Raw genomic sequence first — 44,971 nt, 5'->3', positions numbered from 1 at the left:
GGCGCAGAGCTGTTGTCGCGGCGCTGGGGCCGTAGGCCGCGCTCCGGGCGTTCAGCCAAGGCACGTCCGACCCGAGCGCCAAACAGGCTTCTCCCGATCGCATCAGATGATGCTGCGCACTGCCCTCGCCGCTGCCTCGATTTCGGCTTCGGAATTTCGGATGCTCGGGGTCAGACGGACATGCGCACTGGGATAGGGCGCGACCGACGCAACGACGGATCTCGAGCGGAGCCGCGAAACGACTTCCTCCGGCTCCAATCCCTCCACGTCAAAACAAACGATGCCGGCCGAGAGGCCCGGTTGCCGCGGGGTCACGACCGAAACGCCGCGAATCCCGGCAAGCGCATCCTTCAGGTCTCCTGCCAGCGTATGGGTACGTTCCGCGACCCGCGCGCGACCGATCTCCTCGTGCAGGGCGAAAGCCTCGGCGAGCGCCCAGCGATGCTCGAAGTCCTTGAACCCGCCGGGTGTCAGTGTGCGCCCGTTGTTCGAAAGCGCGTAGTCTTCGCCAGCGTACCAGCGGGAAAAGACGCGGGCATCGTCGAAGGTCGGGACGATGGGCCGAACCGCGCCAAGCCCTCGCTCGCTTATCGCTGCGATGCCGGTTCCGCGTGGGCCGAACAGCCATTTGTGGCAGCCTGCCATCAGGAAATCGACGCCGAGATCGAAGAAGCTGTCGGTCTCCACCCCGAACCCGTGAACCGCGTCGAGGCCGAAGAGGACGTGATCCTGTTCGTCGCGCCCGGCATTGATCTCTTGCAGGGCCACCGCGATGCTGCCGACGGGAATCTTCAAGCCAGTGCTCGAGTGAACCCAAGTCAGCGCCAAAAGCCGGGTTTCGGGACGGATCGCATCGACGATACGCTGCACGATGCCGCCATCGGTGGCTTCGGAGATGTCATCGAACAGCGAAATGCGCCGCTCGGTTGCACCGGTGGCGTCGGTCAAGTGGCGCAGCGACTCGTGCGTGACGTAGTAGTCCTCGTCCGTCGTCAGCACTTCCTGCCCAGGCCCCACCTTCAGCCCCGTATAGATGAGGCCGACGCCCATCGTCGTGCTGTCTGTCAGAGCCACATGCGCCGGATGCATCCCGAGATAGCTGGCGGCGGCGGCGCGGCTTGCTTCGGTGAGGCGCGTTCCGTTCTCTTCTAGATATGCGACCGGATCCGCATCCAAGGCATCTCGGTGACGGCCGATTGCCTCGCGCACCGGCGCGGGATGCGAAGTGATGAGCATCGTGCTCATGTGAATCTTGTCCGGGACGAGCTCGAATAGGGCACGAACGCTGCTCCAGTCGCCGAGCGAGGGGACCTGAGCATGTAGGCTCGGCGGTCGCGCCGTCGCAGCCGCACCTGCCGCCGCTACGATCCCAAGGGCGGTGCGTCGTGATACCGACATTCATACACTTCCTGCTGACGTTGCCACCCAACGGGATCAAGGTGCAGGGGTTCCCAAGAGTTCACAATCAGAACGTGTGTAGGGGTGGGATTCTCCGCCGTGGTTTAGCGATCGATTGATCGACACGCGCTCTGCGATCATCTGCCCCCCGGAATATCGGCCCGGAACAGCATCCGCGAAATGCGGTCGCGTCATTCACGAAGATCCGCTACCGAGCGCCTCGCGGTATGGGCGGGCGGGGCTGATGCAGCGCATCCGGAAGATTGATCATACGATCAACTTGGGCCCACTCCGAAGCACTTGTATCGCTCTACAGTGCGTCTTCCCCAAGCACCCGCTGCTTACTTTCTCGCAGCAGTCGGCATATCCGGCCATTGCCGACTGGCCCATCGATAACGTCGCGGGCCTGCGCCACAGTTGGCGGTGCGCCGGTCTGACGATGGTAATTGTCGATCGCACCGAGAACGTCTGAATCGCTGAGTGTGCGGCGCTTCGCCATGTCATTATCCTCTCTATCACTGCAGCACACCGGCACTGGCTGATTGAAGGCCGTGTTGCGATGTGGGATTCTCCCTTCCCTATACGAAGAGCCAATGCCGAGACGTCCAGCGGGAGGTGATCTGACACACGCCCCCCAGACTGGAGTTGCATAAAGCGCAGGGCGAAGCCGATCACGACTATTGTTGCGGCCGCTGGCGTGACTGCTGGGCGCGCCCGGTTACTGCATTTAACGATGCGGCTGCGGCATCGGCGAGCCGGTGTGGATCCAGTTCTGTCAGCGCGTCGGCCCTCTTGCGCCACCGTCCGCCGACCATGACCGCTTCAACATTGCCGGGCGACGCGGAATAAACGAGCAGCGCCGACGGATCGTCGTTCATGGGGCCCATGTTCACCGCATCCGTGTTCACGAGGATCAGGTCTGCCGCCTTGCCCCGCTCGATTGATCCGATCCGGTCGGACAGACCGGCTGTCCGGGCACCGCCGATCGTCGCCAGTTCAACCAGCCGCCGCGGCAGCACGGCAAGCTCATCGCCGCTCGCCCCGGCTTCCACGTTATGCAGCATTCGCATGACCGCAAACATGTCTGGTGCCCCGGCCAGTGCGCCGTGGATGCCGAGTGCAAGAGAATTATCAATCGGGTCGTAGTCGGATACTCGCGTCAGTCCGAATCCTACACGCTGCTCCGTTATCGGGGTCAACGAATATACCCGCACCGGCCTGCGCGACGGTCGCAAGAAGTTTGGGTGGCGCGTTCGTTGCGTGGATCAGCAGCATGTCCGGTCCGAGTAACTCGCTCTCGACCAGCCACGCCAACTGCGAAACTCCGTTCGACCCGCTGATATGGGACGAGATCGGCAAGCCAAGGTCGCGCGCAACCACGAGCTCATCAAGCGCCCGCGCCTTCGCCGCGTCCGACGCATCCTGCGGTGGCACGCGCCAGCCGAAGGCCAGTTCAACAAGACCTTCATCTTGGAATTGAGACCTTTCAGTGAGAGTGCGGAGGTGGTCGAGGTCGACGTAGTTCTCGGGCGGGAGGGCGTCGTGCCCGGTATAGTGGACGCGCGCGCGCGTCCCTGAATCGACGAGCGCCGACAGCGCGGCGTCTGCGTCTGCCGGATGTTGTCGCAATAGGGGAACGTGGTCGTGATCCCTGCGTCGAGGTTCCCGGCTGCTCCGAACAGCGTGCCGACCCGCATGTCCTCCGGCTGGTAGCGCGCGCCCAGCCGTTCGACGAGCGGAAAGTAAGCCGTCGTCGCAGACCGGCTGAACAGGCCGCGCATCTGCGACAGCCACAGATGCGTGTGCGTGTCGACGAAGCCGGGGAGGAGGATCTTTCCCTCACCGGATACGACCTCCGCCTCCGGCGAGGTCACCCCTGCCCCGATAGCGGCGATGCGGCCATCCTGCACGAGCACATCGGCTGCGGGCAGATCCCCCTCTGGCCCCAGGGTCATACGTATGCACCGCGGATCAGGATCGGCGGAGCCGCAGATTGTGCCCGGAGAGGCACTGCGGCGGCACTGGCCAGTCCGCCCAAAACCGTGCAGCGGGTCACATCGATCATTGTGACCCCGCCGCGGCAATCAGTGCATCTGCGGATACCGTGCCAAGCAGGTTTGTGCCCTCGTCAATGGGGTCGAAGATGGCCAGGGCACCCTCAGGGAGAACCGTATCGGGAAAATCCAGCCCCGTGACCATTTCCAACGGCGTCCGATGCCCGACAAGCAGAAGGTTCGTTCCCTCCGGGGGCTCCGTGGCGAGCAGACTGCCGGTCGCGGCGATCGTCTCTTGCAGAGCGCCGCCTGCGTAATCATCGGCTACGAGATCCATCGTCACCTCAAGGCTTCCATGTCCGAAGGCAAGCTCGGCCGTGTCTCTGGCGCGATAGACGGGGCTGACGAGAATACGCGCGAACTCAATGCCGAGCGAACTGAATGCCTTTCCGAGCTCTTGCGCCTGAACGCGCCCCGCCGCCGATAGATTGCGCTGGCCCGCCCTGTCGTTCAGGCGGCCCGTGTCGGTCTGCGAGTAATCCGTCTCGGCGTGCCGTAAGAAGACCACGGTCTCCCCGTGCTGCATGCGCTCGATCAGTTCTTCCTGTGCAGAGGCGGAGCTGCTGCACGCCAGCATGAGAAATCCAGCAACACCCATTCTACGCGTATAGGAATGGACCATCCCGGGGGTCCTTCCCAATTCAACCGCCGGCGTCGCGGAAACCACTCTTGCACAATGCACGGGTGACTGGGCGGTTCCGGAGCCGCCAGATCGCCGCCACGGAGCAGCCGACGCGCAGGTCGCGCGCAGAAGTGCCTCTGTGCAAGGAACGCGCTTATGGTATCAATGTGGACGCGCGCCCGATCAACAGTCGTTAGTAGCGCCAGAACCAAGCCCAGCCGCCTCGCCTGTCCAGAACGTGGGGTCGACAGAGGTCGACGAGGCGGAATGGATCAGGACGAAGGGTGTCGTTCGGTCCGAGGACACCATTCCTGGAAACGTGCTTGCGCCTCTGCATTCGGCCCCCACCGCGCTGCAGCGCCTGAGGCTCTTGATCTGCGCGGGAATCTGGCGCGGCCATAGATCACGATGCGTATTACTGGCTTCGACCTTTACCTGCCGCCTCCGCGCATCAACTCTAAGGCGTCAGGCACGGCCGTAGCGGCTCGATCCGGATCCGGGGTCGGCCCTACGCAGATGGACCCGCTCACCGCGCTTCCCGATCCGTGCCCCCGATGAGGAAAGGTGACGCATCATGTCTAGACAACGCAACCGATCCAGCCGCGCCCCGCAAAAGGATCAAGGCGTCAGCCGGCGCAATTTCCTCGCCGGGAGTGCCACCGCAAGCGCCTCTGCCTTCGGCCAGTTCGCGGCTGGCGCGCAGGAAGCCGCCGCGCAGTCTGCTGCTACAGGCACCGACGGGCTGGTGCGCACCACGATCACCATCAACGGGACGGAACACGCGCTGTCCCTCGATCCGCGTATGACCGTCCTCGACCTCCTCCGCGAGCAGCTCGACCTGACGGGGACAAAGGTGGGCTGCAACCACGGCCAGTGCGGCGCCTGCACGGTTCTGCTCGACGGTGTGCGCGTGAACTCCTGCTTTGTCCTGGCGGCGGCGGCGGACGGCAAGTCTGTGGTCACGGTGGAAGGACTGGCCGACTCCAATGCAGAGCTTCACCCGATGCAGGCGGCCTTCATCGAAGAAGACGGGTTTCAGTGCGGCTATTGCACGCCGGGGCAGATCGTCTCCGCCATCGGCTGCGTGATGGAGGGACACGCAGGTTCCGAAGCGGAGATCAGCGAATACATGTCCGGCAACCTGTGCCGCTGCGGCGCCTACAAGGGCATCGTCAGCGCCGTGGAGCGCGCCCGCGACGAGACGCGCGAGATCGGCCTGGCCGCGCTGACGGAGGGCGAGCGATGATCCCCTTTACCTACAACGCCCCCGGCTCGATCGACGAGGCGGTCGCCACCGTCGATCCGATGGGGCCGGCTGGCCAGGGTGGCGCCTTCCTTGCCGGCGGCACCACGATGCTGGACCTGATGAAGCTGACGGTCGTCAGTCCTCCTTCGCTGACCGACATCCAGAAGCTCGGCCTCGACGAGATCGTGCAGGAAGGCGACCAGGTTCATCTTGGCGCGCGGGTGACCATGGCCCAGGCGGCAGAGCATCCCCTCTTGCGTGACGGGGCGCCGGTCCTATCGGAGGCCCTTTGGAAAGCGGCCAGCCCGCAGCTGAGGAATGTCGCCACGCTTGGGGGCAACGTCCTGCAGCGCACCCGTTGCCCCTATTTCCGCGACAATGTCTCGCCCTGCAACAAGCGCGAGCCGGGGTCGGGCTGTGCGGCGATCGGCGGGATAAACCGCCTGCTGGCCGTGCTCGGCACGTCCGAAAACTGCATCGCCAGCTATGCCGGCGACTTTGCCAACGCGCTGATCCTGTTCGACGCGGTGGTCGAGACGGAGCGCCCCGATGGCGGCCGCGACATCGCCTTTGACGCGCTGCATCTGCTGCCGCAGGATCACCCCGAACGCGAGACCGTGCTGGAAGATGACGAGCTGATCACAGGGTTCCGCCTGACCGTGCCGGAATGGGCACGGCGCTCGCGCTATATCAAGGTGCGCGACCGTGAATCCTACGCCTTCGCCCTGACCTCGGCCGCAGTCGCGCTCGACATGGACGGCGACACCGTGCGCGAGGCGCGCGTGGCCGTCGGGGGCGCCGCCACGGTGCCCTGGCGCGCCGAGGCGGTCGAGGATTTCCTTGCCGGTCAGGCCCTGACCGAAGAGGTGGCGATGGAGGCCGGGCGCATCGCGTTCGAGGGCGCGCAGGGCTATGAGCACAACGCCTTCAAGATCCCGCTCGGCCAGAGGACCGTCGCCAAGGCGCTTCTCGACGTGGCGGCGATTGATCAGACACCGACCGGCGGAGGGAGCGAGTGATGGCTAGGATCGGCAATCCGCATGATCGCATTGACGGCAGGATCAAGGTGACCGGAGACGCCCGCTATGCGGCCGACTTCGCCGTGCCCAATCCGCTTTACGGCCATCTGGTGATCTCCACGATCGGCAAGGGCCGGATCACCGGCATCGACGACAGGGCTGCGCGCGCGGTGCCCGGTGTGCGCGCGATCTATACGCACCTGAACCAGCCGAACCTCCAGCCCGCCGGGTTCTTCGGCTCGGGCCAAGGTCAGGCACAGCAGAGCTGGCGCCCCCTCGCCGGGCCCGACGTGAAGTTCTACGGCGAAATCATCGGCATGGTCGTCGCCGAATCCATCCTGTCGGCACGTCAGGCCGCAGCCGTACTCGGCGTCTCTTACGAGGCCGAGGACCCCGCGGCGATCATCGATGCCCCCGGCGTGACGGTCGAACAGCTGCCGGATGTCGGGATCTCGGTCGGCGATGTCGAGGCTGGCATGGCCGACGCGGCGCACACCGTGTCGCAGTCCTACGAGACGGCGCCCAACACCCACAACGCCATGGAGCTCTTCGCCACGACTGCACACTGGGAGGGCGAGAACCTGACGGTCTACGTCCCCAGCCAATGGGTGAAGGGGTTCCAGATCGGCCTGGCCGGCAATCTCGGCATAGACCCGCAGCGCGTCAGGGTGCTGAGCCCCTATGTCGGTGGCGGCTTCGGCGGCAAGGGGACGCTGTTCACCTGGACGGCCCTCGTCGCTGCGGCCGCGCGCGACATGAAGCGGCCGGTCAAGCTATACGTCACGCGCGAACAAGGGTTCACCGTCGCATCGTTCCGCGCCGAGACGCGGCAGGACGTGCGGGTCGGCGCCGGCGAGGACGGGCTGATCACCACATTCGCGCATAGTGGCCGGGAGCTGAGCTCGCGCCCCGACACCTATTTCGTGAACGGTGCCGAGAACACGACTCGCATGTACCGCGCGGACAACATCCAGACGAGCGTCTCGGTCGTCCATGCGGACCGGCAGACGCCCGGCTTCATGCGCGCGCCCCCGGAAACGCCCTATTTCTTCGCGCTTGAGTCAGCCATCGACGAACTGGCGCGCGGAATGAACATGGACCCGGTGGAGCTGCGCATCCGCAACGACGTCGATCACGACCCCGTCCGCGGCGTGCCCTTCACCTCGCGGTCGCTTGTGGAGTGCTATCGGCAGGCAGGAGACGCGTTCGGTTGGTCGAACTATACGCCCGAGGTCGGTTCTATGGCTGATGGCGACGAACTGATCGGCTGGGGCGTCGCGACCTCGACCTATCCGACGCAGATGGCGCCTTGTGCGGTGCGCGTGTCGCTCGATGTCACGGGCGAGGCGCGGGTGCAGGTGGCAAGCCACGATCTTGGCACGGGCGCTTATACAGTGTTCGCCCAGGCGGTTCACGAGAAGCTGGGCGTCCCGGTGGAGAGGATTCGGGTCGAGCTTGGCGACAGCCGCCTGCCGCCGGGCACGATTGCGGGCGGGTCAGTCTCGACCGCGTCGAACGTCTCGGCGATCGGTCTTGCCTGCGACCGAATCCTTCAGCGTCTCGGAGCCCAGGGAGGGCAGCTTGAGGTTGAAGCCGCGTTCGAGAGCTACGGGCAGACCGGGATCGAGGAATATGCAGAATGGATCCCACCGGCGGTCAGCGGTGGCGGGCGCGGCTCGCTGCACGCCGGCGGGGTCCAGATCGTCGGCGGCCCCGAAGAAAGCTATGCCGCCTTCGCCTTCGGCGCCCAATACGTCGAAGTTCGGATCAACCGCTTCACGCGCGAAATTCGCGTGCCCCGCATCGTCGGAGCCTTCGCCGCCGGCCGAATCATGAACGAGAAGACCGCTCGCTCACAGTATCTCGGCGGCATGGTCTGGGGCATCGGGCATGCTCTGCTTGAGGTGTCCGAGGTGGATCCGCGAACCGGCGCCTACATGAACGACAACATCTCGGAATATCTTGTTCCAGTGAACGCCGACATTCAGCAGATCGACGCGATCCTGGTTCCCGAGGTTGATACCAAGGTGAACCCGGCCGGGGTGAAAGGGATAGGCGAAATCGGCATCGTCGGCACCGCCGCCGCCATCGCCAATGCCGTTTATCACGCAACTGGCATCAGGGTCCGCAAGACCCCGATCCATATCGAGGACATCCTGCCGACCGCATGACGCCTTGCATGGGGAAGAGGAGGAAGCCGCGCACTTCGCCTTGTTTATCTAACACCTGCGCCAAGTCTGGGGCGGGTCACGCGATCCGCTCCCTGTCCAGAGAACGCATGAGGCTCGGAGCGAACAAAACTGGAGCGACGATGCACGTAGCCGTGGATGCGCCGGACCGCTGCGATACACCAGCGCGCCTTCGGCACTCTCACGCAGCATTTGTCATCAATCTGCTCACCGACACGGCGAGCTACGCCGCTCGGCGGATGCTGACGGCGCGCCGAGCGCTGAGGCCGAGGGGTTCGCCAGTTAGTTTGCAACACCCACAGTCGGCAGCTAAGCGAGGACCGCGCGTACTTGCTCGACAGTTCGATTTCCGCGCGTCGCAGTCTCCTCGGTGACTTCCACTTCAGCGAAATGATCCTTGGCAATCTCGACGAGCTTTCCGGCGGGAGGAAGAAGACCCGGCGCGAACAGCTGAGGAGGCGTCTGCCGCGGCGGCGGCAGGGTGCGGAGCGCGTGGCCCGGTTCGGGCAGCGGAACGGACGACAGGAGTCGCCTGGTGTAGGGATGGACCGGCGAGGTCAGCACACTTTGCGTCGGTCCCGTCTCGACAATGCGGCCTGCCCACATCACCGCGATGCGGTGACTGACACGCTCGACCACGGCGATGTCGTGCGAGATGAACAGGAAGGAAAGCCCCTCCTCGTCCTGCAGCCGCTTCATCAGGTCGGTCACCTGGCGGGCGATGGAGACGTCGAGCGCCGAGACGGCCTCGTCCGCAATCACCAGCGCAGGTCCGGCAGAGAGTGCGCGGGCGATCGAAAGGCGCTGGCGCTGCCCGCCGGAAAACTGGTGCGCGTATCGACCAAGGGCGCTCCGCTCCAACCCCACCTTCTCGAGCAGGTCGGCGGCCAGTTCGGCGCGTTCGGCGCGGCTCATCGCGCGGCGGATATGCGCCGGCTCGGTGATGAGGTCGCGCACCGGCAGGCGCGGGTTGAGGCTGGCGAAGGGGTCCTGAAAGACCATCTGCATGCGTGACCGCGAGCGGCGCAGCGCGCCGCTGTCGAGGCCGGTCAGCTCCTGCCCTTCCAGGCGGATGCGTCCTCGGTCGGGTTCCACCAGCCGCATGATCGCCCGCGCGAGCGAGGATTTGCCGCACCCGGATTCGCCAACGAGCCCGAGCGTTTCGCCCCGTCCGACGGCCAGCGAAACGTCGCTGACCGCGTGGAAGTCCAGGTCGCGGCCGGGAAGCAGAGAGCGGTGCACAGGGAAGCTGAGCGAAAGGTTTTCGACCTGCAGAACCGGCGCCGGATCGCGGGGCGCCGGAGGGGCACCGGCCCCAAGCCGCGGCGCAGCCTGCATCAGCGCCCGGGTATAGGCGGCTTGCGGCCGGGCAAAGAGATCGGTGACGGCGGCCTCTTCGATCTTCTCTCCGCCGCGCAGGACGACCGCACGTTCGGCCACGCTGGCCACCACCCCCATGTCGTGCGTGATGAAAAGCACCGCCATCCCGATCTCGGTCTGGAGGTCGCGGATCAACTGCAGGATCTCGGCCTGCGTGGTTACGTCGAGCGCGGTCGTGGGCTCATCCGCGATCAGCAGTTCCGGTCGGCAGGCCAGCGCCATGGCGATCATCACCCGCTGGCGCAGCCCACCCGACAGCTCGTGGGGGAACTGTCCCAAGCGTCGTTCAGGATCGGGGATCCGCACCTGGTCGAGGGCGGCAAGCGCGGCCTGGCGCGCCCGGGACCCGGTAAGGCGCTGGTGCAGGTACAACACTTCCTTCAGCTGTTCGCCGATCGACATCACCGGGTTCAGGGCCGTCATCGGCTCCTGAAAGACCATCGAGATGCGATTGCCGCGGATTGCCCTGAGGGCACGCTGATCGATTTCGGTCAGCACCACGGGGTCGTGCCCATGCAATGCGATGCGACCGCCGGTGATCTGGCCGCCCTCGCGCTCGATCAGCCGCAGGATCGCCAGCGCGCTGGCCGACTTGCCCGATCCGGATTCGCCGACCAGGGCCACGGTCTCTCCAGCGGCGACCGTGAAGGACAGATCGCGAACCGCCTGATGGGCGCCGAAGGCAATCGAGAGGTTCTCGACCGACAGGAGTGTGGATGATGTCATGGATCGGCCCGGGGATGGCGCCCGCGCATCTCCGGATGCGCTGCGAATTGCGGAAGCGGCGGTGTCCAGCGCAGGGCGGTTGGCCGAAACACCGTCTCAAAAGGATCGGCGCCGTGAACCTGCCAACGCACCGTCTCGCCCAGTTCCAGCAGGCCCATGGCCCCGGCGGGCGTGCCGGCGGTGGTGAAGCTTTCGGTCAGCGACTGCTGGGTCAGATGCGTGATGCCGTCCACCCGGGTCAGCGTGTTCCAATGCACATGGCCCGAAAGGCAAACCACCGGCACCCGCGCCAGGGCAAGCGCGGCGCGGGCACGGTCAGCCATAGGATAGGTCGAAAGACCGGGATTGTTCTGGAACCAGTAGTTCCCGAGCTGGGAGTGGCCCGAGACCGGGACGTGGCTGACCACCAGCGTCGGCCGGTCCGCGGCCTGCATCGTGCGCGACAGCCAGACGAGATCGTCCTCGCGCAGGACAAAGGCGGTTCCGTCGGTGCCGCGGTGGATCCTGGTGTCGGCGCGCCACAGGACAATCCGCCAGTCGCCGAGGTCGTGGACCTCGTGCCCCATCGGCTGCCCGAGGATTTCCTCGTTTTCGGCGACGCTGAGGAAGTCGCGGTCATGATTGCCGTTGAGGTGCCAGACGGGCGCCTCGACCGCGCGAAACCCCTCGGCCACTTCGGTTTCCAGCCGAATGTCGGTGTCGTGGTCGCTGTCCGAGATGCGGTCGCCCAGGTCGAGCACGTGATGCGCATCCGCGTCGCGGGCGAAGTGCGCGAACTCCTCCAGCAGCGGCAGCGCGGCATCGCCACGCTTGGTGCCTGCGGGAAGGCCGTGATGAATGTCGCTGACGACGGCGAGGCGGAGGGTCATGGAAGGTTACCGTGTCTTGCGGCTGCAGGGATGGCCCGCCGCGTGATGCGGCGGGCCGGAGGGCCGGATCAGTTCGTGGCCATCGAGATGGAGCCGGCGCGGAAATCCAGCACGTAGGGGATGTGGCCGGGCTTCGGCGCCCAGTCCAGATCGGTGCGCATGGCCCAGCTTTCATAGGGCTGGTAAAGCGGCAGAACCGGCGGGTCCTGCTTGATCCGCTCCATCAGTTCGGCATAGGCCGCGCGGCGCTCTTCCACGTCCTGCGAGAAGCGGAAGCGTTCCCACGCCTCGGCATAGGCCTCGTCGGTGTCGAAGCGGCCGCAGCCTTCGGACGGGCCGTCCGGCGCCCACATCACGCCGAAGCTGCCGAACGGGTCGGGAAAATACATCGGGTTCGACCAGTTGCGCGTCATCATCTCGGGCACGCAGGTGGTCCATTCCTCGGTCACGTTGACGCGGCCGTTGACGCCGACCGCGTCCCACATCTCCATGATCGCCTGCGCGGCGAGAAGGCCGTTGGTGTAGTACCCGGAATGGGTGTCGTAGACGATCTCCTCCCCATCATAGCCGGCTTCTTCGAGAAGCTTTCGCGCCCGCTCGGGATCGTATTCGAAGGTCTGCAGCTCGGGCATGTAGAGGTCGCCGAACTCCTTCATCGTGTGGGTCGAGGGGACCTCGGCCATGCCCAGCCAGAGGGTCTCGTTCAGCAGGTCCCGGTCGATGGCGAGCGACAGCGCCTGGCGGATGCGCGGATCCTCGAGCACGGGGTGGTTCACATTCATGATCATGACGTGAAAGAGCGGCGTCACGCCGCCGACAGCCTTCATCGAGGAATCGCCTTCGATCAGCGCGAGCTGGTCGGGGGCGATGTTGGTGGCGAGGTCGGCCTCGCCGGTGCGGATCGCGGTGATGCGCGAGGCGACCTCCGGGACCGCGACGACGGTGGCGCGGTCAAGCGGCGCGGCCTCGCCCCAGAACTCGTCGAACCGCTCGTAGACGATGCGCTGGCCGGGCACGAACTTGGCGATCTCGTAGGGGCCGGTGCCGACAGGCGCGAGCGAGAAGGCTTCGTAGTCGTCGTTCTCGGCCTCGTTCGGATCGCCGGCCAACGCCTTGGTGTAATCCTCGGGAATAATGAAGACCTGCTGCAGGTTCAGCAACGTCTCCCACAGGGGTTCTTCGCGCTCGGAATGGACGCGCACGGTGTAGTCGTCGACCTTCTCGGCCCGGACGAAGTTGTCCAGCCGATCGCGGGCGCGGACCTGGTAGTCCGGGAAGGTCGCCTGATACATCCGATTGAGCGAGAAGACGACGTCGTCGGCGGTCATCTCTTCGCCATTGTGGAAGGTCACGCCCTCGCGGAGCTTCAGCTCCATGACGGTGGGCTCGATCAGTTCCCATTCGGTCGCGAGACCCGGTTCCCATACGGGCTCCATCTGGCTGTAGTCGCGCTCGATCAGCGGATCGAAGGCGTTGTAGTAGAACTGCGAACCGACGTTGGAGTGGTCGCGCCCGGGGTCGAGATACGGCGCCACGCTCGAGGCGGCGACGGTGATCTCGGCGGCCCAGGCGGTGCCGGCGATCGCGCTCATTGCGCTGGCGAGGAGAAGGCGTTTCATGTGTGGTCTCCGGTGGGTCAAGGGTTCTGGTGGCGCGGACCTTGCCGGCCCGTCTTGTGGTTCATCTCGATCGGAGCCGGACATCGGCCTGGTCGCGTAACCAGTCGCCGATGATCTGGACCGAAAAGGTGATGAGAAGGATCAGCAGCGCCGGGGCGAGAACGATCCACGGAGCGGTCGGCATGTAGGTGCGGCCGACGCCCACCATCGCGCCCAGCGTGGCGGTCGGTGGCTGCACCCCGAGGCCGAGGAACGACAACGTGCTTTCCAGCAGGATGATGTTCGACAGGCTGAGCGTGAACTGCACGACCAGCGGCGAGACGATGTTCGGCAGCAGGTGAACCACCGCAATGCGGCGCGGCCCGGCTCCGGCCGCGCGGGCGGCTTCGACGAACGGCATGCGCATCAGCCGCCGCACGTCGCCGCGGATGATACGGGCGTACTGCTCCCAGTACGCAAGCCCGAGGACGACGATCATGACCGGCAGCGAACTGCCCAGCAGCGCGAGGCAGAAGATGGCCACCAGGGTGAACGGGATGGCGATCTGCGCATCCACGGCGGCCATGATCGCGGCATCGACGCGGCGTCCTGCAACGCCGGCGACGACTCCGAGCGTGGCGCCGATCAGCAGCCCCAGCGTGGCCCCCAGCAGGGCCAGCATCAGCGTCAGCCGCAAGCCGTAGAGGCTGCGCGCGAGGATGTCGCGCCCCAGCTCGTCCGTCCCCAACAGGAACCGCGGGTCCGCACGCTCAAAGCCGACGGGGGGACGCAGGCGCGACAGCAGGCTCTGAGCCGTCGGCTCGTGCGGCGCGATCCAGGGCGCGAACAGCGCGAGCACGGCCAGAACCAGCGCACAGACCAGCGCCGCCTTGCAGATCGGATCGGCCTCGCGCCAGGCGCGGGACATGACGGGCTCGGGCCGCTTGGCGGTGGCATCGCTCATGATCTCAGCCTCTCCCCGTGCGGCGCAGGCGCGGATCGGCCCAGGCATAGCCGAGGTCCACGAGCGCGTTGATGACGATGACGGCGAAGGCGACCGTGACGACGCCGAACTGCAGCACCGGGTAGTCGCGCCGGAGTGCGGCATTCACCAGCAGGTCGCCGATGCCCGGCCAGGCGAAGATCGACTCGACGACGACCGATCCCGCGGCGGCGAGGCTCGCCACCTGAAGGCCGACCACCGAAAGCACCGTGATCCCCGCGTTCCGCAATCCGTGGCGCAGGATCACCGCAGCTTCGGACAGCCCCTTGGCCCGCGCGGTTCGCATGAAGTCCTGGCCCAGCACATCCAGCATCGCGTTGCGGGTGAACCGGGTGAGCGCCGCGATCAGGATGCCCGAAAGGGTGATCGTCGGCATGATGAAGTGCAGGGGGGTCGCGTTGCCCACGACCGGCAGCCAGTTCAGCCAATAGGCGAAGACCAGGATCATCAGGATCGCGAGGACGAAGTTTGGGATGGCATAGGCGAGGAAGGCGAACGACATGACCGCGCTGCCGATCCAGCGGTCGCGCCAGATCGCGGCGGCCACGCCCATCGGAATCGCCAGAAGCACCGTGAGCGCAGTCGCGGACAGCAAGAGCTGTGCCGACGGCCACAGCCGCTCGGCCACGATCTGGGCGACGGGCCTGCGCTCAATGAAGGACAGGCCGAACTCGCCGTCGATGAAGGCGCGCAGGAAGGCGAGGTATTGCGACCAGATCGGCTCGTTCAGGCCGTAGTAGTCGATCAGCAAGGCCCGGTCCTGCTGGGTGATGCTGTCGCCCAGCACGAAGTCCGCCGCGTCGCCCGAAAGGCGCGTCGCAAAGAAGACCAGCGTGACGATCACCAGGAACGTTATCGCCATCCTCAGAAGGGTTCGGGCCGCGTAACCGAACATCACGGCGTCCCGACCAGGTGCCGCGAGGTGGGTTCGACCGACGCGCCCGGGCGGCGCAGGAGCACAAACTCGATCCCGGCAGCGTGGGCGGCCTCGCCATCGGTGGCAGAGGTGTCGCCGATGAACACGGCGCTGCTGGCGGGGAAGTCTGCCCGGCGCAACGCCTCGACGACAAGCGCGGGCTTGGGCTTGCCGAAGGTCTGGGCTCGCGCCGTGGGCACCGCGGCTGCGATCGCCGCCCAGATGGCACCGGTCTCGGGCACTGGCAGGCCCTGCGGGTCCGGGTGAGTGGGATCGGGATTGGTGAGGATCACCGGCGTTTCAGCGTGGACCAGCCGAACCGCCTGCGCCAGGTCGTCAAATCGCAGCCCGGTGTCGCGCGCTAGCACCATCACGTCAGGATTCACCCGGTCGAGCACCAGCCCGAGCACCCGCGCAAAGGCCAGCAACGGCGGCGCGGCGAAGAGCGCGATCCGCGCGTCCGGCCGGGTCCGTGCGAGCATGCGGAGCGTTTCGGCCCCCGCGAGCAGGATGCGCTCTGCCGGAAGCGGAAGACCCAGGCCGGCCAGCCGCCGCGAAAGTGTCTCTGGCGTGTCCGTCGAGTTGTTGGAGACCACCCACAGCCGATCGGCGCACCGGGCAAAGAGGTCCTCCACATGCGGGAGCGGCACGTCGCCCGACAGCAGGCATCCATCGAGGTCAGCCAGAATGCATGCTCTGTCCGGCCAGGGCCCAGAGAGGAACTCGTCAAGTCCGATCGGCTGTATCATGCCAAAGCCTTCCTTTCCGGGGCCGTACCCAGGTTGCGCCGAGCGCGGTGTCTGATTGTCTTGCCGGAACCGAGGGACGCGGGCGACGAAAGCACCTGTGGCCGTGGTCTGTGACCTGCGTGTTACAGACGAAGGTTAAGCCTGCGATTCATGAAGGAAGAAGTTCAACTGCCCCCGCGTCCTCTGACCTTGGCGCGCCTGCGCGCTCTTACTGCGGTCGCGGAAGAAGGGTCCTTTGCTGCCGCGGCACGCAGGCTTGGCCTGTCCCATTCGGCCGTCGCCCAGCAGGTGCGAGAGCTTCAGGCCGCTTACCAGGTCCACCTGTTCGACCGCGTGCAGGGCGCCCTGCAGCCGACGGCGCTCTGCGCTGAACTCTGCGACATAGGCGTCGGCATTCAGGAGGCCGAACGGGAAGCCGTCCGCCTGCTCGAGCGCCGCACCATGAGCGGCGGCTCGAAGCTTCGGGTGGGCCTGGGCAACTCCATGCCCGGCATCGCCATCATCGGCACGATGTTACAGCGCCACCCGACATTGAGCGTCACGGTGCAGACCGGATCGCATCGCGACATCATGGCCGCGCTGTTGCGCCGAGACGTGGACGTGGCGATGCTGCCCGACATTCCTGCGGACCGGCGCTTTCGCAGCGAGCCGGTCCTGACACAGGAGGTCGTCGCGATCGTAGCGGCGGCGAGTCCGCTCGCAGAACGATCAGAAGTTTCGCTGGCCGAACTGGCGAGCCAACCACTGATCTTCCGGTCACAAGGATCTTCGACCCAGCGGATGGTGGACCGCGCGCTCCTCAGGGCAGCGCTCGCGCCAGAGCCGCGCCTTGTCGCGGACACGCGCGATGCGGTTTACGAGGCGGTGGCGCTCGGGATCGGGGCGGGGTTCATGTGGAGGCACAGCACCTACAGATCCGACACGGTTCGGCGCATCCCCATTGCAGACATGCAATCCGCCGTAAGCGAAACCATCTTTTCGCTGGCCGACGACGCAACCCCTCTGATCAACCTGTTCTTCAGTGCCGCGCGAGAATACGTGTCTTTGACGTGAACATAGGTACGACGTCGGTCCAAGCCTCTCCGCCTCCTTGTGCAACGATCATTTCAGGTGTGCTCCGGAGCCGCCAACCTTGCGGGACAATAGCCGTAAGGTTGCGGCGAACCAACCGAGGGGCAAATCCCGTGAGCTTCACTGTCTTGACCGCCCTTCTGGGCTTCGCATTCGTCGCCACTGTCACGCCGGGTCCCAACAACCTGATGCTTCGATCGCTCTTGTCTGTGGCCATCGTGGCCGGCGCCTTCGCTGTCGTCTGCTTCCCGGCGATCTCCGTCTGGGCCTGGATCGGAACGGTAGTCCGGCAACACCTGTCGAACACGACCCGGCTCCGGGTCTTCAACTTCACCAAGGCCGCCCTGCTGGTGGCATCCCTCTACCCTGTCCTCGGTCTCGATGCTTGAGTGGAGGGCGGGCGCACCGGCGCCGCCTTCGGCGAAGGCGAGCCATCGGCGCAACACCGACGGTAGGACGCGCGGCCTGGCGTGATCCGTCCCCGTCGACGTCTGGGTGCATGACGCCCCGGATGCGGCGGCACACGGTCATGCTTCGACCAATGTGCCGTCCGGGTTCAGTTCCACCCAGCTATTGCGCTCTGCAGATGCATACATCGCCTTGATCAAGGCAACGTCGCGCAGACCCATGGCGCCCGGAGTCCGCGGCTCGAAATCCTCCAGGACCGCACGGGAGAGGTGGTCGATCTCGCCAGTGAATTGCGTCGCGGCCGTCTGCCCGACGGGAACGGTTCGGCTGCCGAGGTCTCCAATCTCTATCAGCTCGTTTCCGCTGTAGGATGTCGCCGGGTTCAGAAGGCCTGAACCTCGGGTGCCCAGCAGCTGGATGCGGTTCTCGTTCATGGTGTAGGAGGTGGCGAGATTTGCGAGCGCACCCGAGCCGAAGCCCATCTGCACCGTCAGCATGTCCTCGACCTCCTGAAACCGCACATCGTCCGGTGGGTTCTCGATCGTCGCGACAAGCCTCGTCGGCGTCTCTTCCAGGAAATAGAGCGCCCCGTTGAGCGCATAGATCCCGATATCCATCATGGATCCGCCTCCCGCCAGGTCGCGCAGGACGCGCCACTCGTCGCGCGGCCGCGACAGGTCGAGCGTACGCATCGTATGCCCCAGGAGCATCTTCACGTCGCCGAACTCGCCATCCCGTTTCATCTGGAGCGCACGCTGGTTGTGCGGCTCGAAATGGGCGCGATAGGCGATCATGAGCTTGCGATCCGCTGCCTCTGCGGCAGCGATCATGTCGCGGCATTCCTGAACCGTGTTCGCCATGGGCTTTTCGCACATCACGTGCTTGCCTGCTTCAAGGGCGCGGATGGTATATTCTGCGTGCAGCCCGTTCGGCAGGACGATGTAGACGATGTCGATGTTCTCGTCGTTCGCGATGTCGTCGAAGTTGTCGTAGCTGTAGATGCTCGCGTCCGGGACGCCGTAATTCTCGGCCACACGGGCAGCCTTATCGGCATTGCCCGAGACGAGGGCGGTGAGTTCGCAGGTCTGCGATCGGGTGATGGCGGGGATCACGTGGTTCAGAGCGAACGATCCCAAGCCGACCACAGCCCAGCCGAGCCGTTCCTCCGGCGGCAGGGGCATCTGCAATTCGGCTTCCGGGAATGGTCGGCCGGTCGCTTCATCCGGAATGCTGGGCAGGTTCTGCGGCTGGCCGTTTGCTGCATTGGCGGCAGTGAGACCCGCTACGGTCCCGCCGGCACCGGCAAGAAAGCCGCGGCGCGACAGAGGCGGTAGGCTGATGTTGTCTTGGGACATGGGACCACTCGTTACTTGAATGAATAGGCAACGAGCGATGCGCGGTCGTGTTCCGGGCCGCCTCTCTGAGCATTCAGAAGCGATCAAACCCGGAGGCGGCTGATTTGGCCAGAATGATTGCGCGCCACTCATCGTGAGGATCCGCGTGCTGCCAGTTGCGGAGAGAACCGGCTCTACCACTGGCTCGAAGAGGCGGCATGTCCACCGTGCCGACAGGTGCTTCCAAATGAACCAGCGGCTGCCTCATGAAGCTGACAGGGAGGAAGCGGGGCCGGTGGCCCCGCCGTTCAGTCGGCAGCTTCGAGCTCGACCTTGATCCAGCCGGGCTCGCGCTTGTCGAAGGCCTCGTAGGCCGAGATCGCGTCGGTCATGGGCTCCATCTGGGTGAGGATCTTGACCGGGTCGATCGCACCGGTCCGTACCAGCTCGACAAGGTAAGGGCCGTATTTGCGGTGCGGGCAGTTGCCCATCTTCATCGTCAGGTTCTTGTTCATCGCCTGCCCGATCGGGAAGTCGGTCATGTTGGGCGGATAGACCCCGATGATCGACAGCGTGCCAGCCTTGGCCAGCGCCTGGACGCCCCATTGCAGCGCCTGGCCCGGTGCATCGCCCGGCACCCAGAGATCGCCCTGAGGGTTCTGTTCGGGCGCGACCGTCCCGATCTGCTTCTCGAACGTCTCAGACTGTTCCTCGGCCTTTTCGGCTGCCGGACCATGATCGGCGTGCTGCGCATCGACGCCAACCGCATCGATCACACGGTCAACTCCGATGCCGCCGGTCAGCTTCACGATTGTCTCGACCGGATCCTCTTCATCGAAATTGATGCACTCAGCCCCCTGCCGCCGCGCCATGTCCAGACGGTCCGGCAGACGGTCAATCGCAATGACGCGGCTGGCCCCGAACAGCTTGGCCGAAGCGATGGCGGCCTGGCCGACGGGACCGCAGCCGAAGACGGCGACGGTGTCGCCCTCCTTGATCTCGGCCGCCTCGGCGCCGAAATGCCCCGTGGGAAAGATGTCCGAGATCATGATCGCCTGCTCGTCGGGCACTTCTTCAGGCAGCTTCACCAACCCAATGTGAGCGTAAGGGATCCGCGCCTTCTCGGCCTGCAGCCCGTGGAACGGACCGGTGGGCCCGGTTGCCGTGAGGATTGGCGTTGTCGCATTGCGAGTAGTAGCCCGCCCGACAGTAGGAGCAGTGGCCGCAAGCGATTGTGGACATCACCACGACCCGATCCCCCACCGAAAGGTTGCGCACCATCGGCCCCAGTTCCTCGACAACGCCGACTGCCTCGTGGCCGACGATCGTGCCTGGCTCCATGCCGGAGAAGGTGCCGCGCACCATGTGCAGATCTGTACCGCAGATCGCCGATGCGGTGATCCGGATTACCGCGTCGGTCGGCTCTTCGATCGTGGGATCGGGGACATCATCGAGGCGGATGTCGCCCACGCCATGAAACGACTGCCTTCATCGAAAAGCTCCTTTGATGTTCGGGACCGGCTCGACCGCCGCAAGTTCGTCGCCAACGTCACCTCCCGTTGTTGTTCCGGCCACGGCGAACACCTGAAGAAGACGAATCGCCTTGCCGCGCTGTCCTACGATGGCCTTGGCCGACATGCTGGCGCGGGACAAACGCGCTCGCGACTCGCGCCGCGCTACCACCATCGCGGGTTGACGACCTTGTCGTAAGACTGGCGGCAGCTCGCGACGCGAGCGGCTTTTCGGAACATCGGCGCAGAGCCGGTGTTCAGGTGTCGAAACGGCTCTCCTTTCGAAGGATATCCCGATGCCCGCAAAATCCAAAGCACAGCAGAAGGCCGCCGGTGCCGCCCTGTCCGCCAAGCGCGGCGAAACCAAGGTCAGCGATCTCGAAGGTCCCGCCCGCGACATGTACGACAGCATGAGCGAGGATCAGCTCGAGGATTTTGCCTCGAGCGACCGCAAGAGCAAGCCCGAACACGACAGCAACTCCTGAGGTCCCATGTCCATTGCAATCCGCATTCACGAGTTCGGCGCGTCGGACGTACTGCAATTCGACGACATTCCTACCCCGGAGCCCGGCCCCGGCGAACTGAGGATCCGCGTCCACGCGGCCAGTGTGAATCCTGTCGACTACAAGATCCGCCAGGGCGGCTATCCGATGGTCGGTGCCGATGACCTGCCGTTCACGATGGGGCGCGACGTCTCGGGCGTCGTGGACGCGGTCGGGGAAGGCGCAGAAAGCTTCGGGAAGGGCGCACTTGTTCACGCCATGATCAGCACGGGCGGTGGCTATGTCGAACATGCGATCGTGAATGCCGGCGATGCAGCCGCCGTGCCGGACGGACTCGGACATGAACAGGCCGCCGCAATTCCGCTTGCGGGGCTGACTGCCTGGCAGGCACTTGTCGATCACGGGCAACTCCGCAACGGCCAGCGCGTCCTGATCCATGGCGGTGCCGGCGGTGTCGGCCATTTCGCTATACAGATCGCCAAGGCCCGGGGCGCGTGGGTCGCCACCACCGCGGCGGCGGAGGACGTGTCGCTGTTGCACGAGCTCGGCGCCGACATGGTGATCGACTATCGCAACCAGCGCTTCGAGGATGAGATCGACGAGGTGGACCTCGTGGTCGACCTGATCGGAGGGGAAACGCAGGACCGGTCCTGGGCCGTGCTGAAATCCGGCGGCGCCATGGTCTCGACTCTTGAAGAGCCCTCGGAGGAGAAGGCGCGCGAGAAGAAGGCACGAACGGCCCGCTTCCTCGTCCAGCCGGACGGAATGCAGCTCGAGGAGATCGGCCGGCTGGTTCTCAAGGGACAGCTGCGGCCCGTGGTGAGCGAGACGCTGCCTCTCGAGCGCGCGGCCGAGGCGCAGGACAAGCTGGAGCAGGAGCATATCCAGGGCAAGATCGTCCTGACCTTTCCGTGAGTACCGGCGCTTCGAATCCCCCGGTCGTGCTGTTGCTCGGCAGTATCAAGGCTAATTTCCAGATGGGCATCGATAAGCGCCCTGACGTGAGCGAGACGCTCCTGGCACGGAATTTCGCGCGTTGGCGGCGGCAAGACGGCGAAAGTCACCTACTTGGCGCAAAAGCTCGGCCGGGAGGCGGTGCTGCTGTGGCGGGTCGGTGATGACGATCTGGCCGAGCAGACCCTCGCCTCCTTGCGACAGACGCCGATCAACCCTGACCCTGTCCCGCGCGTCGAAGATGCGGAAACGGCCATCTCCGTCATCACCGTTCCCCCGGATGGCAAGAAAGGGAACGTCTTGGCGTCAGGCGCGAACGAGGCCTGAACGAAGAACGCTACCGCCTCTCGACGAGGTGGTGAGCGCCGCGCGGGACGGCTGCATCCTTGTGCTGGATTGCGAGGTGCCGGAGTTCATTGCTCGCGCTGCGGCGCAAGCGCCGCTCCGCAGCGGGCTATGCCTACTTCTCGACCCGTCGCCGGCCGATCAGGTTTTGGACCAGCTCCTATCCTTGGTGGATGTGGTGGTGCCGGACGCGACCGAAGCCGAAACATCGACGGATATCGCCGTGGACGGTCCCGATGCGGCGATGCCGGGCTGGCATGGGCGGTATGAGACTCGTCCGGCCTGACCACGGTCCATAGGATTGCCACACAGTGACGGAGAGACATTCGATGCAATATCGCCCCCTCGGCAACAGCGGCCTCATGGTGTCCGACTTGATCCTCGGCACCATTCCCTTCGGCGGCGCCAACGGCTTCGAGAAGACCGGCCAAGTCGACGCGACGCAAGCCCGACGCTTGATCGACATTGCGTGCGAGGCCGGTGTCAACATGATCGACACCGCTGACCTATATTCCAAGGGCGTCGCCGAAGAAACCGTTGGCGAGGCATTGTCGCAGTCCAAGGGCGGGTGGCCAGAGGATCTTCTGATAACCTCCAAAGCCCGCTTTCCCGTCGGGGGCGGGCCAAACTCTGGCGGTGCCTCGCGCTATCACCTGATCCGCGCCTGCGAGGCGAGCCTGAAGCGCCTCGGAACCGATCACATCGACCTGTATTACCTGCACATGTGGGATGGCGTGACGCCGATCGAGGAATCTCTGGCCGCCATGGACACGCTGATCGAGCACGGAAAGGTGCGCTATTGCGGGCTGTCGAACTTCAACGGCTGGCAGAGCATGAAGGCCGTTGCCACGGCGGATGCGATTGGCACGCACCGCCCCGTAAGCCAGCAGATCTACTACACGCCTGAAAGCCGCGAAGCGGAATACGAGCTGATCCCCTTCGGCCGCGATCAGGGCCTCGCGACGTCGATCTGGAGCCCGCTCGGGCAAGGTCTGCTGACCGGGAAGCTCCGCCGCAATCAGCCTTTGGACGAGAACCACCGGCAGGGAACAGGCTGGCCTGAGCCATGGATCAACGACAAGGAGCGCCTCTACGACATCATCGACCTTCTGGTCGAGATCGGCGAGGCGCATGATGCCTCGGCCGCGCGGGTGACGCTGGCGTGGCTCTTGAGGCGCCCCGGGGTCGACAACCTCGTCATCGCCGCGCGCAACGAGGACCAGCTGAGGGACAACCTCGCGGCACCCGACCTTGCGCTCACTGACGACGAGATCGCGCGGATCGAAACAGCCACGCGTCCTGCGCCGATCTATCCCTACTGGCACCGCGCGATGAACGGCACGGACCGTCTGAGCCGGCCGACCGCGAATTGCTCGAAGCCATGCGCGAGACCATGGGCCTAAAATAGGTCTCCGATATTCTCCGCCCGATGTCCGCAGTAGAGATCTGGCTGCGGCACCGGCGGCTTGAGTGCTGCTGGATACCACCCGTGAATAGTGCCTGGGCCCGCGCCCCGCCGGGCAGGATCCGCAAGAATGTCGACGGCCATTACGCAAGTTGTTCGCGTCACCATTTGCGGAAAGGCCAGCCGTCTTGATCAGAGGCTCCGCCGCATCAGACCTACGGCACGGGACGTTTCTTCACGAAGAATTCCAGCGCGAAGCGCGTGCCGGGTTCAGTGCCCTGCCAATCCGAGCGCCCACCAATCTGGCGACCAAGGGTGTCGATCAGTTTCATCCCAAGGCTCTTGAGATCCGCCGCATCGAAATCCGGCGGCAGGCCCTGCCCCTCGTCGGAAACCGTCAGTCGAAGGTGGCCTGGCCCAGCGGCGGCTGATGCCTGTCACTCTTCCGTCGTGTCGCCCCCGTCCTGGTCATGCTCCAGTCGATCCAGACTCGCGCGGGCCTTCTCTTTGTCGGCATCCCCGGCACCTTCGGGAAGATCCGAGGAATCGTCCGGGAGACCTTCACCCGTCTGGGCTATGGTTGCATCTTTCGGCCGGGCATTCGGACCCGTCGACTTCTTGTCACTCACGACGCAAACTCCTCTCAGGACACTCGGCAAATTAACGGGCCGGAGCAGGTGGGGTTCCTCCCTCCCCTCGCCCGAGGCTCACCGCCCTACCGGCGGGGAAGTCCCGTCCTGCTCACCATCTCACCGCCAGCGAGCGCCGGCGCGACGTGCTTCAGGATCGCCTCGATGACATGGGCGTTGTAGTCAACTCCGAGCTGGTTCGGGACCGTCAGCAACAATGTATCCGCCTCGGCGATGGCCTCGTCCTCGGCCAGCTGTGTGACCAGCCTCTCGGGTTCGTCGGCATAGCTGCGGCCGAAAATCGCCCGCGTCTGCGCGTCGAGATAGCCTATCTGGTCCCGCCCTTGGTTTCCGCGCCCGAAATACGCCCGGTCCTGATCCGAGACGATCGCGAAGATGCTGCGGCTGACCGAAACCCTCGGCGTCCGCTGATGTCCCGCCTCTTTCCACGCCGCGCGGTAGCCCCGGATCTGTTTGGCCTGCTGAACGTGGAACGGCTCTCCCGTCTCGTCGTCCTTGAGCGTCGAGCTTTGCAGGTTCATGCCGAGCCGCGCTGCCTAAGTCGCCGTCGCGTTCGATCCCGCGCCCCACCAGATCCGGTCCCGCAGGCCCTCCGAGTGCGGCTCGACGCGCAGAAGTCCAGGCGGGTTCGGAAACATCGGGCTCGGGTTGGGCTGCGCGAACCCTTCCCCCGCAGTACGTCGAGGAATACCTCGGCATGCTGCCGACCCATCTCGGCATCGGTCATGCCCTCGGGCGGCTGATATCCGAAATGGCGCCAGCCATCGATCACCTGCTCGGGCGATCCCCGGCTGATGCCGATCTGAAGCCGGCCGCCGGAGATCAGGTCGGCCGCGCCTGCATCCTCGGTCATGTAGAGCGGGTTTTCGTAGCGCATGTCGATCACGGCAGTGCCGATCGCGGTGCGCTGCGTCCGCGCGCCGATCGCAGCCAGCAGCGGGAATGGCGAGGCAAGCTGCCGGGCGAAGTGATGCACCCGGAAATAGGCGCCGTCCGTCCCGAGTCCCTACGCAGCGACGGACAGGTCGATCGACTGCAAGAGCGCGTCTGTGAGACCCCCGAAGGGCTCCAGTGGCCGAAAGACAGAAATCCAATCTTCTTCATGCGTCGCCCCCCTCCGATCTGGCGCAAACCCCTATGCGAGGCTGCACAACGCTTCAACAAGGCGACCATAGCGTGCGGCGATCGACAGCAAAGGACCATGCTGCGCTGGTGAACAGCAGGTGTGGACCTTCAGCTGGCAGGTGGACCTGGAGGCAAAAGCGCAGAGCGGCGATCATCAGGAGCTTTGGCCCTGGCTGCGGGATGCCGGCATCGGCGGGAAATCCGGTCAGCGGCGACCAAGGCGCAGCGGCGCTTTAGTGAGCGCTGAAGCCACCGAACCGCCGCCCTCTGCCGCTCGTCAGTATGTCCAGTAAGCTTGCCTTATCGGACGTAGAAGCGACGGCCCCGAAAGACCGGTAGTGGCGTCACGCTCATCACCCGATCCGGCCGGAATCAGCCCTCTCGTCACGGAAATCTCCGCCCCATCGGTGGACTGGCCGTTTGCGGGGTCTCTAGGCGCGCATCGAGATGATCCGCGTGCCGCCCCCGATCGCCCCTCGCAGCGGCACGGTAGCGTCAGAACCGAACAGGCCGACGATGAACCTGTAGTCCAGAAATCAAGCAAGAGCATGAATGGCACGACAGCGATGGCTTGGAGAGCGTCAGTGGAGCAGACCGACATTGGTACTGGCTCTTCCGGAAGCGCTCCAAGCGAACGTCCAGAGCCGGGCCTCTCCAGATTGAAGAGACGTGAGCGGTCCCAATCAGGTCAATAAGGTCGCGCCGGGCATTGCGCCCGCCTTTCGGTCGAAGGTCATTACTGTCTCGCATCCCGCGGCCATGCTGATCACCTGGATCAGATGATCCGCAAAACCCGGGCCGCCCTTGCGGTAACGGTGGAGTGCGAGACCCACCTCGTCGGCGTCCTCGACTACGACCTCCGGCACCTCCAGTAGGGCCGACAGCGCCGCCGCAATTCGTTCGCGTGGGAAGCCGTAAGCCCGGTCAAGCACCCAGGCTGATTCCAGTATCACCTCGCGCGGCAGAAAGCCCGGCACGGCCTCCGTCAAGCGACCGAACAGGGCACGCGCGGCCCTTCCCTGCCCCGGGTCGTCATCCACGAGGAACCGGACCAGCACATTCGTGTCGATGCCGATCATGTGCCGGCAGAGGCTCTTATCGCTGCTTCCATCTCGTCTAGCGACACTGATCTATCCGTCTTCAACATGCCGCCGAGCTCGGACACAGGGCGCAGCTTGAGGATCCGCACCTCGCCGCCATCCAGCACCAAATACCGCAACCGGTCCCCCGGTGATACGCCAAGCGCCTGCCGCACACTGCGCGGCAAGGTCGTCTGCCCCTTTGCCGTTACACCCGATTCCTGCACTGCCTTACTCCATGCCCAAAGCCACTACTTACCTGCGAAAAGTAATGCCGAGCCTTGGTAAGCGTCAAGCGTCAGAGAAAGCGACGAATCCCCTACCCTTCCACGCCGGCGACCGCTATCGGCTTCCGCAAAACGTGCGCCGCTTTGGACATGCTGCTCCCGCTCAACGCCCTTCTGGAATTGCAGAGGCGAACTGTGCATCGATCTACAGCTACAGCTACAGCTACAGCTACAGCGGCCGCTCCGTCGAGTTGCCCTTTCCCTCGCCGTCACCACGTGGGGTGTCGGCATGAACAAGCGCTGTGACCTTCCGGGATGCCGGGCAGCAATCGCCGCCGAGCGCGACAGCCTGGCTCACGGCACAGTTGGGCGCGGTAGCGTCGGCCGCCCCGTGAAGGTGAGACCTTCCCCGCGGGGAAGGTCAGTCGAGCGTGTCGAGAAGCTTACGCACCGCCTGTTCCAGCTTGCGCCGGTCAACGGTAGAAAAGTCGCGATCCAGTTTCACCTCGAGGCGACCGGCAGCGGCGGTGCAGCGGGCGCGGCCTTCAGGCCGTTCGATCTGGAAGCTGGTTTTGGCCTTGCCCGCAGCAGATCTGGCCGCCTTAGGCTTTGCCGCCGCGGCATGGTCCCCCTGCCCTGAGAACCGGCGAAGAACGCCCAGTTCGTCTGCAGCGCTGCGACCGTCCCAGTCTTTCAGCTCGGCGGCGATAGCTGGCGCCAAGTTCTCCACCGAATCCATCCGTGCGACCAGCGCCACCCCCAGCGATCGAGGTATCTCACGCTTGTGCTTCAGCACCGGTCCCAGCCGGTCCACCAAGCGGATGAACGACCGGATATAGCTGCGCTTCTGATAGCCGGCGGACTTGAACAGCTCGGCCACTGCACGGTCGGGATCAGTTTCGGTCACGTTTGGATCGCCGGCATAATCCAGAGCGAGCTGCGCCATCTCGGCGAAGGAGACGTCCTTGCGCACGAGATTTTCGTCCACCATCCGGCGATACAGCGAATCGAGACTTTCGCCCGCCCCCCAGATCGCCGCCGGAATTCGGCCCCACCGTTCAGGCTCGCCCGTCTCGCCCAGCAACGCGTGATAGGCCGACAGTCGGCGATAACCTTGAACCAGCTCGAAGCGTCCGTTCGCTGCCTCTTCCACGCGGATCGGGTTCGAAAGCCCCAGCGACCGGATCGATTCTTTCAGCTCGTCCAGCTCGGGATCCTCACCCGGCTGCCGGTCGCGCACAAGCTTTGTTGTGTCGATCCTATCCAGCGGGATTAGATCGACAACCAGACCCAGCCGCTTGAGGCGCATATGCTCGTGTGCCAATGCGTCGTTCTCGGCGCGGATTCTCGTCTCGGCCTCCTGACGCTCACGCGCTGATTCTGCCGTCTCGCGGATTGCGGCCGCCATAGGGCCACGGCGCCGCTCCTGCTCGACCTTCCCCGCGGGGAAGGTCTTCTCCTCAGATGACGGATCCGAAACGGGCGCATCGCCTTCCGGCATCTCAATATCAAACATCCTGCGCTTCTTCGCCATGCATCGTCCTCGCTTACAAATCGTCCCAAACGCACTGTACGCAGCCGCGGAACTCCGAATAGGCCCGGTCGAAACTGGCGCGGGCGCGGCGCCAGGTTTCGCGCGTCATCTCGCGGTAATCGATCTCATAGACAGAGCTGAGAAAGCGCCCCGATTGCTCAACCGCGCGCGTCATCTCCACCGGGTGTTCCAGAACATGAGGCCCAAAGACTTTCTGGAAGGCTTCGAACATCGCGCGGTGCAGCTCATTGCCGGGCTCGTAGCGAGTCATCAGAAAACGGATGTCGCGGAACGCCTTGGGCAGCTCCATCTTCCCCGCGGGGAAGGTCCCGTCAAAGCCATGGCTAAGGTCCTCGAGCGCCTCTGCGAGCTGTCCGATGAAGGACGTGGTCGAGTCGTATTCCCAGTAGCCGGGTCCAGAAGGAATATAGAGCATGTCCGCCGCGAAGACGGCGTTCATCGACTGGTAGCCGATGGCTGGCGGGCAATCGAATATGATGAGGTCGTAATCGTCATCCGCCAGATCGTCGAGATAGCGGGACACTGCGGCGAAAAACGACCATTCGGGATTAAGATGCCGGTACTGGGCGGAAGCGAATTCAACGAAAGCGGCGTTGGCGCAGGACGGCACAATGTCGATCGTAGACCATGCGGTCGACTTGATGAAATCGGCGTGGCGCAAATCGTCGAGTCCCATGTCGCGGATCGACTGCGGGATGCGTCGCTGGGGCAGGGCGCTGCCGCTGGCGGCAGCCGACGCGCCGGCGTTCATACGGTCGGTTTCACGGATCAGGTCGCGGGCCATTATGCCCCAGACCGTATAATCCTCGGCCACGTCCGTCAGCCCCATCGAATGCGACAGGGTTGCCTGTGGATCGAAATCTACGCAAAGTACCCGGTACCCGTCGAGCGCAGCGGCATGAGCCAAGTGCAGCGCGACCGTCGATTTCCCCGCACCGCCTTTAAAATTCGCGACGGCCGCGCGGACAGCTCTTTTCCCCGAGGGGCGCGGCGGCATCAGTGACTTCCGATTGATCTTCATGCGGCGACGCAGCTCGTTGATCTCCTCTAGACTGAACCATCGCTGCCGCCCGTCTGGCTCGACCTCGCCGCCAGGAAGGCTGGGATCGGCCGCCAGCCGGCCGCGGAAGGTGGACTGGTTAATGCCGAAGATCAGCTCGGACACCTCCCATGACGAGAAGCGCCTTAGCCGCTTCGCGTTCTCAGGCGAGAAGGTCTGCTGTCTGATCCAGCCCTGCATCTTGAGCGACTGTGCCTGCAGCCGCGCGAGGTCTTCGTGGGTGTACATGCCTGCCCCTGATTCTTCCCAACGCTAATTCCGTTGCCTTTGCGAATTACGCCGAATTTGGCGTTCGCGTAAAGACCGTCTAACGTTAAGGTTCGCTCTTCCCCGCGGGGAAGGTTTGCCAGCAGGGCAGGGCGAGGGAACACGAATCGCAGCCCAACCCGCCCCGCCGGTAGATCTGCTAGGTGCGTCGGATAACTGAGGGACACCTAGGGCCAAGGCGAGACGTATCGGGGGACAAAACTGCCTCTAAGAGGGGACACCGAGTATGTCCCCCTTCACCATTATCACCATCTCATTACATTCAATAGGTTCAGGTTCGACATCGCCTGAGACTCTGCGCTTGACAGAATCGGAGCATCGGACGCAAATGCAGAGGCGCTGGTAAAGAACGTTGCCTTAACGTGGCTTTGATCAGGAAGAGGCCGCCAAACGGCCCGGCAGCACGAGGCGAAACCGCAGCAAGCGGGGCAGGAGATGGACATGCAGGTCGCACGGCCGGCGGGGGCCGGGGCAGGGTCTCGTAAATACGACATATTGTCTGCGCTCATGGTATTTGCACTGGGGCAGGACAAAACGAAGCAACGGCAGGTCCTGCGGCTTATGACGCTCGTCACGACGCGGTACAACTGGCAACGCGACGAGCTTTCTATGGGCCAGGACGAGATCGCTCGCCTCTGGTCCGTTGACCCGCGGACTGTAAAGCGCGAGATGGCAAAGTTCCGCACGATGGGGTGGCTGGTCACAAAGCGGCAGGGCGCGCGAGGACGGGTCAGCCTCTACGGCTTGGACCTCGACCGGATGATGGCGGACACGCGGCCAGACTGGACGAAGATTGGCCCGGATTTTGTGGCGCGGATGGCGCCCGGTGAAAGCGGCGCGCCGGTCGTGAAGACCAACGTCGTGCCCCTGCGTCCGATCGCAGAACCGGCTGCGGACGGCACGACCTGGAGCGCGGCGCAAGAGATCCTGCACGGACAAGGCGCGGCTGAATATGGCGCTTGGCTCCACGTGTTAACCGAGCTGGATTGTGGGGCAGGGCGGATGGTTCTGTCCGCTCCGTCCCGGTTTCACGCGACCTACGTCGAAACCCACCTGCTGGCGCGCGTTCTGGCGGCCGTCCGGTCGATCGATCCGTCCATTTCGTCAGTGCGGCTCGAGGTTTGACACGTAGAATGGCAGGATGTTCGCGATCAGGAACCTGCGCCGCGTAGTGCTTTGATTGACGAACCCACCATCACAAACGACGGCTTGGGGCGTGGATTGTGCGGCGTGGCACTCCGATCTTGCAACCTTACAGGACATAATTGCAGGCAGAAGAGGTCGGCGGTTGAAGCGGTTCGATTTCCCTCCAACCGCCGACATCCTCGGAAATGACGAGTTCGCCGCGATCGACGAGCGGCACTTCCGCATGAGTTCGAAATACCGCCGGGTACAGAGCAACCTAGTGTGCGCAAGCCGGCCGTTCTTATCGCCCGGCGCTTCGACGATCTGCGCACCCCGATCAAGCGGAACGCAGTTTTGGTCGTCCGCGAGACCCGGCTTGGCGCGGAAAACGTCCCGCGACAGCGGAAGTGGCACTCCTCCGCCGCGCGGGCCGCAGATGTCCTGCCGTGCTACCAGCGCTGGTGGACGTGGGGAGCGATGTCGCGCTCATAGATCTCGCGGATTTCGCGCATTTGCTCATCGGCAAGAGGGGGCAGGGCGCTCGCAGCGGCATTGGCGCGGGCCTGCTGCGGCGACTTGGCGCCGGGGATCGCCACGGTCACACCGTCTTGCATCAGGATCCACCGCAGGGCCATCTGCGCCATCGGCACGTCGGGGGAAAGCACCTCGCGCAGGGCCTCGACCGCGTCGAGGGCCACGTCGAAGGGTACGCCGGCGAAGGTCTCGCCCACATCGAACGCCTCGCCCTGGCGGTTGAAGTTCCGATGATCCTCGGGATCGAAGGTGCTCTCGCGGGACATCTTGCCGGTGAGAAGCCCGCTCGCCAGGGGGACGCGCGCGATCACCGCGACGCCGGCGCGCTTCGCTTCGGCGAGGAACAGGTCCTGAGGGCGCTGGCGGAACATGTTGTAGATGATCTGCACAGAGGCGAGGTTGGGGTAGGCCAGTGCCTTGAGACCCTCTTCCACCTTTTCCACGGAAACGCCGTAATGTTGGATGCGGCCGTCCTCGACCATGCGCTCGAGGGCGTCGAACACCTCGGGAGTGTAGAAGACTTCGGTGGGCGGGCAGTGCAGCTGGACGAGGTCGAGCCTGTCCATGCGCAGGTTCTTCAGGCTGCGGTCGACGAAGCCCTCCATGGCGTCGGCCGTGTAGCCCCCGGCGACATGCGGCGAGAGGCGCCGGCCGAGCTTGGTGGCCACGACGGGGCGTGGACCGTCGCGGGCCGCCAGCACCTCACCGATGATCCTCTCGGACCGGCCGTCGCCGTAGACGTCGGCAGTGTCGATGAAGCTCACGCCCTGGTCGAGAGCGGCCTCCAGTGCGGCGTGCGCGTCCTCTTCGGAGACGTCGCCCCAGGTCCCGCCGATGGCCCAGGCGCCGAAGCCGATCTCCGACACTGTCCAGCCCGTTGATCCGAAGTCGCGTGTGGCAATCATGATCTCTCCGTCAGATACCGCGGGCAAGGCGCCCGACAACGTGGGACCTGTGGGAAGGACGACGTTTGGCAAGGCAGGGATCGGCTCGGGCGGTATCGGGGTGGATAGCACCATGCGCACCCGTGCCAAGGCTTCACGGACCGGATGCCGCGGTACAGTCGCTCGGCGGTCTTTCGGTCCGCCGCGCAAGACATCCGTCCTCAACACTCGCTGCAGAAGCGCCCAATCGGCTTGGCAGCCGGATCGGCTTTAGGGCTTTTCAGCCGCACCGGCCTGGGGTTCTGGCGTGGCTTTGTCGGAGTCAGCCGAGGATCCGGTCTCACCTGCACCGGAAGATTCTCCAGCGTCGGTCGCTGAGGCTGTCTCGGCGGGCGTGGCATCCGGCGCTTTTTGTGCGGCCTCATCCTGCTTGGAAGCCGGATTCTGCGGGCTCTCCTTAACCGTTTCCTCCTTCGCAGCTGCGACAACCTGATCCGCTGCCGTGGCCTCTACAGGTGTATTTTCCTCGGAGCTGCCGGTCGATTTCCGAGGACGCCCGGGCTTCCGCTTGGGCGGTGCGGCAGGCTCAGTTTCCTCTGTTGTCTTTGCAGCGGCCGCCTTCCGAGGACGGCCGGGCTTGCGGGCCGCTGTGTCGGAGGTGTTTACAGCTTCGGCTTTCCTGGGCCGGCCAGGTTTGCGCTTGGCAGGCGCCGTCTCGTCCGGGGAAGCTGTAACGGAATTGGATGAGGACAGGGTCTTGGCACCCCCGGCCGTCGGATCAGCGGTTCCGGCAGCAGAGCGCTGAACGGCGTCCGGCCATGAGCGTGCGAAGGCCTGAGTATAAGCCATCGATACGCGCATCGGAAGTGACGCGAGGACGATTGCGTTTCGGAAGATATCGGTCTGTGACAAGGATGGGCCTCCTGAGCTTGGAACGGTCGCGACTGGAACTATGGCGACTTGATCGCTGCACTGCAGAAAATATGGTTGCCACAACGCGACATCAACAGGGGGAGGGGGATCATCTTCCATGAACAAGCTTGCAGTCGTCACCGGCGGGAACACCGGCATTGGTCGCGCCATCTCCCTCGCGTTTGCCAGGGCAGGATACGCTGTCGCGTTCTCGTGGCGTTCAGCGCCAGAGATGGCCACCAGCCTCGTCGATGAGATCGAACTCAGCGGAGGGCGCGCACACGCGATCGAATGCGACGTCGGTATCGAAGACGACGTAATCAACTTCTTTGAGGCGGTCCTCGATCGATTCGGGCAAGCGCCGGATGTCCTCGTCAACAACGCCGGTATCCAAACCTGTGCACCGCTCCTCGAACTGACCGCGGACGATTGGGAGCAAGTTATTCGTACGAACCTGACAGGCACCTTTCTCAACACTAGGGAAGCAGGGCGCAGGATGGTTGCGGATTGCAAAGCTGGTTCGATCATCAACATCGGTTCTGGCTGCAACAAGCATGCATTCCCGAAGCTGGTCGACTACACGGCTTCCAAGGGTGGAATCGAACAGTTCACGAAGGTCGCCGCAGTCGAACTGGGACCACTTGGCATCCGCGTCAACTGCGTAGCGCCCGGCGCCATCATCAACGACCGCACGAAGAGGGAAGCAGCGGACTACGAGGGTTCCTGGTCGCGCATCACCCCGCTGCGCCGCATCGGAACCATTGAAGATATAGTCGGTCCGGTCCTGTTCTTCGCCGGCGAGGCCTCGAGGTTCGTCACTGGCCAGACGCTGTGGGTTGATGGCGGAGTGTTCACTCAAGCAAATTGGCCACAGGGAGACTGAGGCTCCAGCGGGAATGGCAGCGGTTCGGCTGAAGGCGAAGACGTCGAACGCGATCCCGCTACAACAGAGGGGGGCTCATCACCAGCACGGTCAGCATGCGAAGGGGACGTCGCCTGCTGGCATGATCGCGCTGCCAGCTTCAGGCAAGAGAGGATGCGCAGGCCACAGGTCGTAGCAGAGCGGATAGAGCGCGCGGCTCGACCTCTACGTTCGCCATGGATATCGACATACCAGTCCCGCTTCAGGACCATCAGGATCAGAGTAGGTCTATGCCCGCACCTAGAAACCTCTTCAAGGAACACCTGTTCGCGGGCAAGACGCAGATAGGCCTCTGGATCTCGCTTGGTCATCCGTCGGTTGCCGAGTTGGCCACCGGTTGCGGATACGACTGGCTTGTGATCGATGGCGAACATGGGCCAAACGGATTGCGCGATGTTCTCGCCCAACTCCGCGCAGTGGGGCAGGGCGCGCATCCCGTGGTCCGTACCCGCGACGACGATCGCGCGATCATCAAGCAGATGCTGGACATCGGCACACAGACCCTGCTGATCCCGATGATCGAGAGCGGCGACCAGGCGCGGGAGGCGGTGCGTTCGGTGCTTTATCCACCCGAAGGGGCTCGGGGCGTCGGGGCGATGCTCGCCCGGGCATCGGGCTACGGCTCGGTTCCGGACTACCTGACCACAGCGGATGATCAGATCTGCCTACTCCTGCAGGTTGAAAATCGCACCGGCCTTGCAGCGCTGGACGACATCCTTTCCATCCCACGCGTGGACGGCATCTTCATCGGCCCCGCCGACCTCGCCGCCGACATGGGGCATCTGGGAAACCCCGCGGCTGAAGAGGTCCAGATCGCCGTGGAGGACGCGTTGTCCCGCATCCGGGCTGCTGGCAAGGCCGCAGGCATTCTCTCTGCAGATCGGAGTCTGACAGCAGGATATGTTGAGAAAGGCATTGAGTTCGTGGCCGTTGGTTCGGATGTCGGGGTCCTTCGGGGAGCACTGGATAGCCTACGCAGATCTTTCCCTTGAACCATGCGCCATTGGTCGAGCGGGTCGGCCCCCAAGAGGCGGCGCCTGCACCACAGAGAGCGCTCTGACCAAGCAGCATTGTACTGCAGCCTTGCTGGCAGCCGATCATTACGTAAATCTGCTGCGATGAAGATCGCACCACCCGATGGTACACGCCACTACTTACAACGCGACTAGCATCTGTGCTCGCTTCCTCTCTGCATCAAATGTCGCCAGCCAAGCCACATCATCGCCCGAAAGCGTGTCGATCAGACCTTCTTCCAGTGCCTTGGCAAGAAGATCGTGCCACTTCAGCCCGGATTTGCGAGCCTTTTCCATGATCTCCGGCTTATAGGCATGGCACCTGATACTGTAGCCGGCGTCCTTCAGTCGGCGGGCGTCGTCCATGTCGAATACGGCCAGATCTATGCACATCTGGTCAAGGTTCGCCGAGCGCATCACCGCAAGCGGATCGCCATAGCGTTCATGAACGATACCACCCGTCTTGATGCCGGGATTGGCCGCTTTCAATTCCTTCAGGTACGCGTGGTCGAAGGAGATCAGCATGACGCGCTCCGTGTCCTTTGGGTCCTGCAGAGTTCGCCTCAGCGCCTCGGTATAGCCGTCAAGGCCGCGCTTCTCCTTGACCTCGATCTCCAAGCCCATGTCCAGCGGGCGCGTCTCCTCCAGCGTTCGGACAAGGCTGGGAACGCGTTCCCCCGCAAAATCGGGGCCGAACCACGACCCTGCATCGAGTTCAGCGATGTCAGCCATGTCCACGTCATTCACTGCGCCCGTCCCGTTGGTCGTGCGGTCGAGCAGCAGGTCGTGCAGCACAGCGATCTCGCCGTCGCGCGTCTGAACAATATCGACCTCGCAGGTGGTGGCGCCATGATCATGTGCGGCGCGAAAGGCCGCCTCCAACGCCGCCCACCTGGCCAGGCTGCTGAAGCGGAGCGAGTATCCCGGCACGTCCGGATGAGGCTACCTGCCCTCGGAGCGTCGCCGCCCTATATCCCCGTTGGGAGCCAAGCATGAAGAGCTACGACCTGCAGAGGCAAGAGCGATACGGCGCTGAGACGACGGACTACACGCTCATGCTCATCACGGACGAGGACAAGGCCTCACAGGTGACGCTCGAGGACGGCGAGACGTACTTCATGGCGCATCTGCGCTACTGCCGAGTGTCCAGGCAAGGAGGGCGTTACAGCTTCCAGCCTGTCCCGGAAGCGGAAGGCGGCGAAGAACATGTCTACTCGAAATTCGGGGAGGTGGACCAGGACACCTTTCGCGGCGGCGAGTTCTCCGAGCTCGTAAAATGGGGCCGTCATATGATGGTCTTCGACGACCGGACGGGGATCATCGGAGAAATTCGCGGGCGCGATCATACAATCATCCCGCGGCAGATCCTGATGACGGGTTCGGGGGACGAGGCCCAGAAGGGCTTCAAGTGCGAGTGGGCGACGCTCAAGGGCAACGACCTGATAGTCGGTTCACACGGCAAGGTGCGCCACGAGGAATGGGTCAAGCGCATCGACTCGGACGGCTACCGCGTCACGAGCGAAGACTGGGGCCCGATCTATCAACGCATGCGGGACGCTTTGGGCGTCGGGGAAGATGGCTACGTCGTGCATGAGAGCGCCGAGTGGCACCCCTATCGCCAACGGTGGTATTTCTTTCCCCGCAAGGTCTCCCACGAGCCCTTTCATGAGCCTCTGGATGAACGGGAGAAGGGCAACAACCTGCTGATTGAGGCCGACGAGGAGTTCCGGCAGATCGAGACACGACCGGTCGGCCCACGAACGCCCGAGCGCGGTCCCTCTTCCTTCAAGCTCCTCCCCGGTCACCCGACGGAGTTCGTGTACATGAAGTCCGTGGAAATTGGCAGCCGTACCGAGAGCTGGATAGGGGCGGCGTCATTCGACGGCACACTCCTGGCGGACGAGACAAAGATCGGGGACTTCAAGTGCGAAGGGATCGAGATAACCTGATCGCGCTGAGCACAGCTGCCAGCTGCAATCCGAGCCGACCCGGCTGCTCGCCTCTCAGTCCCTCCGGATGATGGTTACCGATCCGCTCCTGCCTCGGCGAGCTTAAAACCTCCCTGGACAAGTGCCATCATTAGTCGTGACCTGATATCGTGACGGGCTTCATCGTGGCGAACATGACGGTGATAAACCTGCCGGACGAGATTCACGACCGCCTCCGCGCTCAGGCCAAATCCAACCGGCGGAGCCTGGAAGCCGAGGTGCGCTCGATCCTCATGCAGTCGGCGATCGCGTCCAGCGACGGCGGCTTCGGCCACCGCATCCGCGAGCGCTACGGCCGATACCTGGGCAACGACCTGACGGTGGAACGTGATCAAACGGAAAGCCAGCCGAGCCTCTTCGATTGATCATCCTCGACACGAGCGTGGTCTCGGAGACGCAGAAAAAAGCACCCGACGATGCGGTGATGAGCTGGCTCGACGCGCAGGACCCTACGAACCCCTCTATCTCAGCACGATTACAGCGGCGGAGCTGGTCTTCGGTGTCCAGTCTATGCCGGAAGGGCGACAACGCGACGGCCTCACGGAAGCGGTCACGGCCATCATCGAGGAGGACTTCGCCGAACGGATTCTGCCGTTCGATAAAGCAGCGGCATGGATTTATGGCAAGCGGATCGCAGCCGCACGCAGGCGCGGCTACACGATCTCGATGGCCGATGGACAGATCGCCTCGATCGCGCCCTCACGACCGGGCGCGCTGGTGGCCACGCGCGATCAGACCCCGTTCAAAGCGCTTGGGGCAGCCGTCCTCGATCCCTGGGCGCTCGGCGGACCGGGACGCCGATAAGTAACTATTGCTCATCCAAGGAAGCTCTTGTCTTAAAGTTGACCTCCCCCGCTCCTTCATGTCCGAAAGGGGATGGGTGGGCGACCCGAGCGGGTCCGCCGAACTGATCGCATACTCTCTTGGTCGCTTCATAATTGATCTGGGAAAGCCCGTCCGTTCGTCCTTTTATCCTGCAGGCATTCTTGGGAAGGCGAAGCCCGTGACCCGATCAGAACTCGGAAAGCGCCTGACGGATGACAATCCAGATCCGCCTGCCGCGACTGCGAGGCGCATCGTCGACGCCATTATTTCGAAGATGATCGACGGGCGGGCCGAGGGACGGCGGATCCAACTGCGCGGCTTCGGCGCCTTCTGAGTGAAGCAACTTGCGCCTCGGGAGGCCGCGAACAAGCAGAACTCGACGCCGAAGGAGGACTGGGACGTCGCACAGATCGGTCAGGCCGATGCGCCCCGCGCGGTTCGTGAGTATCTCGACACGCTGCATGAGACCGCTTTCGGGGTCGCCAGCGAGGTCCAGCCCAAGTTCACGTCGCATTCCGACCCGGCCAGCCAATGGACGGCGGCGCGTAAAGGTCCGGCATTCTTCAGCTATTCCGACAACTACCTGATCGACACGGATCACGGCGTGATCGTGGACGTCGAGGCGACAAGGTCGATCCGGCAGGCCGAGGTCGGCTCGACCAAGACCATGCTGGATCGGGTGAAGATCAGGTTCGGCCTGCATCCCGAGCGCCTGATCGCCGACACCGCGTATGGCATTGGGCCGATGCTGGGCTGGCTGGTCGACCGAAAGATCGCACCGCACATTCCGGTCTTCGACAAGTCCGGCCGCAGCGATGGCACCTGGAGCCGGGCGGACTTCCCGTGGGACGCCGAGAACGACCAATACGTCTGCCCCGAGGGCCAGACACTGAAGCAGTTCCGCCGGAACTATTCCGACCCGAACCGGGGGCCGACCAGCGAGGGTCGGGCAAAATATCGCGCCCTGAAACTGACCTGCCGGGGCTGGCCATCGAAGCAGCGATGCTGCCCGAACGCCGATGCCAGATCCATCACCCGCGAGGAACACGAAGACGCCCGCCAGGTTGCCCGCGGCGGTCTCAATGAAGCTTCGGAAGAAGGTCGAGATGCTGTTCGCGCACCTCAAGCGCATCCTCGGTCTCGGAAGGCTTCGACTACGGGGACCGTGCGGCGCGAACGACGAATTCCTCCTCGCAGCCACGGCCCAGAACCTCAGGAAACTGGCGAAGATCCTTCCCGCACCGCAGCAAACGCGAAAAGCCTGAGAGGAAAGGCACGCGCGCTTATCTCGAGCGCCAGATTTCTGCGCTCGCGAACTGGTGTTTTTCCACAGAATCGGCGGAGAGCGGACATCCGCTGTGCCAGCACAACTTCCAAAAACGACGACCCTTTATCGACCAATCCCTGTTGGCGGCTGAGCGGGATCAGAGTCCAGCAGCCTTGCACAGGGCGTCGCTGATCCGGCTCTGCCAGCCAGCTCCTTGCGCCCTGAACGCGGCGATGACGTCTGGGTCAGGCGGATCTTCGTAGACACTTTGGTCACGTCCGCCTTTGGTCGCCCACGCTGAACGGTCGCCTTGGCAAACTTGTCGGCCCAGTAGGGCGCTGAAAGGTCCGGGGCGTCGTCGTCAGAAGCGGCCTGCGTAAGCTCTTTGTTCTTGCTCATTGACTTTCCTCAAGGTGATGATGCGGCGTGCCGCGTTGCGTCCAGACCAGGGCCGTCATGCGGGCTTCCAGAAAGCCGATCGTGATCTGGAGCGTCCCGCCACAGTCCTGGCGATCGTCCTCGACCGTCAGGGTGAATTCACGATAGCGTTGACGAGCGTGAGTCAGCCGGAACCGTGCGCCCGCTGGTTGAACCCACGCACGCGCAACTCGCCGACGGTAACCAGAAAAGCGCCCTCTCGAAGATCATCGCATGATCTCCTACCAGTTTCGCCCTCGATAAGAAAATCCGCAGGATGGTGACGCGCTCTTCGCTGACGGAAAACGCTACCGTCACGCGGCGCTCAAATCCCGCGACGCGCATGCCTGGCCGTATATCATCACGGCGCGTGCCCCGCTCGGCGGCCTGCGTGAACCGAAACAGTAGGTTTCGAACCGTTCGATGTAAGACAGCGCGGTGGCCGGGGACGCAGTGGTGGCGATCCAGTCATAGAGCGCGAACAGATCGTCTCTGGCTTCCGGTGCAAAGATGACTTGGTATCGCTTCAAGAACCCTTCGGCCGGTGTTTTGCATGGCGTTCACGCAGCTCGGCGAACACCTGGGACGCCGGAATGCCCCGATCAGGCCCGGCCTGCATGGCATCATATACGGGGGCAACCTCCTCGCGTAGCCAGCGGTCAACGGCGGCCTCCCGTTCCTGAAGCGCACGCAGTCCGGCCCGCACAACCTCACTGGCAGACGCGAAGGCACCCGACGCGACCATCTGGTCGATATAGGCGCCATGTTCCTCGGGAAGACTAACGGTTCGTTTCGAGATGGACATGGGCTTCCCTTGGATAACAGTATGAATGTATCATACCCCGCAACGCGAATAAAGCCTCAGTCCTTGGTTCCATCAGTGGCTCCTTCCTCCATGTGCGATAGGGGATTATTCAGCGGGCGGGCTCACGGCTGCTCCCTACTTCAATCCCCGTTGGCCGGAACTCGTCTCAGCAGACTGGTACGACTAAATTATCAGTGCTTGGGCACTGTGCGTTACAGTTTTGGCTCACATGCCGGGCCGGTAGGATGTACTGTGAACAACTCTTGCGGGCGGCCAGTCCGGCCGCGACGTCAGCCCAGAAACAGTGAATTATGGCCCTCGAACAGCGCACCCTCTCTCGACCGGCGCACAATCCGCGGGCATTTCGACACATCGCCCGATCACGCATTCTTGCGAGGCGGGGGCATAATCTTGCCGGACCCTTAGGCTCTCCAAGGGGTTATTCGGAAATGCTGATCAAGGAGACCATATGACCGTCGCGATTTTGAAACTTCTGGCTTTGCCAGCCGTTGTCAGCGTGCTTGCCCTTCCGGTTTCTGCCGCCGCTCAAGTCACGCCTTACATGCAAGCTGTCGCCGTCGCAGCGGCCGGGGACGACGCACTTTCGACCTTCTACCGCGACGCCGAGTATGAGGCGCTCTGGACCGACGCCGATTCGGATGACCGCGCACGGCGCGAGGCCCTGCTGACTGCGGTGTCGAAGGCCGAGTTGCATGGTCTTCCCGTGGATCGCTACGATGCTGAGCGGCTTCGTACGATGATGAGCAACGCCACTGATGCGCGGGCGCGTGGCAATCTGGAGGTTGAGCTGTCGCGCATCTTCCTGCGCTTCGCCTCGGACATTTCAACGGGAATCCTTAAGCCAAACAAGGTGGTCCCGCATATCAAGCGGACCCCGCTTGAGAACAACCGGCTGGACCTACTGCGTGGTTTGGCCTCGGAGCGGCCGGGTACCTTCATGGAAGGCCTGGCACCAGAAAGCCCGGAATATGCGCGCCTCATGCGCGAGCGGCTTCGTCTGGTCGACGTCATGCAGACCGACGCTTGGGGCGCGCCGGTTGAGGCCGCGCGCCTCGAAGAAGGCGCGAGCGGCCCCGATGTAGTGAGCTTGCGCGACCGGCTCGCGGCCATGGGCTATCTCGGCCGGTCTGTCACGCGGACGTTCGACGCCTCTGTGCGCGAAGCGGTGGAACGCTTTCAGGCCGATCACGGCCTGAAGATCGACGGCGTCGTCGGCGGTAGGACACTCGAGGAGCTTAACGCATCTCCCGAGGAGCGTCTGGGGTCGATCCTCGTCGCGATGGAGCGCGAGCGCTGGATGAACCGCGACCGGGGCGACCGGCATATCTGGGTGAATCTTGCTGATTTCCGGACCAAGATCATCGTCGATGGCGAGGTCTATTTTGAAACCAAGTCGATCATTGGCAAGGCCGTGCCTGATCGCGAAACTCCGGAATTCTCGGACAGCATGACCCACATGGTGATCAATCCGTACTGGTATGTGCCGCGTTCGATCACAGTGAAGGAGTATCTGCCGGATATGCGCCGAGATCCTTACGCTCACAGCCAGTTGCAGGTGATCAACTCGAAGGGACAGGTCGTGGATCGCGGGCGCGGGTTCTCGCAGTTCTCCGCCAGCAGCTTTCCCTATTCCATGCGCCAGGAACCGGGGCCGGAGAACGCGCTTGGTTTGGTGAAGTTCATGTTCCCCAACAAGGACGCCATCTACTTGCACGACACTCCCGCGCAAAGCTTGTTTGAGGAGAATGTCCGCGCCTTCAGCCATGGCTGCATACGTCTGGACGATCCTTACAAGTTCGGGCAGGCGCTCCTGACGTTGGACGGCGTCGCAGACCCGGCCGACACCTTCAACAGACACCTGAACTCAGGAGAAAATACACGCGTCGACCTGAACCAGCCGCTGCCGGTTCACCTCGTCTACCGGACCGCAATGTCGAAACGGAGCGGCGGGATGGAGTACCGCGACGACGTCTACGGCCGCGACGTGCGCATCCTTGACGCGCTTGTCTCCGAGGGCGTGCAGATACCTCGGTCGGAATTGCGGGTGGCCTCCGCCGCTGACTAAAGCTACGTTCGCTCCTGCGACAGCAGAGGCGACATGATTTTCGGAAGCGGTATCGCGGCTGCGCTGTCAGCCCGCCTTGTGGGGAGGGGTGCCGCTTCCACGTCTGGCACCATTGAACCCGCCGGACGGGGAAGTGACTTGTTCGGAGGCTTGATGCGAGCGATCGGAAATAGTCCTGGTTGGCCGACTAACCGCCGCGGTCTTTATCGAGCTTCGGGGTGGGAGCATGGGACTCGAAAAGCGAGACGCCCGGCCTCTGGTTTGCTGATTGTCGGCCCGAATATCTGATGTCGGCGATCTCCGAAGTTGCACGTCCCGCTGGGGCTGAGGGTCGAACCGGATCTGCCTCGACCGCGCGCTATGTCTTCGTCGATGTATGGCGCGGCTTGGCCATCATCGGTGTCGTCATCTACCACCTCGGCTGGGACCTGAACTTCTTCGGGTTCATTCCGGCGTCTCTCATGTTCAGCGGGCCGGTCACGGTCTTCGCTCGTGCCTTGGCTGGTTCGTTCATGTTTTTGGCTGGCGTAAGCCTTGTCCTGGCCCACATCCGCCAAGCCCGGTGGGAAAAGTTTATCTGGCGTCTCGCCAAGCTCGTCGCGGCCGCGGTCGCAATCTCGGTCGTCACGTACTTTCTGTTTCCGCAAGGCTTCATCTACTTTGGTGTCCTGCACGCCATCGCGTTGGCATCGGTGCTCGGACTGGCTTTTCTGCGCCTTCCGGTCGGCGCGGTTGCCCTTGCGTCGCTTGCGATACTTGTCGCACCACTGCTTTTCGAGACTCCGGCCTTTGATGTTCGAATCTTGGCTTGGATTGGCTTCGCCTCCGACCCGCCGCTGGCAAATGATTTCGTTCCGGTCTTCCCGTGGTTCGGCGTGACGCTGGCGGGCATCGTTTGCGCGCGGATCTACCTGTCCCGGCGGCAGCTACGTGACGCAAGGCCGCCCGCGGCCAGAGGAGCCATTGTCCGGGGGCTGACATGGGTGGGCCAGCGGACGCTGCCCATTTACCTGCTTCACCAGCCGATTCTTTTCGCCGGCTTCGTCGCATTCACCCGTCTCGCGGCACCATAGCAGTAGAGGCCGCTGGAGATCTCCTCCCGATCAGGGATGCCTCGCACAACGCAAACGGACGGCTCCTTGTCACATGGTCGTGTCTGGACAAACCCGACGCGAGCCCTCCCTTGGGCTCGTGACTTGCTTTGCGAAGCGGGGAACACGCAGAAATTCGAGAAGGAAGGTGACCGCATGTTGACCAGACGCCATTTCATCGCAACATCTGTGGCCTTGTTCTCACCGGTCGTTTCCGCACCGGCCCTTGCAAGTACATGGCCGTCAGCGTCGCAAAAGGCGACTTGGGATGCCGAGGTGACGCCATGGAACTACGATCCGGCAACGACGAACCCTTGGGGTCTGCACCCACGCTTCTTGCCACAGCGGGTGGAGGCGCGGCCGGACCTCGTGCCGGGTGACATTCATGTCGATGCGCTGGCGCGCTATCTCTACCACATTGAAGAAGGCGGGACGGCCATGCGCTACGGCGTGGCAATTGGCCGGGACGGCCTTTACGAACCCGGAACCTACACGATCAAGCGCAAGGTAGAATGGCCGCACTGGACGCCGACGGCGGCCATGGTCCGCCGGGAACCGGAGACCTATGCGCAATTCGAGGACGGGATGGAGCCGGGTCCCAGCAACGCATTGGGATCGCGGGCCCTTTATCTTTATGTCGGAGAACGGGACACCTACCTGCGAATCCACGGCACGCCGCAGCCATGGTCGATCGGCAGTCGGGCGAGCTCTGGATGCGTGCGTATGGTCATGCCCCACATCAATGATCTTTACGAACAAGTCGAGATCGGGTCGACCGCGGTTCTATATCCGGCCGAGGGCGATGGCCCCGTGACCGCGCATGACTGGGACGTCTCCCGCGGTCCGTCTCTGCAGACATCCGAAGGTTAGACTTCCGCCGCGACTTGAGCAGCAGAAGCTCTGGAACGGAGAGCACAGGACGCTTGAGAGCCCCCGGTCATCCCGCCGCTAAAGCCGAAATTTGGCGTGGCTCGCAGATAGGTCGACCATCGACCGTTCGAAGTGGCAGCATCGTGGTCTCGACGGGTCCGACGTGGGCGTACCAGTAGCACCCATCCTCGGGCCGCAGGCGCACGGTCTGCAAATCCTGATGCGGAGCGGCAATGGCGGCCAAGCGCTCGGTAAGATCCGGCGGTTCCACGGCCACAGGCTCGATTGGAGCGGCACAAGCAGCAAGAGCCAAAAGGGCGGCCAGAACGGATAATGTCCTGCCCCTGCAGACCGCGGCTCCATGCGGTAAAGCGGAGCGCTTGCCACCGCGCCCCGATCGAACAGCGAGCAGAGCATCCGAGTATGTTGCATCATGCATTTGGCATTTTTTCCATTGGTGGCGTGATTGATTGGAGCGGCGAGCGGGGCAGAAGGTCACAGGCAGCAAGCGCAAGTGCGGCAGGCCAAGGGGCACGAATCAGGTTTCTTCCTGGCGGTGTCTGCTGCAAGCGAGGCAGTGGACTGCGCCCGCGACCGTGCTGAGGACTGGCAGCAGGGGTTCTTTCGCGAAGCCACGCGAGAACACTGCGGCCGTTATCGAAGCTCCGCCAACAACAACTGGCCCTGCTGCCAGATACCCCAACGTCATGTCGCCCCCTCTGAGGTTTCTTCTACTGCGCAGCGGATCTTCGACACCGCGAATTATGAGGTTCGTGATAGGCGATTGAACCATGTTTAGAAACATCTCGCCATCAAATCGACATAAATGCTGCAGCGTAGAGGTCTGAGCCGCGGCCTGACCCGCTTTGACAGAACGGGCGGGTGCGTCCCTAGGGTCTGACGTTGCCCGGGCGGGTCGTGTCTCGGATCTGGTGGAAATTCCCTGGCGACGCGCTCCGGGCATTTGAA

The 44,971-nt window shown here is 63.9% G+C and carries 45 protein-coding genes and 2 pseudogenes; 22 read left to right on the top strand and 25 right to left on the bottom strand.

The features are described 5' to 3' along the window. Nucleotides 1-102 precede the first annotated feature (102 nt). The 5 genes from ACFDS3_RS08550 to ACFDS3_RS08530 form a co-directional block, all read right to left on the bottom strand. Nucleotides 103-1,245, bottom strand: coding sequence for an aminotransferase class V-fold PLP-dependent enzyme (locus tag ACFDS3_RS08550; RefSeq protein WP_375261929.1), 1,143 nt, complete (start codon nt 1,243-1,245; stop codon nt 103-105). A gap of 463 nt (nt 1,246-1,708) precedes the next feature. Continuing rightward, the gene (locus ACFDS3_RS08545; RefSeq protein ID WP_375261928.1) at nt 1,709-1,897 is read right to left on the bottom strand and encodes a hypothetical protein; all 189 of its coding nucleotides are present in this window, start codon (nt 1,895-1,897) and stop codon (nt 1,709-1,711) included. A 178-nt stretch (nt 1,898-2,075) separates the two neighbouring features. Then, nucleotides 2,076-2,597 (bottom strand): amidohydrolase family protein, encoded by a 522-nt coding sequence (locus tag ACFDS3_RS08540; protein WP_375261927.1) that lies wholly within the window; start codon nt 2,595-2,597, stop codon nt 2,076-2,078. Nucleotides 2,598-2,663: 66 nt separating this feature from the next. After that, nucleotides 2,664-3,353, bottom strand: a complete 690-nt coding sequence (locus ACFDS3_RS08535; protein WP_375261926.1) for a hypothetical protein — start codon at nt 3,351-3,353, stop codon at nt 2,664-2,666. Between the two features lie 106 nt (nt 3,354-3,459). After that, complete coding sequence (locus ACFDS3_RS08530; protein WP_375261925.1) at nt 3,460-4,074, bottom strand: histidine phosphatase family protein; 615 nt, start codon at nt 4,072-4,074, stop codon at nt 3,460-3,462. Between the two features lie 574 nt (nt 4,075-4,648). On the opposite strand from ACFDS3_RS08530, the gene ACFDS3_RS08525 reads away from it, so the two are divergent. Genes ACFDS3_RS08525 through ACFDS3_RS08515 form a run of 3 tightly spaced genes read left to right on the top strand, consistent with a single transcriptional unit; the run spans nt 4,649 to nt 8,510 of the window. Continuing rightward, complete coding sequence (locus ACFDS3_RS08525; RefSeq protein WP_375261924.1) at nt 4,649-5,320, top strand: (2Fe-2S)-binding protein; 672 nt, start codon at nt 4,649-4,651, stop codon at nt 5,318-5,320. Continuing rightward, the gene (locus tag ACFDS3_RS08520; RefSeq protein ID WP_375261923.1) at nt 5,317-6,339 is read left to right on the top strand and encodes an FAD binding domain-containing protein; all 1,023 of its coding nucleotides are present in this window, start codon (nt 5,317-5,319) and stop codon (nt 6,337-6,339) included. The genes ACFDS3_RS08525 and ACFDS3_RS08520 overlap by 4 nt, the downstream gene beginning before the upstream one ends. Next, complete coding sequence (locus ACFDS3_RS08515; RefSeq protein ID WP_375261922.1) at nt 6,339-8,510, top strand: xanthine dehydrogenase family protein molybdopterin-binding subunit; 2,172 nt, start codon at nt 6,339-6,341, stop codon at nt 8,508-8,510. Before ACFDS3_RS08520 ends, ACFDS3_RS08515 begins: the two co-directional genes overlap by 1 nt. Nucleotides 8,511-8,837: 327 nt before the next feature. On the opposite strand, the gene ACFDS3_RS08510 is transcribed toward ACFDS3_RS08515, so the two are convergent. From ACFDS3_RS08510 to ACFDS3_RS08485, 6 genes are all read right to left on the bottom strand, one after another. Beyond that, nucleotides 8,838-10,634 (bottom strand): ABC transporter ATP-binding protein, encoded by a 1,797-nt coding sequence (locus ACFDS3_RS08510; protein WP_375261921.1) that lies wholly within the window; start codon nt 10,632-10,634, stop codon nt 8,838-8,840. Next, nucleotides 10,631-11,503 (bottom strand): metallophosphoesterase family protein, encoded by an 873-nt coding sequence (locus ACFDS3_RS08505; protein ID WP_375261920.1) that lies wholly within the window; start codon nt 11,501-11,503, stop codon nt 10,631-10,633. The genes ACFDS3_RS08510 and ACFDS3_RS08505 overlap by 4 nt, the downstream gene beginning before the upstream one ends. Nucleotides 11,504-11,571: 68 nt before the next feature. Continuing rightward, complete coding sequence (locus ACFDS3_RS08500; protein WP_375261919.1) at nt 11,572-13,122, bottom strand: ABC transporter substrate-binding protein; 1,551 nt, start codon at nt 13,120-13,122, stop codon at nt 11,572-11,574. A gap of 61 nt (nt 13,123-13,183) precedes the next feature. Next, the gene (locus ACFDS3_RS08495; RefSeq protein WP_375261918.1) at nt 13,184-14,065 is read right to left on the bottom strand and encodes an ABC transporter permease; all 882 of its coding nucleotides are present in this window, start codon (nt 14,063-14,065) and stop codon (nt 13,184-13,186) included. Between the two features lie 4 nt (nt 14,066-14,069). Continuing rightward, entirely contained in the window at nt 14,070-14,999 is a 930-nt protein-coding gene (locus ACFDS3_RS08490; protein ID WP_375261917.1) for an ABC transporter permease, read from the bottom strand. Beyond that, nucleotides 14,999-15,769, bottom strand: a complete 771-nt coding sequence (locus ACFDS3_RS08485) for an HAD-IIA family hydrolase (RefSeq protein WP_375261916.1) — start codon at nt 15,767-15,769, stop codon at nt 14,999-15,001. Before ACFDS3_RS08485 ends, ACFDS3_RS08490 begins: the two co-directional genes overlap by 1 nt. 150 nt (nt 15,770-15,919) lie before the next feature. Between ACFDS3_RS08485 and ACFDS3_RS08480 the strand changes: the two genes are divergently transcribed. Together ACFDS3_RS08480 and ACFDS3_RS08475 are read left to right on the top strand one after the other, a co-directional pair. Then, entirely contained in the window at nt 15,920-16,822 is a 903-nt protein-coding gene (locus ACFDS3_RS08480) for a LysR substrate-binding domain-containing protein (RefSeq protein ID WP_375261915.1), read from the top strand. A 131-nt stretch (nt 16,823-16,953) separates the two neighbouring features. Continuing rightward, nucleotides 16,954-17,229 (top strand): hypothetical protein, encoded by a 276-nt coding sequence (locus tag ACFDS3_RS08475; RefSeq protein WP_375261914.1) that lies wholly within the window; start codon nt 16,954-16,956, stop codon nt 17,227-17,229. A gap of 138 nt (nt 17,230-17,367) precedes the next feature. Here ACFDS3_RS08475 and ACFDS3_RS08470 read toward each other — a convergent pair whose 3' ends face one another. The 3 genes from ACFDS3_RS08470 to ACFDS3_RS08460 form a co-directional block, all read right to left on the bottom strand. Continuing rightward, a complete protein-coding gene (locus ACFDS3_RS08470) occupies nt 17,368-18,603 on the bottom strand; it encodes a Gfo/Idh/MocA family protein (RefSeq protein ID WP_375261913.1) in 1,236 nt (411 codons plus the stop codon). A gap of 287 nt (nt 18,604-18,890) precedes the next feature. After that, a complete protein-coding gene (locus tag ACFDS3_RS08465) occupies nt 18,891-19,670 on the bottom strand; it encodes a zinc-binding dehydrogenase (protein WP_375261911.1) in 780 nt (259 codons plus the stop codon). Continuing rightward, a complete protein-coding gene (locus ACFDS3_RS08460) occupies nt 19,657-19,947 on the bottom strand; it encodes an alcohol dehydrogenase catalytic domain-containing protein (protein WP_375261933.1) in 291 nt (96 codons plus the stop codon). Before ACFDS3_RS08460 ends, ACFDS3_RS08465 begins: the two co-directional genes overlap by 14 nt. Here ACFDS3_RS08460 and ACFDS3_RS08455 point away from each other — a divergent pair. The 6 genes from ACFDS3_RS08455 to ACFDS3_RS08430 all read left to right on the top strand — a co-directional run bounded on the left by ACFDS3_RS08455 (nt 19,897) and on the right by ACFDS3_RS08430 (nt 23,298). Continuing rightward, the gene (locus ACFDS3_RS08455) at nt 19,897-20,292 is read left to right on the top strand and encodes a hypothetical protein (RefSeq protein ID WP_375261934.1); all 396 of its coding nucleotides are present in this window, start codon (nt 19,897-19,899) and stop codon (nt 20,290-20,292) included. The genes ACFDS3_RS08460 and ACFDS3_RS08455 overlap by 51 nt on opposite strands. Before the next feature lie 97 nt (nt 20,293-20,389). Continuing rightward, entirely contained in the window at nt 20,390-20,578 is a 189-nt protein-coding gene (locus ACFDS3_RS08450) for a DUF3008 family protein (RefSeq protein WP_375261910.1), read from the top strand. A gap of 6 nt (nt 20,579-20,584) precedes the next feature. Then, entirely contained in the window at nt 20,585-21,511 is a 927-nt protein-coding gene (locus ACFDS3_RS08445; protein ID WP_375261909.1) for an NADP-dependent oxidoreductase, read from the top strand. Between the two features lie 111 nt (nt 21,512-21,622). Then, nucleotides 21,623-21,877 carry a PfkB family carbohydrate kinase gene (locus ACFDS3_RS08440; RefSeq protein ID WP_375261932.1) on the top strand — a complete coding sequence of 85 codons (255 nt, stop codon included), beginning with the start codon at nt 21,623-21,625 and terminating at the stop codon, nt 21,875-21,877. Nucleotides 21,878-21,908: 31 nt separating this feature from the next. After that, on the top strand, nt 21,909-22,181 hold the full coding sequence (locus ACFDS3_RS08435) for a hypothetical protein (protein WP_375261908.1): 273 nt from the start codon (nt 21,909-21,911) through the stop codon (nt 22,179-22,181). 43 nt (nt 22,182-22,224) lie between these two features. Next, nucleotides 22,225-23,298, top strand: coding sequence for an aldo/keto reductase (locus tag ACFDS3_RS08430; protein WP_375261907.1), 1,074 nt, complete (start codon nt 22,225-22,227; stop codon nt 23,296-23,298). A 439-nt stretch (nt 23,299-23,737) separates the two neighbouring features. On the opposite strand, the gene ACFDS3_RS08425 is transcribed toward ACFDS3_RS08430, so the two are convergent. From ACFDS3_RS08425 to ACFDS3_RS08400, 6 genes and pseudogenes are all read right to left on the bottom strand, one after another. Beyond that, nucleotides 23,738-23,929 (bottom strand): hypothetical protein, encoded by a 192-nt coding sequence (locus ACFDS3_RS08425; RefSeq protein ID WP_375261906.1) that lies wholly within the window; start codon nt 23,927-23,929, stop codon nt 23,738-23,740. An 86-nt stretch (nt 23,930-24,015) separates the two neighbouring features. After that, nucleotides 24,016-25,054, bottom strand: a pseudogene (locus ACFDS3_RS08420) (LLM class flavin-dependent oxidoreductase). Between the two features lie 704 nt (nt 25,055-25,758). Continuing rightward, complete coding sequence (locus ACFDS3_RS08415) at nt 25,759-26,154, bottom strand: PIN domain-containing protein (RefSeq protein ID WP_375261905.1); 396 nt, start codon at nt 26,152-26,154, stop codon at nt 25,759-25,761. After that, nucleotides 26,151-26,381, bottom strand: coding sequence for an AbrB/MazE/SpoVT family DNA-binding domain-containing protein (locus ACFDS3_RS08410; protein WP_375261904.1), 231 nt, complete (start codon nt 26,379-26,381; stop codon nt 26,151-26,153). The genes ACFDS3_RS08415 and ACFDS3_RS08410 overlap by 4 nt, the downstream gene beginning before the upstream one ends. Nucleotides 26,382-26,802: 421 nt before the next feature. Next, entirely contained in the window at nt 26,803-27,915 is a 1,113-nt protein-coding gene (locus ACFDS3_RS08405; protein WP_375261903.1) for a ParB/RepB/Spo0J family partition protein, read from the bottom strand. 13 nt (nt 27,916-27,928) lie between these two features. Continuing rightward, on the bottom strand, nt 27,929-29,224 hold the full coding sequence (locus ACFDS3_RS08400; protein ID WP_375261902.1) for an AAA family ATPase: 1,296 nt from the start codon (nt 29,222-29,224) through the stop codon (nt 27,929-27,931). 480 nt (nt 29,225-29,704) lie between these two features. Here ACFDS3_RS08400 and ACFDS3_RS08395 point away from each other — a divergent pair, with 480 nt between their 5' ends. Further along, complete coding sequence (locus ACFDS3_RS08395) at nt 29,705-30,388, top strand: hypothetical protein (RefSeq protein ID WP_375261901.1); 684 nt, start codon at nt 29,705-29,707, stop codon at nt 30,386-30,388. Between the two features lie 449 nt (nt 30,389-30,837). Here the strand turns inward: ACFDS3_RS08395 and ACFDS3_RS08390 are convergent, their stop codons facing one another. Further along, the gene (locus ACFDS3_RS08390; RefSeq protein ID WP_375261900.1) at nt 30,838-31,827 is read right to left on the bottom strand and encodes an aldo/keto reductase; all 990 of its coding nucleotides are present in this window, start codon (nt 31,825-31,827) and stop codon (nt 30,838-30,840) included. A gap of 249 nt (nt 31,828-32,076) precedes the next feature. Further along, the gene (locus tag ACFDS3_RS08385; protein WP_375261899.1) at nt 32,077-32,718 is read right to left on the bottom strand and encodes a hypothetical protein; all 642 of its coding nucleotides are present in this window, start codon (nt 32,716-32,718) and stop codon (nt 32,077-32,079) included. Nucleotides 32,719-32,836: 118 nt separating this feature from the next. Here ACFDS3_RS08385 and ACFDS3_RS08380 point away from each other — a divergent pair, with 118 nt between their 5' ends. Together ACFDS3_RS08380 and ACFDS3_RS08375 are read left to right on the top strand one after the other, a co-directional pair. Beyond that, the gene (locus tag ACFDS3_RS08380) at nt 32,837-33,601 is read left to right on the top strand and encodes an SDR family NAD(P)-dependent oxidoreductase (RefSeq protein WP_375261898.1); all 765 of its coding nucleotides are present in this window, start codon (nt 32,837-32,839) and stop codon (nt 33,599-33,601) included. Between the two features lie 269 nt (nt 33,602-33,870). Beyond that, complete coding sequence (locus ACFDS3_RS08375) at nt 33,871-34,632, top strand: aldolase/citrate lyase family protein (protein ID WP_375261931.1); 762 nt, start codon at nt 33,871-33,873, stop codon at nt 34,630-34,632. Between the two features lie 162 nt (nt 34,633-34,794). Here ACFDS3_RS08375 and ACFDS3_RS08370 read toward each other — a convergent pair whose 3' ends face one another. Next, a complete protein-coding gene (locus tag ACFDS3_RS08370; protein ID WP_375261897.1) occupies nt 34,795-35,583 on the bottom strand; it encodes a glycerophosphodiester phosphodiesterase in 789 nt (262 codons plus the stop codon). 62 nt (nt 35,584-35,645) lie between these two features. Between ACFDS3_RS08370 and ACFDS3_RS08365 the strand changes: the two genes are divergently transcribed. The 5 genes and pseudogenes from ACFDS3_RS08365 to ACFDS3_RS08345 all read left to right on the top strand — a co-directional run. Beyond that, nucleotides 35,646-36,602, top strand: a complete 957-nt coding sequence (locus ACFDS3_RS08365; protein ID WP_375261896.1) for a hypothetical protein — start codon at nt 35,646-35,648, stop codon at nt 36,600-36,602. Between the two features lie 149 nt (nt 36,603-36,751). Next, complete coding sequence (locus ACFDS3_RS08360; protein ID WP_375261895.1) at nt 36,752-37,006, top strand: Arc family DNA-binding protein; 255 nt, start codon at nt 36,752-36,754, stop codon at nt 37,004-37,006. Next, nucleotides 36,969-37,445: a PIN domain-containing protein gene (locus ACFDS3_RS08355; protein ID WP_375261894.1), complete on the top strand. Its 477-nt coding sequence runs from the start codon at nt 36,969-36,971 to the stop codon at nt 37,443-37,445. Before ACFDS3_RS08360 ends, ACFDS3_RS08355 begins: the two co-directional genes overlap by 38 nt. Before the next feature lie 76 nt (nt 37,446-37,521). Further along, the gene (locus tag ACFDS3_RS08350; protein ID WP_375261893.1) at nt 37,522-37,800 is read left to right on the top strand and encodes an HU family DNA-binding protein; all 279 of its coding nucleotides are present in this window, start codon (nt 37,522-37,524) and stop codon (nt 37,798-37,800) included. 27 nt (nt 37,801-37,827) lie between these two features. After that, nucleotides 37,828-38,731, top strand: a pseudogene (locus ACFDS3_RS08345) (transposase); the annotation flags it as partial. A 159-nt stretch (nt 38,732-38,890) separates the two neighbouring features. Here the strand turns inward: ACFDS3_RS08345 and ACFDS3_RS08340 are convergent. Next, on the bottom strand, nt 38,891-38,968 hold the full coding sequence (locus ACFDS3_RS08340; protein WP_375261930.1) for a BrnA antitoxin family protein: 78 nt from the start codon (nt 38,966-38,968) through the stop codon (nt 38,891-38,893). 708 nt (nt 38,969-39,676) lie between these two features. Next, nucleotides 39,677-39,955: a type II toxin-antitoxin system ParD family antitoxin gene (locus ACFDS3_RS08335; protein WP_375261892.1), complete on the bottom strand. Its 279-nt coding sequence runs from the start codon at nt 39,953-39,955 to the stop codon at nt 39,677-39,679. A gap of 469 nt (nt 39,956-40,424) precedes the next feature. Between ACFDS3_RS08335 and ACFDS3_RS08330 the strand changes: the two genes are divergently transcribed. The 3 genes from ACFDS3_RS08330 (at nt 40,425) to ACFDS3_RS08320 (ending at nt 44,002) form a co-directional block, all read left to right on the top strand. Further along, on the top strand, nt 40,425-42,041 hold the full coding sequence (locus ACFDS3_RS08330) for a murein L,D-transpeptidase (RefSeq protein ID WP_375261891.1): 1,617 nt from the start codon (nt 40,425-40,427) through the stop codon (nt 42,039-42,041). Between the two features lie 287 nt (nt 42,042-42,328). Further along, nucleotides 42,329-43,114, top strand: a complete 786-nt coding sequence (locus ACFDS3_RS08325; protein WP_375261890.1) for a heparan-alpha-glucosaminide N-acetyltransferase — start codon at nt 42,329-42,331, stop codon at nt 43,112-43,114. A gap of 174 nt (nt 43,115-43,288) precedes the next feature. Next, nucleotides 43,289-44,002 (top strand): L,D-transpeptidase, encoded by a 714-nt coding sequence (locus ACFDS3_RS08320; protein ID WP_375261889.1) that lies wholly within the window; start codon nt 43,289-43,291, stop codon nt 44,000-44,002. The last annotated feature ends 969 nt before the right edge of the window (nt 44,003-44,971 follow it).

The organism is Palleronia sp., assembly GCF_042089775.1.
Lineage (GTDB): Bacteria > Pseudomonadota > Alphaproteobacteria > Rhodobacterales > Rhodobacteraceae > Palleronia.
This window is presented reverse-complemented; position numbering and strand designations above follow the sequence as displayed.

Excerpts from the sequence above, each read along its gene's own strand:
- ACFDS3_RS08550 (WP_375261929.1), bottom strand. The coding sequence starts at position 1,245 with ATGAGCACGATGCTCATCACTTCGCATCCCGCGCCGGTGCGCGAGGCA.
- ACFDS3_RS08545 (WP_375261928.1), bottom strand. The coding sequence starts at position 1,897 with ATGGCGAAGCGCCGCACACTCAGCGATTCAGACGTTCTCGGTGCGATC.
- ACFDS3_RS08535 (WP_375261926.1), bottom strand. The coding sequence starts at position 3,353 with ATGACCCTGGGGCCAGAGGGGGATCTGCCCGCAGCCGATGTGCTCGTG.
- ACFDS3_RS08530 (WP_375261925.1), bottom strand. The coding sequence starts at position 4,074 with ATGGTCCATTCCTATACGCGTAGAATGGGTGTTGCTGGATTTCTCATG.
- ACFDS3_RS08525 (WP_375261924.1), top strand. The coding sequence starts at position 4,649 with ATGTCTAGACAACGCAACCGATCCAGCCGCGCCCCGCAAAAGGATCAA.
- ACFDS3_RS08520 (WP_375261923.1), top strand. The coding sequence starts at position 5,317 with ATGATCCCCTTTACCTACAACGCCCCCGGCTCGATCGACGAGGCGGTC.
- ACFDS3_RS08515 (WP_375261922.1), top strand. The coding sequence starts at position 6,339 with ATGGCTAGGATCGGCAATCCGCATGATCGCATTGACGGCAGGATCAAG.
- ACFDS3_RS08510 (WP_375261921.1), bottom strand. The coding sequence starts at position 10,634 with ATGACATCATCCACACTCCTGTCGGTCGAGAACCTCTCGATTGCCTTC.
- ACFDS3_RS08505 (WP_375261920.1), bottom strand. The coding sequence starts at position 11,503 with ATGACCCTCCGCCTCGCCGTCGTCAGCGACATTCATCACGGCCTTCCC.
- ACFDS3_RS08500 (WP_375261919.1), bottom strand. The coding sequence starts at position 13,122 with ATGAAACGCCTTCTCCTCGCCAGCGCAATGAGCGCGATCGCCGGCACC.
- ACFDS3_RS08495 (WP_375261918.1), bottom strand. The coding sequence starts at position 14,065 with ATGAGCGATGCCACCGCCAAGCGGCCCGAGCCCGTCATGTCCCGCGCC.
- ACFDS3_RS08490 (WP_375261917.1), bottom strand. The coding sequence starts at position 14,999 with ATGTTCGGTTACGCGGCCCGAACCCTTCTGAGGATGGCGATAACGTTC.
- ACFDS3_RS08485 (WP_375261916.1), bottom strand. The coding sequence starts at position 15,769 with ATGATACAGCCGATCGGACTTGACGAGTTCCTCTCTGGGCCCTGGCCG.
- ACFDS3_RS08480 (WP_375261915.1), top strand. The coding sequence starts at position 15,920 with ATGAAGGAAGAAGTTCAACTGCCCCCGCGTCCTCTGACCTTGGCGCGC.
- ACFDS3_RS08470 (WP_375261913.1), bottom strand. The coding sequence starts at position 18,603 with ATGTCCCAAGACAACATCAGCCTACCGCCTCTGTCGCGCCGCGGCTTT.
- ACFDS3_RS08460 (WP_375261933.1), bottom strand. The coding sequence starts at position 19,947 with ATGGTGCGCGGCACCTTCTCCGGCATGGAGCCAGGCACGATCGTCGGC.
- ACFDS3_RS08450 (WP_375261910.1), top strand. The coding sequence starts at position 20,390 with ATGCCCGCAAAATCCAAAGCACAGCAGAAGGCCGCCGGTGCCGCCCTG.
- ACFDS3_RS08445 (WP_375261909.1), top strand. The coding sequence starts at position 20,585 with ATGTCCATTGCAATCCGCATTCACGAGTTCGGCGCGTCGGACGTACTG.
- ACFDS3_RS08430 (WP_375261907.1), top strand. The coding sequence starts at position 22,225 with ATGCAATATCGCCCCCTCGGCAACAGCGGCCTCATGGTGTCCGACTTG.
- ACFDS3_RS08415 (WP_375261905.1), bottom strand. The coding sequence starts at position 26,154 with ATGATCGGCATCGACACGAATGTGCTGGTCCGGTTCCTCGTGGATGAC.
- ACFDS3_RS08405 (WP_375261903.1), bottom strand. The coding sequence starts at position 27,915 with ATGGCGAAGAAGCGCAGGATGTTTGATATTGAGATGCCGGAAGGCGAT.
- ACFDS3_RS08400 (WP_375261902.1), bottom strand. The coding sequence starts at position 29,224 with ATGTACACCCACGAAGACCTCGCGCGGCTGCAGGCACAGTCGCTCAAG.
- ACFDS3_RS08395 (WP_375261901.1), top strand. The coding sequence starts at position 29,705 with ATGCAGGTCGCACGGCCGGCGGGGGCCGGGGCAGGGTCTCGTAAATAC.
- ACFDS3_RS08390 (WP_375261900.1), bottom strand. The coding sequence starts at position 31,827 with ATGATTGCCACACGCGACTTCGGATCAACGGGCTGGACAGTGTCGGAG.
- ACFDS3_RS08380 (WP_375261898.1), top strand. The coding sequence starts at position 32,837 with ATGAACAAGCTTGCAGTCGTCACCGGCGGGAACACCGGCATTGGTCGC.
- ACFDS3_RS08375 (WP_375261931.1), top strand. The coding sequence starts at position 33,871 with ATGCCCGCACCTAGAAACCTCTTCAAGGAACACCTGTTCGCGGGCAAG.
- ACFDS3_RS08365 (WP_375261896.1), top strand. The coding sequence starts at position 35,646 with ATGAAGAGCTACGACCTGCAGAGGCAAGAGCGATACGGCGCTGAGACG.
- ACFDS3_RS08335 (WP_375261892.1), bottom strand. The coding sequence starts at position 39,955 with ATGTCCATCTCGAAACGAACCGTTAGTCTTCCCGAGGAACATGGCGCC.
- ACFDS3_RS08330 (WP_375261891.1), top strand. The coding sequence starts at position 40,425 with ATGACCGTCGCGATTTTGAAACTTCTGGCTTTGCCAGCCGTTGTCAGC.
- ACFDS3_RS08325 (WP_375261890.1), top strand. The coding sequence starts at position 42,329 with ATGTCGGCGATCTCCGAAGTTGCACGTCCCGCTGGGGCTGAGGGTCGA.
- ACFDS3_RS08320 (WP_375261889.1), top strand. The coding sequence starts at position 43,289 with ATGTTGACCAGACGCCATTTCATCGCAACATCTGTGGCCTTGTTCTCA.